Here is a 55,850-nt window from a genome sequence, read left to right on the forward strand (position 1 = left end):
CCTCCGCCTAACCGCGAGGAGCGACCCCTGCGGTCGCAGAAAACCCATAGGTTGGTTCTGTGACAAATCCCAAGGAACGGGCTGTCGCGATCACCATCGACGACGGACAGCTGCTCGTCATCCTGCGCCGGAAGGACGGGCGTTCCTACGCCGTGCTGCCCGGCGGAGGGATCGAGCCCGGAGAGTCGCCCCGCGAAGCCGTCGTACGTGAGCTGCGCGAAGAGACCCATCTCGAGGGGCACATCGAGCGAGAACTCTGGACAATCCGGCATCAGGATCGGCGGGCACACTACTTCCTGGTGTCCGTCGAGCGCAGCCGCCTGGTGCTGGGCGACCCCGAGGCCAGCAGTCAATCGTCGAGCAACGTCTACCAACCGACGTGGGTCGACACCGCGCGCGTCGACGACATCAACCTGCAGCCGGAAGAACTGCGCTCGCGCCTGCGCGAACTCCTCTGACCTGGCTGAGTGCCTCGGTGGGTCACGATGCACCGCAGCCCCACCAGCACAGGGAAATCCGCTACCGCATTCCGAACAGGCGGGCTAGCATCCCGGCATGCGTAGCGAGCGATTTCTTTGCCCCCGGCCGGGTCACGGCCGCGGGGTCGGTTGCGCACGCGCGCTGTCCTGACGGTTCTCCGTGTTGCCCGCCCGGGGGGGGCTTCGCCCTCATGATCACGGCAACCACTCAGGAGAACTTCCATGTCTGTAACAGATTCTGCGGCAACGCGACCGTCGACGAGCCGGCCGACAACGGCTCAGATCCAGACCGAACGGCGTTGGTCAGCACATCCTCTTCGCTACCTGTCGGCGGCAGAACTTGATCGCGCCCTGACTCTTCCCGATCTCACCGATCCCGCCGGCGGGACGCACGCGATCAACTTGATCGCCGCCGAGATCATCACGGCGCTGACCCGGCACTGGCGGATCGGTGTCGATCAGGTCCGAGTCCCGCCGCTGGTATCGGTGGCCGACAACTACGACCGGCTCGGCTACGCCGGCGCGGACGTCACCCGGGACAGCCGCTACACCCGCTACACCAGTCCGACCACGATGCTGCGCAGCCAGACCAGCGCCAACATCCCGTACGCCCTGCAGCGGTATGCCCAACCGCAGCACGCCGAGCATGATCAGCCGGTCGATGTGCTGATCACCGTTGCCGGCTTGGTCTATCGCCGTGACGTGGTCGACCGCACCCACGTCGGCGAACCGCACCAACTCGACCTGTGGCGACTGCGGTCCACCCCGGACACGACCGAGTCAGACCTCGAAGAGATGATCATGGTCCTGGTCGACGCGGTATTGCCGGGAGCGCGGTGGCGCACCACCCCGGCCACCCATCCGTACACCCTGCACGGGCGCCAGATCGACGTCCTGCAGGACGGTCAGTGGCTCGAACTGGCCGAATGCGGGCTGATCCATCCGCACGTCCTCGACAGCAGCGGACTGGATCCGAATCGATGGTCCGGGCTGGCGCTGGGGATGGGACTGGACCGCGCGGTGATGCTGCGCAAACGCATCCCGGACATCCGCTATCTGCGTTCGGCAGAACCACGGATCGCTGCCCAGCTTGGAGATCTGGAGCCTTGGCGACCCGTCTCGATGCTGCCGCCGATCACCCGTGACCTGTCCGTGGTGATCGACGAGGACACCGCCGACGAGACGCTGGGCGACGCGATCCGAGAGTCGCTCCAAGATCAGATCGACGACGTCGAGAGCATCGAGATCCTGCAGCGTACGCCGTACGCTCAGCTACCGCCGACCGCCCGGGAGCGTCTCGGACTCGGTGGTCATCAGCTGAACGCGCTGGTCCGCATCACCGTGCGTCCGTTGCAGCACACGCTGACCGATGAGCAGGCCAACGAGCTCCGCAACCGTGTCTATCGGGCGATCCATCGCGGCCCGCGACTCGAGCTCGCCTGAGTCTGGATCCACGCTGAGTCAGGAGATCAACGACTGAACAGGGTGCCGTTCACCGTGGTGACGAAGTTCTGCAGCGAGTGCGGCAGGTCCGACAGTTGCCAGTCGGACGGGCCGTGATACCAGCTGAGATCCTCGGGATCCGGATCGTCGTCGTCATCGGCGGCGACGATGCCGTCCAGCCAGCGGTCGGCACCGCCCAGCACCACAGCGTAGGGCAGCACCTCGGACAGTTCGGACAACTCGCGCCCGGCCGGCATCCGATCGGTCGGCGTGGTCAGCAGATCCGACCGCAACGCGCCCAGCCCGGCCAGCAGCGCCGAGCCCTGCGCCGTACGCGCCGGCATCTCCTGGCCGATGAACATCAGCCCGAGCGCGAGCAAGATCAACGTGATGCCGACCAGTCCGAACTCGGTGAAGATCGCCAGCAGCGCGGTGATCACCACCGCGACCACCAGCCCGGCCAATGCCGCCCGGGTCCAGGTGTTCCGGGTCGCATCCGGACGCCGCTGGAACCAACCGTTGGCGACCATCTCGTCGTACAGCGCCGATTGCACTCCGGCCACCGCGTCCTGATGCACCCGGGTGCCCAGCTCGGAGACCAGCACGCTCTCCCCCTGCGGCGCGACGGCTTCGAGCAGTTCGCGTTCGAAGGGGCGCAGGTCGTCCGGCGCCTCGCCCTCGGCGGCCCGGGTCAGCCGCCAGTCGGCGCGGGCGTACGTGCTCTGCCGCGGCAACTCGGTGATCAACACGTGCCCGCGGACAGCAAGATCAAGAAGACTGGCGGTGATGTCGATCGGGTCGACCCGCTCGTCCACCACGGTGCCGACGTGACCGGGCCGGATGTCGCCGACGATCCGGAACTCGGCCTGCCCCTCGGCCACCGGGACGAACTCGGCCGGCTTGTGAATCTCGTTGGTGGGTTGGGAATCCCGGCCGATCCGGCGATGCGCGACCAGCAGACCGATGCCGCCGAGCACCAGCAGTCCCAGCGCGATGCCCAACGGCAGCGGCTTGGCCGAGAACGCCCGCGCCACGGTCCAGTGCTCATCGATCTTCTCGTTGATGGCCACCACGCCGGCCGGGAAGCCGATGTCGATCGCGACCACCTCACCCGGGCCGCGCGGCCCGTCGGTGAAGGTTGGTGTGTTGCTCACTCCGGCCGAGGCGCTGGTGCACGGGGTGGTCGCGTTCGGCGGCCCGGAGGTGCATCGTACGTAGCTGAAAGCACCAGGGATGTTGATCTTGGCGTCGAACTTGTCGACCGGCATCGACAGCCCCTGCAACACCCGCCATTGAAGCGCCGGGGTGCCGCTCTCGTTCACCACCGCACCGGTCACGGTGTAGCTGAGGGTGGCCGACTTGGCACCGGCCGGGTCGAAGCTGACCGTCTCCAGGTCGCCGTCGGTCTTGATCTGTGGTGACAGCTGCTTCCCGTCGGCGGTGACACTGATCTTGCTGAGTTCGAACTCACGGCTGCGATTGCCGACCAGGGTCTCGCTGGTCTCGAAGGTCTGACTGACGTTGCCGGGTGCCGAGCCGGAGAAGGTGATCTGCTGGTCGACCCGGAAGGTGCCGTTCTTGTCCAGGGTGCCGGTCACGTTGACGTTGCTCGCCGAGCCCTCGGCATGGGCGATCCCGGCCGGGCCGAACATCAGTCCGCCGACCATGATCAACATTGCGCCGGCGGCGGTGGCGATCCGCCCGGCCGTCACCGGCCGGCGGCCGGCATTCGAGGTCCTCGACGACAGGTGCCGGAGCGCTCGGAGATGTCGTTGCACGAAAGGGCCCTTCTGGTTCCCGTACGCCTGCCGGTGCAGGTCAGTAACGCCGGTTGTCTGCCGGAAACTATCGCACAGACAGGCCGCAGAGCCTCAGACCCCGGCTGTCGTTAGGGTTAGCAACCGTGACGCAGCAGCAGTGGGGGCAACCCGGCGGACAGTTCGGTCGTACGAGTCCGACGTGGGGCCGACCGGCAACCGCACCCGGTTGGGGCAACCCACCCGGCCGGCCGGGATCCTTCCCGACCGCCCCGGCACCGGCCGGCGGCGGTTCCTGGCAGCAGCCGCCCGCGGGCAGGCCGCGCAGCAATCCGCTGAAGAAGGTGCTGGCGGCAGTGATCGGGCTGGTCGCGCTGGCACTTGTGTCGCTGATCATCGTCAACCTGGTCAGCAATTCCGACCAGGTCGCCTACCAGAACGACGACTACCAGGTGCCCGCTCCGGACAAGAACCCGCCGCCGCTGCCGGCGCCGGAAACCAAGAGCCAGGCGGTCGACTGGACCCAGCACAACAAGCTCTACGACCAGACCATGCCGGTGCCGATCCGCTGCGAACTGGATCCGATCACCGCCGCCTCCACCGACGCCGAACTGCAGACCCACCTGAACAAGCTGGTCGCCTGCCTGATGCGGGCGTGGGAGCCGCCGGTGACCGCGGCCGGCTATCAACTGGTCCGGCCGTCGGTGACGATCTACGGCGACGCGATCGAGACCAAGTGCGGCAAGGCCGGCGGTGGCAACGCGTTCTACTGCCCGGCCGATCAGCAGATCTACTACAGCCGTACGTTGCCGGACGCGATCGCCGACCTGCAGGACTCGCCCTGGGGTCCCGACATCGTGATGGCGCACGAGTTCGGTCACGCCGTCCAGGCCCGGACCGGGATCCTGATCTCGGCCAACGGTCTGGAGCAACTGGCCGGTGACGACACCGAGGAGGGCCTGGAGATGAGCCGCCGGGTAGAGGTCCAGGCGGACTGCTTCTCCGGGCTGTTCCTGCAGGCCAGTTCTCGATCGCTGGGCATGCAGCAGAGCGATGTGGACGCGATCGAGACCATCTACGTGGCGATCGGCGACGACACGTTGAGCGGCAACCCGGACATCGAGGCCACCCACGGCCACGGTGACACCCGGCTCTACTGGGGCCGGCAGGGAATGGCCGACCCGCACATCAAGGTCTGCGACACGTTCACCGCACCGTCTGATCAGGTCAAGTAGGGCGGATCAGGTGGAGTAAGGATCCTTCCGCAGGATCACTCGTCGGTGTTGATCACCAGCGCGGTCGCGATCGCCGCCACGCCCTCACCCCGGCCGGTCAGCCCGAGCCCGTCGGTGGTGGTGCCGGACACCGACACCGGCGCGCCGACGAGACCCGTCAACAGCTCCTCCGCCTCGGCCCGCCGACGGCTGAGTCTGGGTCGGTTGCCGATCACCTGAACGGCGACATTGCCGACCCGGATTCCTGCCGCAGCAAGAAGTCGTACGGTCTCGGAGACGAAGTCACGCCCGGGCCGGCCGGCCCACTCCGGCCGGTCGGTGCCGAAGTTCGTACCAAGATCACCGAGGCCTGCGGCCGACAGCAACGCGTCGCAGATCGCGTGACAGGCGACGTCGCCGTCCGAGTGGCCCTCCGGCCCCGAATCCTCGTCTGCAAAGAGAAGTCCGGCCATCCACATCGGCCGGCCGGCGACCAGTCGATGCACGTCGACGCCGATACCGGTACGGATCCCGCCCGCTGTCATCGCACCTGCCGTTCGTTGTTGATCATGATCTCGGCCAGCGCCAGATCCGGCGGATGGGTGATCTTGAACGATGCCGAGTCGCCGTCCACCAAGGTGATCGGATGTCCGGCCCGCTCGCAGACTCCGGCATCGTCGGTGATCACGTCCGCGCCCAGCCGACGATAGGCCGCCAACAAGGTTTCAAGATCAAATCCCTGCGGTGTCTGGACGGCACGCAGCATCGACCGGTCCAACATCCTCGATCCGTGGCCATCGTCCTGCGGGCCGGTCAGTTCCCGGATCGTGTCGGTGACCGGGACCGCCGGCACCACCGCCGGCGCGCCGGCCGCGACCGCAGCGACCACCCGGCGCGTGACCTGGAGCGGGACCAGCGGCCGGGCGGCGTCGGTGATCAGCACGATCGGCGGACGATCCTCCGACGCGGCCAGGGCTGCCAGGCCGTTGCGTACCGAGTCCGTCCGCTCGGCACCGCCGGTGACCAGCGCGTCGACCGCGAGCCCGTGCAGCGCGCGGGCGAACCCGTCGGCGCCGCCGTCGGGAATGACCACGATCAGCCGTACGGCACCGGCGGCGAGCATCGACTCGGCCGCATGCCGCACCAGTGGACGTCCAGCCAACTCGAGCAGCGCCTTCGGCCGCTCGGCGCCGAAACGGGTGCCGGCGCCGGCGGCCACCACGATCGCGCCGAAGGACGTGTCCTGCGCCGAAGGTGAGGTGATCATCGAGCGAGATTCTTCCATCTCGTGGCCCGGCCGCCGACGGGCAGACAAGAACCGGGTGGGCACGTCCCTCGACGTACCCACCCGGTGGTTTCAGACTTGCTTGATCGCCCTTGTTTGATCGCGTCAGCGATGCTCAGGAGGCGAGAACCTCTTCGAGCAACTCCTCGGCCTTGTCCTCCTCGATCTTCTCGGCCAACGCCAGTTCGGAAACCAGAATGTGCCGGGCCTTGGCGAGAATCCGCTTCTCACCGGCGGAGAGGCCGCGCTCACGCTCCCGGCCCCACAGGTCGCGGACCACCTCGGCGACCCGCATCACGTTGCCGGAGTGCAGCTTCTCGATGTTGGCCTTGTACCGTCGCGACCAGTTGGTCGGCTCGACGGTGCGCGGGGCGCGAAGGATGCTGAAGACCCGCTCCAGGTCTTCCGAACCCACCACGTCCCTGACTCCAACGAGATCGAGATTGCAGGCCGGGACCCGGACGACGAGGTCGTTCTGGCCGACGATGCGTAGTACGAGATAGAGCTGGTCCTCGCCTTTGATCTTGCGAGTTTCGATGTCCTCGATGACGGCCGCCCCGTGATTGGGGTACACCACCGTTTCGCCGACTGTGAAGGTCATATTGTCTACCTACCCCTTTCGCAGCACCTAGTTTAGCACGCTCTCAGGGTGTTCCCCGAAGCGTTTCCGCTAGCCAGAGGCACAATCACCGGCCGCCTACCGCTTGACAAGACCACCCGGATGTGCTTCGCGTCGCTAACCATCAGGCCGGTCCGTCCCCTCGACGCCAGCCGGCGGGCCGCGCCGGGGCCGACCTTGGCTGCGCGGCCGGGCGTCGAGTCGCTAGGCTGACCGTCGACGATCGGCTGTAGTAGTTGGCGGGGCCGACGTCGTACGCCGGTTCGTTGCGTACGAGGTGGCCGCCGGCACGTCGAGGAGTAGACCACGGTGAAGCACATCGGCCTGAATCCCAGCAAGCGCAACTGCGGCAGGACCGGCCTGGCGACGAGCCCGTCACGCAGTCGTCGCAGCCGAGTCGGCACCCGGATCGGTGCGGCCGCGGCCTCCCTCACGCTGCTGGTCGGGGTCTCGGCCTGCGGCTTCGATGTGCAGACCCTGCAGCACTACCAGCCCTCCGACGGTGTGGACGTCAACGTCGGCCTCGGCGCAGGAGGCCAACCGGTCGCCAGCACCGCCAAGGTCCGCGGGCTGATGATCCTGGCCCGCACGCCCACCTCGGGCTTCCTGTCGGCCACCCTGAACTCCACCGCCGGGGACGAGCTCACCGACGTGACCGGCAACCTGCTGAAGGCCGACCTCAGCACCGGTGCCCCGTTGACGATCAAGATGCCCGGCCCGATCACTGTCGCCCCGGGCGAGCCGACCGTGCTGGTGAACCGGGCGCCGATCGAGGTCAGCGGCTCCGGGCTGCCGACGGGACAGACCGCCCGGCTCACGCTGACCTTCGAGAAGGCCGGCAGCCGGCAGGTCGAAGTGCCGATCATCGACGGCAACAACCGCACCTACAAGAACGTCACCCCGTCGCCGGCCCCGAGCAACGGCACCGTCTGAGCCCGGTTCAGTCCTCAGCCGTAGGTGGGTTCGTCGCTGAACAGGCTGCTCACCGACTCGCCACAGTTGATCCGCCGCACGGCTTCGGCGAACAGCGGAGCCACCGAGCGGGTGACCATGTTGGGCAGCTGCTTCTCCGGTGCCAGCGGGACCGTGTTGGTGGTGACGATCTCGTCGATGTCGGACTCGGCCCGCAGACGTTCGATCGCCGGCCCGGTGAACAGACCGTGCGTGCAGGCCAGCGAAATCCGCCGGGCTCCCTCCGATCGCAGCTTGCGCAGCACCTCGACGATCGAGCCTGCGGTGGCGATCTCGTCGTCGAAGACGATCACGTTCTTGCCCTGCACGTCTCCCACGATGTTGTCGACCACCACGGTGTCGTCGGCCAGCCGACGCTTCGACCCGGCGGCGACGCCGAGCCCGAGCTTGCGCGCCAGTTGGGTGGCGACCTTGGCGTTGCCCAGGTCCGGTGAGACCACCACGGTGTCGCTGAGGTCGGTCTGTTTGAAGTGATCGGCCAATTCGGCGACCGCGCTGAGGTGATCGACCGGGATCGAGAAGAAGCCGTGCACCTGCGGCGCGTGCAGGGCCATGGTGACCACCCGGGTGGCACCGGAGGCTGCGATCATGTCGGCCACCAGCCGGCCGCCGATCGAGATCCGCGGCGCGTCCTTCTTGTCCGAGCGGGCGTAGGCGTAGTGCGGGATCACCGCGGTGATGTGGGCGGCCGACGCACCTCGGGCGGCGTCCAGCATCAGGCACAGCTCGACCAGATGCTCCTGCACCGGCGGCACCAGCGGCTGCACGATGAACACGTCGCGTTGCCGGCAGTTGGCGCGCAGTTGCACCTGCAGACAGTCGTTGCTGAAGCGCGTCGTACGCGATGGGGCCAGATCGATGCCGAGGATCTCGCACATCTCTGCGGCGAACTCCGGGTGGGCCGAGCCGGTGAATACGGTGACGTCGCGAAGAGCGCGTTCGCTGAGCACGAGGTCACTCTATCGGCGCCGCGATGTCATCCGATTGTCACCATCGGTCAGAGCCACCGACCGTCTCGCATCAACGTACGGCCCTTGATCTCGTCTGCCTCGCGCCATGCCTGGATCCGGATCGGTCGGAGCACCAGATAGAGATACCCGTCGTCACCGCGCGGATCCCAGTCGGCCTGGCCCGCGTACCCCTCGACGATCTCGGCCGGCGCCTGCTGCACCGGGAGCGCCCGCTCCAGTTCGGCGTCGATGATCACCACATCCCGGGTCGGCCCGAGCGCCAGTCGGGCGCGACCGGAGTTGATCAAGTTCCGCGCCGTACGTGATCGTTCCTCGACCGCGATCACCACCCGATTCTCCAACCAGGCAAGGGAAAGCGGGACCAGGTACGGCGCCGCCGTACCGTCCTCGTCGATCGACGATGTGGACATCCAGACGTCGATCGCTGGCGTCGTCAACAGAGCGAGGGTGTCAGCACGGCGTTGTTCCCGGCTGCGGGGCGCGTCGGTCATGGCCCCCAATCATGCCGGGTGGGATCGGCCGTGCACCGGAGTGGCCGGACCAGCGTCGACCTCGTGTAGCTTCCGGGCCTGTGACAAACCGCAGAGCACGACAGACACACCACCTTCGTCGCGACCGCGATCTGATCACCAAGACGTACCGGACGTGGGGCCGGCAGGAGCATCACCGGGAGTGGACCACCCTCAACCTTTTGGCGCTCCACCAGCCCGGCCTGGCGCCCGAACCCATATCCGCAGAACTCGATCGAGAACCGCCATCCATCACCATGACCGCGCTTCCCGGCGACCCGATCGTCGGCTACTGGACCGACGATCAGATCCACCTGCTCGCCAAGGCAATGCGACGACTTTGGGACGTGCCCGGCGATCGGCCGGCGCCCATCGATATGCACAATGCACACTATTGGCGTCACCTCGCAGCGAGGTCACTACGGCCGGCGAGCGGAGTCGAACTGCGAGCATTCGACCTGACCGTGGACTGGATCACCGGTCCCGCGCTGAACTCCCTGCTGGACGGACGAACGCTCCAAATCCTCGGTCAGGGCGACCCGCAGCCGGGAAACATGCTGTACGACGGCAGAGGGATCCGACTGGTGGACTTCGAAGACGCCGGCGCCAGCGACGTGTGTTTCGAGTTGGCGAACTTCGCCGAGCATCTCGGCGCGCGCGGTACCGGCCTCGACCGACTCGCCGATCTCATCGACCACGACCATCGGCGCTATCACCTGTATCGACGCCTGATCGCCTCTTTCTGGTTGTTCCGACTGCTGCCTGACCCCACCGGAGCCAGGCCACCGAGGACAGCTGAGCTGCATGACCAGGCGGTCCGCCTGATCGACCTGTTCGACTAACACCAGACACGACGTGTCACCCGGAACCTTTGGCGCCACCACGCGGTCCGCACGGCGTCCCGCGCCCAGTTATCTCGCCCAATCGCGAATGGTGACGCGAATGTGCTCACCGGCATCGGCGGGCCGGAGCATCGACACTTCTGGCCCCAGAGGTCTGGCTTCGGGCGCGAGCGTTGCCATGACCGAGGACGTTGGCCCAGGACGAGGACGTACATTCGACGGCTCGCCTGGGTGAGCGAAGGGCGAAACGCGTCCGGTCAGGTACCCCCTGAGACACGGCCGGGGCGATGTTTCGTAGCCCGCTTGAACCGACCTGCTGTCTTCGTGGCTGGTCCGGGCTTACAGGTGCCGGGTCGGGTCCATCCGCTGGTGCAGGATGCGGACCACGTCCACACTGTCTTGGTTCACGACGTAGAAGATGATGTGGCTGCCGATCCCGTACCGGCGGTAGCCTTCGCGGATCTCGTCGCAGGCACGGCCGCGGTCGGGGCTCTCGGCGAGGCGCTCGACCGCGGCCCTAATCTCGTTGACATAGGTCTCGGCCTGACCGCCATCCCACCGCTCTACCGTGTAGTCCCAGATGGACGAGAGGTCCTGGACGGCGGCCGGAGTGAGCCGGTAGCTCCTCATGCCTTCTTCGCCGTGATGAACGCATCGAAGTCGAATGGCTTCGCCCCGCCGCTCTCCTCCCCGGACACCAGCGCGGCGCGCAGTGCAGCCATTTGGGACTCCTGGTCCTCCAGCAAACGCAATGCCGCGCGTACCACCTCGCTCGCCGATCGGTAGCGCCCCGTCGCGACCTCGTGGGCGAGGAAATCCGCGAAATGCTCGTCCAGACTGATCGACGTGTTCAAGCTCATGGGTGCAGAATACCAAGAGTTGGTAGGACAGTCCGTCGGCGTCGATCCCCTGGGATCAAGGCGTCAGATCGCGAAAATGGCGGTCCGCCGGTGATTTTGACCATCTGGCGCCTCATATTCAGGTCCCCGGACCCACCAGGCGAAACTCGTTCGTCGGCGATCCAGGTGAGACCCCGCCTGCCGAGGCCGTCAGCCTTCGAACTTGTAGCCCAGACCTCGTACGGTGACCAGGAACTGCGGGGCGGCGGGGTCGGGTTCGATCTTGGTCCGCAGCCGCTTCACGTGCACGTCCAGGGTCTTGGTGTCACCGACGTAGTCGGCGCCCCAGATCCGGTCGATCAACTGGCCGCGAGTCATCACCCGGCCGGCGTTGCGCAACAGCATCTCCAGCAGCTCGAACTCCTTCAGCGCCAGCTTGACCCGTTCGCCGTTGACCGACACCTCGTGCCGCTCGACGTCCATCCGGACACCGGCGGACTCGACCACGTCCGGCAACAACTCGAGGTCCTGGCCGCGGCGCAGCACCGCCCGGATCCGGGCGACGAGTTCGCGATGGCTGAACGGTTTGGTGACGTAGTCGTCGGCACCCAGTTCGAGCCCGACCACCTTGTCCACCTCGGAATCCCGGGCGGTGACCATGATCACCGGGACGGCGGCACGGGCACGCAGCTGCCGGCAGACCTCCGTACCGGGCAAGCCCGGCATCATCAGGTCGAGCAGCACGATGTCGGCGCCGACCCGATCGAATTCGGCCAGGCCCTGGGTCCCGTCGGCGGCCTCGACCACCTCGAAACCTTCCTTGCGCAACATGTAGGACGTGGCTTCGCGATAGGACTCTTCGTCCTCGATCACCAGCACACGGGTCATCTGACGATCTCCTGGGGTTCGGATGTACGGGGGTGCACCGACTCCGCATCGTCGCGGCGCTGGCGGGCAGGGACCGCTGCAGTGCTTGCGTTCCTGCCGGGACTGGATGAATCGGTACCGTCTGCCGGCGCCACGCCGTCGACCATTTCATGATCAACTTCGGGCAGCCGGGCGGTGAGGGGTGCCGCGGCGTCGCCGATCGGCGCGGGTAAGGCGACGGTGAACGTCGAGCCCTGCCCGGGCTGGCTCCAGACCGCCACATCACCGCCATGGGCGGCGGCGATGTGCTTGACGATCGACAGCCCCAGCCCGGTGCCGCCGTTGGCGCGGCTGCGGGCGTAGTCGACCCGGTAGAAACGTTCGAAGATCCGGTCCAGGTCGGCCGGGGCGATGCCGATGCCGTTGTCGGAGACGGTGATCTCGACCACGTCGTCGTCGCCGCGCTCGACCCGGTGGACGGCGACGGTGACCCGGGCGCCCGGGTCGGAGTAGAGGATTGCGTTCTCGACCAGATTGCCGACGGCGGCGACCAGTTGGAGCTCGCTGCCGAGGACGTAGCAGCCGGGCAGACCGGCGACAGCGAGCTGGACGTCCCGCTTCTGGGCATCCACCCGGCAGCGGTCCACCGCCTGGGTGAGGATGTCGTCCACCTCGACCGGTTCGGCCTGGACCAGCGGATCGTCGGCCTGCAACCGGGACAGTTCGATGATCTGGCCGACCAGCTCACTCAACCGCTGGGACTCGATCGTCATCCGCGCGGCGAACCGCAGCACCGCCTCGGGATCGTCGGCCGCGCTCTCCACCGCCTCGGCCAGCAGGGCCACCGCCCCGATCGGCGTCTTCAGCTCGTGGCTGACGTTGGCCACGAAGTCGCGGCGGGTCTCCTCCACCCGGACCGCGGTGGTCCGGTCCTCGGCCAGCACCACCACCAGTCCGTCGGCCAGCGGCGCGACGCGTACCGCCAGGAAGGTCGCGGCCCCGCCTGCACCGCCACGCTGCAGCTCCAGGTCGACGCTGCGGAGGACCTCGTCGGTGCGCACCGTACGGACCAGGTCGAGCAACTCGGCGATGCCGATCCGGCTGCCGCGTACGATGCCGACGGTCCGGGCCTGCGCGGTCGCCTCCAGGATCTCGTCGTGCGGACCGACCACCACCGCCGACGAGCCGAGCGCCGCCAACATCTGGGACACCCCCGGCGGGACCTCCACCGGTTCGTCGATGAAGTCCTCGGATTCGCCGGTCGCCTCGGCCGGCCGGCGCAACACCAGCACCGCGATCAGAGCACCGATGGCCAGGCCGACGATCAGCGCCAGGCCCGCGGCTGCTCCTGCGTTCACGTCGCTGATACTAAGCCGACACCACGGGTGGGTTTGACCGTTGCCCACCGCTCAGGCCGGATCGAGACCGAGGGTTCCGGCTTTGTTAACCCGGCGTTCACCGACCCTGGCCGGTCACGTACGGCTTGCACCTAGAGTGGGAGCGCATCCGGGCCGATCAGGGCCGCGGACCCGACGATGTGTTGAGGGTGAGAACCAGTGCGCGACTCCTACCGGGAGCAACTCGACGACATTCTGACCGACCTGGTGCAGATGTCGCAGACCGTTTCCACTGCCGTGCGGCAGGCGACCACGGCCCTGTTGGAGGTCGACATCCATGCCGCCGAGAAGGTGATCAGCTCCGACGCCGACATCGACGCGGCCCAGGCCGACATCGAGGCGAGAGCCTTTTCGCTGCTGGCCCGGCAGGCGCCGGTGGCGGGCGAGCTGCGGACGGTGGTGGCCACCCTGCGGATGGTCACCGAGCTGGAGCGGATGGGCGACCTGGCCGCGCACGTGGCCAAGATCGCCCGGCTGCGCTACCCGGAACCAGCGGTGCCCGAGGGGCTGCGGCCCAACTTCGTCCGGATGGGCGATGTGGCCGAGAAGATGGTGATCCGGGCCGGCCAGACGCTGAGCGAACGTGACCTGGACTCCGCGCAGGAGTTGCACGACCGCGACCAGGAGATGGACGAGCTGCGTCGCGACCAGTTCCGGCTGCTGCTCGGCGACGACTGGAGCTACGGGGTCGAGGCGGCCGTCGACGTCGCGCTGCTCGGCCGCTACTACGAGCGGATCGCCGACCATGCCGCCTCGGTGGCTCGCCGGGTGATCTACGTGGTCACCGGCAAGTTCCCCGATGACGAGGTCTGGCCCCAGCCGTGATCGACCGGGTCTACTCCGGATCTACTTCCGGCCCTGGTTCTTGACCGCCTCGATCGAGGCCTTGGCGGCTTCCGGGTCGAGGTAGCGACCGCCCGGCGTGACGGGCGTGAGGTCGTCGTTCAGCTCGTACAGCAACGGGATGCCGGTCGGGATGTTGAGCCCGACCACGTCGACGTCGCTGATCTGATCGAGGTGCTTGACGATCGCGCGCAGGGAGTTGCCGTGGGCGGCGACCAGCACGGTCTTCTCCGCCAGCAGGTCGGGCACGATCCGGTCGTACCAGTAGGGCAGCGCCCGGATCAGCACGTCCTTGAGGCACTCGGTGGCCGGCCGCGCATCCGGCGGCAGCGACCCGTACCGCGGGTCGGCGAAGTTGGCGTACTGGTCGTCCGGGCTGATCGCCGGCGGCGGGATGTCGTAGGACCGGCGCCAGATCATGAACTGTTCCTCGCCGAATTCGGCCAGGGTGGCGGCCTTGTCCTTGCCCTGCAGGGCGCCGTAATGACGTTCGTTCAGCCGCCAGGACCGCTGCACCGGCAGCCACGGCCGGCCGATCACGTCGAGCGCGATCTGTGCGGTGTGGATGGCGCGGGTCAGCAGCGACGTGTGCAGAACGTCCGGCAGCAGGTCGTTCTCGGCCAGCAGTTCGCCGCCGCGCTGCGCCTCCGCCCGACCCTTGTCGTTGAGGTCGACGTCGACCCAGCCGGTGAACAGATTCTTCGCGTTCCATTCACTTTCACCATGTCGCAGCAAGATCAATTTGAACGTCATGAGGCCGCAGCCTAATCCCCGCGGATCGGGCCGCCGTCCGCGGTCCACCGGGTGCGCGGCGGGCTCCCCGGCGGGCATTGCAACAATCTGCCCATGAGCGATCCGACAGCTAGCAGTCCTGACCGGCCGGTCGCGGTGGTCACTGGAGCCAGTAGCGGAATCGGTGCGGCGACCGCGCGCCGGCTCGCCGATGAGGGGTACGAGGTGGTGTGCGCCGCACGGCGTGCCGACCGGATCGAAGCGCTGGCCGACGAGATCGGCGGCGTCGCGGTGACCTGCGATGTGACCGACACCGAGTCGGTTGCGGCGTTGGCCCGGGCGGCCGGCGATCGGTGTTCGTTGTTGATCAACAACGCCGGCGGAGCTCTCGGTCTGGAGCCGGTGGCCGAGGCAGATCTTGCTGCCTGGCAAGCGATGTACGCCTCCAACGTGCTCGGCGCGACGTCCGTCACCAAGGCACTGCTGCCGACCTTGATCAACAACGTGGGCCAGGTGATCTTCGTGACCTCGGTGGCCGCGGACGGCGGCTACGAGGGCGGAGCCGGCTACTGCGGCGCCAAGGCCGCCGAGCGCGCGGTGGTCGAGTCGATGCGGCTGGAACTGGTCGACCAGCCGGTGCGGATCGCCGAGGTCTCCCCCGGGATGGTGCACACCGAAGAGTTCTCGCTGACCCGGTTCGGCGGTGATCAAGAACGCGCCGACAAGGTGTACGCCGGAGTGGAAAAGCCCTTGCTCGCCAGCGACATCGCCGACGTGATCGGCTGGATCGCCACCCGGCCGGACCACGTCAACATCGATCGGATCACCGTACGGCCCCGTGCGCAGGCTGCACAGCACAAGGTGCACCGCAGCAGCTGACTGCTCGGATTGCCTTGCAGACAAGACAAAACCGGCCGATCGAGGCTCGTACGCTTCGATCGGCCGGTTGTGTTCGACGGGATCCGGAGGCCGGTCAGCTCCAGGTCACGGTCAGGTTCGGATCGGTCAGATCGATCGACGGATCGTCGAAGGAGTTGCCCTCACCGTAGTAGCTGACCTTGCTCGAGCGACCGCTCTTTGTCGCGGTCACCGTGGTGGACACGTTGGCGTAGAACGAGTCCGCCTCGGCGACGGTCGGGGCGTCGTAGCTGAGCTCGCCCTTGATGTTCTTCACCTGAGACTTGTCGGAGGCGTCCATGGTCCGCTTGACCGAGTTCTCCTTGATCTTGTAGCCCTGGACTGTGCTGGCGACATCGAGTCCGCAGCCGGCCTTGAGCTTGTGCGAGGCGACGCAGGCGTTGATCGCGGCGGTGACCTTCTTCTGGAACATCGCCTGGCCGTCGCTGTCCAGCGCCGGCTTCAGCTGCACATCCGGGTAGTCGGACGGATCCTTGACCACGAAGTCGGCACCGCTGCCCAGATCGATGTACTTCTGCGAGGTGTCGATCTGGTAGCTGCCCGGGAAGAGGTACACCTTGTCGGCGGTCGCCTTGACACCGTTGATGGTGATCGGCAGGCCCTTGGTCTGGTAGCTCAGATCGACGTCGGCGTAGCCCTCGCTGAGGGTGTACTTGTCGCCGCTCTTGGTCACCGTGAAGGTGGCGTTGATGGCCTGATCGCCGAGCTTGTAGGAGGCGTTGACCGAGGCGTAGGAGCTCTCGGCCACGTCGGGCACGTTGATCGCGGTCAGCGGAGCCGCCTTGTTGGACGCCTGCAGCACCTCGTCGGTCAGGAACGTCTTGTCCGACGGCTGATCATCAACATAGCCGAGCGCCGTATCGGCCTTGCCGTCGGCCAACGCCTGCAGATAGCCCTTCACCGCATCCGACGGCTTTTGTGCTTCGGCCGGCTTCGTCGCCCCGCCGCCGGTGCTGCCGGTGGCCTCGTCGGTGTCGCCACCGGAGTTGACCACCGCGACCACGATCAGCACGACCACGATCACCAGCGCCAGAGCGCCGCCGCCGATGATGAACGGCAGCTTGCTCTTCCCGCCACCGGAACCCGGCGGCTGCTGTCCGCCGCCGTACGGTGACTGACCGTACTGAGGCTGCTGCGGCTGCTGACCGTATTGCGGCTGCTGACCGTACGGCAGCTGGCCGGCCGGCCCCGGCTGACCGTACTGATTCGGTTCGCCGTACTGGGGCTGTTGACCCTGCTGGCCGTACTGGCCCGGTTCGCCGTATTGCGGCTGCTCGGATCCCGGCCGCGGTGCCGACGGCTGACCGTACGGGGTCTGGCCGGAAGCCGGAGCGCCGTAGCCGGGCTGTTGGCTCGGGCCGTAGTTCGGCTGCCCCGGACCGAACCCGGGCTGCTGGCCGTACTCCGGGTTCGGACCGAAGCCGGGTTGATTCTGATCCGGCTCGCCGGAGTTCGGGGGATAGTTTGTGGTCACGGTTTCCTCTGTTCCTGATGCGCGGCGATTTCCCTGACGGGACACAAACAGGCCTTGAGAGTAGCCGAACAATAGTTCATCTCCGACATTTCGTGGGCCGCTGAGACGTGCACCACAAGACGTCGGTCATCACGCGTGGGCGGACTAACGAATCGGCGGATCCGTCCTGTCCGCGCGGCGCTCGAGCTGTGCTGTCTCCTGCTCCACGTAGCCGTACAGCTCGGGCAGAATGAACTTCGCCGACAGGAATCCGGTCAGTGACAGGGCCGACACCGCGAGCGTGGCGCCGACCGGTCCCCAGGCGGCGGTCATGATCGGAAACACGAAGGCGCCGAAGAACGAGGCGCCCTTGACGAACACGTAGCCGAAGCCGGACGCGGTGCCCTTGAACCGTGGCGGCGCCACCATCGAGGTGATCGTCATCCCGTTCGACGCGTCCCAGTAGTGGCCCCACATCAACACACAGGCAGCGATCACGATCAGCACCTTGAAATCCATGCCGATCGCGAAGGCGCCGACCACCAGGCCGACGAAGGCCATCCCGAAGCCCCACATCGCCACCCCACGATGACCGATCTTGGGCAGCATCAGCGGCGCCACGAATCCCGACACGGTCGCCAGGCAGTAGACCAGCGCGGTGACCAGATTGGTGCCGACGAGGTTCTGGGTCTCGCCGCTGCCGGTGACACCGACGCCGGCGGCGACCAAGATCACCGGTAGGTAGAAGCCGAACGCGGTGAACTCCGCACCCTGCATCGCGTTGGAGATCCAGCCGTAGATGGTGGCCCGCTTCTTGATCGGATCGGCCCACATCACCTTCAGGAAGTCGCCGACCTTCACCCGTTCGATGTGGACGTCCTCGTCCGGCAGCATGTCCAGCGGGTCGTCGAACAGTTGCTGGGACACTTCCTTCGCCTCGTGGAATCGGCCCCGTTGGACCAGCGACGACGGCGTCTCCGGCAGGCCCAGCCGGGAGATCAGCAAGATCACCGCGGGCACCGCGCCGAGTGCCAGACCGACGCGCCACAACAGATCATGATCAATTCCGGCGACGTACATGATCGTCACCACCACGATCGCGATCACCTCGCCCAGGCCGAACATGAACTGCCAGCGACTGCCCATCTGCTCGCGCTTGCCCTTGGGCATCGACTCCATGATGTAGGCGTAACCGTTGGAGATGTCGCTGCCGAGCGGAATGCCGATCAGGAACCTGATGATGATCAGATCCCAGATGTTCTGGGAGAATCCTTGGGCCACGGCCAACACGATGAACAGGGCCATGGTGAGGATGAAGACCCGCTTACGGCCGAGCTGATCGGCGATGTAACCGCCGATCAGTGCACCGACCAGGGCGCCGCCCTGCACCGCCGCGGTGGCCAGACCGAGTTGGACCGGCGTCGGGTTGTACTCGTTCTTGATGAAGATCAACAGGAACGAGATCGCGTACAGGTCCCAGGCCTCGATCAAGATCGTCGAGATCATCATCCAGCCGCCGCGACGGCTCGTCGTCGTGCCAGGCATGTTCTGCAGCTTGGCGGTGGCTTGATCCGAAAGGTCTCGCAGTTGCGCTTGATCCACGGTCGGTCCTTACCTCGTCGTCGACCAGTTAATCTCCCCCGTAGACGTGCGTGACATACAACGCCCCGCGACGGTGATCGTCAAGGGATGCCGAACAATCCGCGCGTCGCGAGCCGGACGGCTTCTTTTCGTCCAGGCGTGGTCAGTGATCGTGATCGTGGTCACCAGGTGCCAGGTGTCGGAAGGCCGCGAGGTTGGCGGTCGACTCGCCGCGGGCCAGTCGCCACTGCCATTCCTGCCGGATGCTGGAGGCGAAGCCGAGCTCCAGGATGGTGTTGAACGACGAGTCCGCGGCGTCGGCGACTGCGCCGAGCAGTCGGTCGATCTCGGCGGCAGTGATCGCGTCTCGATGGATCCGGGCGGTCAGGTAGATGTCACCGAGCGTGTCGATGGTGTAGCGAATCGCGTACAGCTTGAGATTGCGCTCCAGCAGCCAGCGGTAGACTCGTTCGTGGTTCTCGTCCGGGTTGCGGGCGACGAACGCCCGCAGTTCAAGATCATGTCGACCCAGCTGTAACGCGCACTCGGTGCTGAGTTTGCGAGTCCCGGGCAGGCTCACGGTGTAGAGACCGGGCCCCGTCGACTTCCAGTCCAGTCCGAGCTCACGGAGTCCTCGGACGATCTCGGCCTCGACCGGATCCTGCTGCACCGTTCTGCTCCCCTCCGGGCTGCTGTTCGACGCCAGACTAGTGTCGATTCAGGTGCGCTTGCCGTCCTCGAAGTACGACGGCAGTCGGCCGGGATAGGGCACGTCGGGTCGAAGCGCCTGCAGCCGGTCGATCTCTTTCCGGGACAGTTCGCCGCGCCGGGCCTGGGCCGCGACCTGCAGTGTCCGGGCATCCTGCGCCACCCCGGTCGGAACGTTCAGCGGCCCGGCAGGGCCGTCGGCCCAGTACTGCTGCATGATCGCCCACGCGTAGACGGCCCGCTGCTCCTTCGTGCTGCGGACAAACAGGCGGATCACGACGACCATGGTGATGATCAGCCCGATGCCGATCAGCAGGACCAGCAGGCCGCCGCCGGCGTTGTCGTCGCAGCCGCCGGCGGGGCAGGTCACGGAGTCCGGAGCGAACAGCAGGAATCCACCGGCTGCCAGGCACGCCAGACCGATGACGGCGCAGGCACCGATCTGCAGCACCCAATAGCCGGTGCCCCGATAGGTGCGTTTGGTCTTGCCGCGGTCAGCACGCGCTTCCATCGATCGACCCATCTGCCTCTCTGTCCAAGACGCCGCCCGTGCTGGAAAACTACCGCGCCATCAACCACCGACATCGGCCCGCCGCTTCCGCAGTTCGCGGGCCACGGCGGTTAGTGTGACCGGGCCCAATAGTGTTCGCCGCGAACTGATCCCCGGGAGCTCGACGCCACGATGCCCGCGAAACCGCACCAGCAGCGACCCGGCGCCGTCACGACCGGCCGGCGCCGTCGAGTCCGCGGACTGGTGGCAGGATTGTCCGGCGTCGTGCTGACGGTGTTGACCGCGTGTTCGCACACCGACGGCGGACTGCAGGCGAGCCCTGCGCCGTCGGGTGCCGACTGTACGGTGGCCAAGCTGCCGTTGAAGAATCCGGGCCGGTTCACCGTGGCGACCGACGAACCGGCGTACGCACCCTGGTTCGCCGACGACAATCCCAACAACGGCAAGGGATACGAGTCCGCGGTGCTGTTCGCAGTGGCCGCGCGGCTGGGCTTCAAGGCCGAGGACGTCGACTGGCTGCAGGTCCCGTTCAACTCCGCGATCGCCCCCGGCGAGAAGAGCTTCGACGTCGACATCGATCAGGTCACCATCACCGCCCAGCGGCAGCAGAATGTCGATCTCTCCGCCCCGTACTACGACACCTCGCAGGCGGTGATCGCCCTGGAGGGCAGCAAACTGGCCGGCATCTCCACCCTGGCCGAGCTCCGTGGCGCCAAGCTCGGCGCACAAGCCGACAGCACGAGCCTGGCCGCCATCAACGATCAGGTGAAGCCGGAGGTCCCGGCGGCGGTGCTGGACACCAACGAGGACGGCGTGAAAGCCCTGCAGGACAAGCGAATCGACGGCCTGGTCGTCGATCTGCCGACCGCGGTGCAGATGATCTCCGGACAGGTCGACGGCGGTCTGATGGTCGGTCGACTGCCCGACCCGGACGGTCAGCCGGAGCAGTTCGGGATGGTGCTCGATCACGGCAGCAAACTCACCGGCTGCATCAATCAGTCGATCAACAAGCTGCGCGACGACGGCACCCTGGCCAAGCTGGAGGGCAAGTGGCTGGGAGATCTGCCGGATGTGCCGCAGCTGACCTGATCATTTCCGTCGGATCGGAGCCATCCGTTTGCCGAACTCCTGCAGGAAAGCGTCCCGTACGGCGTTGGTGTCGACCGCGCCGCTCTGGGTGAGCAGCTGGCCGCCGGCCATCCGCTGGCAGACCACCAGCCAGGCCTGGCCGAGGGCGAAGGTGAACGACGATGCCACCGCGGCCCCGATCACGCCACCGGCCACCGAGCCCGCGCCGGGCACCATCTTCAACAGTCCGGTGAACGCCGCCCGGCCGCCCTGGGTGGCGGCCGTGGTAGTGGCGACCGCCATCAGCGCGGCCCGTTCGATCCTGATCTTGTAGATGTGCGCGATCCGGGCCATCAGCCCGAGTTGGATCGGGACCAGCATGGCGGCGTCGGAGAACGGGATCGGCACCGCCGCAGCGGTGGCCGCACTACCGGCCGCCATCACGATGTCCCGTTGCGCCGCCCACGCCTTCCTCTTCTGGTCGATGGTCTGGGCGGCGGTGAGGGCGAGCTCAACGCCCTCCGGCGCCACGCGAAAGGAGGCATCGAGCACCTCGTGCAGGCCGTGCACCGACGTCTGGGTGAAGGGATCGGGCTTGGCGTTGGTCAGGAACGGCCGGCCGTCGACGATCGGCAGTCCCATCGACCGGATGTGTTCGGCCAGCGTGACCGCATCCGGGTGGTACTGGCCGTCGCGCATCGGCACCTGGGTGAGCACCATGATCACCGGCAACCCGAGCTTGTCCAGCCGCCGGACGAAGTCGGCCTCGGCCTCCTCGAACCGGCGGTCCATGCCTCGTACGCAGAACCAGGCGAGGTGGATCTGATCGCTCAACGGCTGCTTGCGCATCGCCTTGATCGCCTTGTCCAGTTCGGAAAGGATCTCCCGGTCGTCCTTGCCGACCTCCATCCCCTGGGTGTCGACGATGCCCAGGTGGCCGATCCGGTCGATGTAGATGCGGCTGTCCTTGGTGACCGGCGCCCCGATCCCGGTGGCCGCCACCTCCTCGCCGAAGATCGCGTTGATCAGGGTGGACTTGCCGACGCCGGTCTTGCCGAAGATGGCCAGGTTGAAGCGGCCGATCGCGTCGTGCTGCTTGTCGTACTGGGCACGGAACTCGCTTGAGAACCAGTCGGAACCGGAAGGCACTGCCGTCTCCTCGAAACTCGGGCCGGACACTTCCGGCCATCACGACCAGCGTACGGGGGGGTGGCCAGGACCTCCGCGGCGAGCAAATGGGCTGCCCAGCTGCTTCGGCGGCCGGGCCATGCGTCCTGCGGCGATGCCGCTGCTTGTCCGAGGCTCTGCAGACTTCGCCGAGCTAGCGCAGCAAAATCGCCGAATCGAACTGCACACGCTCGGACAACCCGCCTGTGGATAACCAAGCCCGGGCAGCCGAGTCGTGCACCAGGCTTGACCGGTGTCCGAACTATCTCGTTTCCGACGCGAGCTGCCGGCAGCTCGGGCAACTGGGCTTGAGCAACGGCGAGCTCACCGAATATGCACTGTCGCATCATCGGTTGCATGGCGCCGAACAAGCAGTGCGGGCTAGCGCTTGGGCCGAACCTGGGATCGAGAGCCCGTGGGAAACACGGCTCAGGATCTGTTATCGGCAACAGGCCGGACTGCCCGCACCGCTGATCAACCAGCCGATCTTCGACCTCGAAGGGCGCTTTCTTGGAGAGCCCGACCTCTTCGATCCGGAGGCTGCAGTGGCCACCGAATTTGATGGCGAGTATCACCGGGACCGTTTCCAACATCGCGCCGACAACCTTCGGGAGGAAGTCCTTGAGGAGGCGAACGTGACCGTGCAACGAATCGACTCGCTCGATCTCATCCGAGATCGGATGCCGCTGATCGAGCGACTGCAACGCGGGCATCGGCGCGGCACCAGGCGGGATCGACGGCTCGATTCTTGGACCCTGACCCGGCCCGAGTGGTGGCTGCGACGACGACAACCAGAATGGTGAGTTTCTCCGAGGTTCTGCAGACTTCACCGAGCTACCGCAGCCAAGATCGCCGAATCGAGCTGCACACGCTCGGACAAATCCGGAGTCCGTATCGAATCATGCGACTGGAATCGTCAGCCCCGAGCGCGGCGGCGTTTGCCTTCGTGCATCGCCGCCACCCGGGCGATCGGGATCCGGTGTCCCTCGGCGATCAGCTCGGCGGGCAGCCGTTGCGGCGGCGGCATGGTTCCGCGCCAGGGATCGGTGACCTCGTCGGCGTCGAGCAGCGCGGGCACCGTACCGATGGTGAAGTCGGCTGGGCGGACGTCGGCCAACTCAGCCCACGTCAACGGGTACGAGACCGGCAGACCGGGCCGGGCACGTGGGCTGAAGGCGGCGGCAACCGTCGCGCCACCGGCTCGGGTGGAGTCGACGAACACCTTGCCGCCGCGCTGGTCCTTGACGTACGCGACGGTCGCGTTGTCGGGGTCGTGGGTTGCCGTGCGCTGAGCGATCGCCCTGGTCGCCGCCGCGACGTCATCGACCCCATGGTCGAGATCGACCGGCACCAGGATGTGGATGCCCTTCGAACCGCTGGTCTTCAACGCTGCTTGGAGTTCCAGCGCCTCGAGCACCTCCCGGACCGCGCCGGCGACCTTGCTCACCGCGTCGAAATCGGCGCCCTCGGGCGGATCCAGATCGATGATCAACATCGACTGCCGGCCAGCGAGGTCCAGCAGTGCAGGGTGGAATTCGACCGCTCGTTGATTGGCCAGCCACAACAACGTGCGTCGGTCCTCGCAGACCGGATAGTGCACGGTCCGGCGCGACGCCTCGGACCACTGGTCGACCCGCGGAATCCACTCGGGGGCGTAGTCGGGCAGGTTCTTCTGCATGAACGGCGGCTGCCCAGGACGTACCCGAATCACCGACAGAGCCCGGTGTGCGAGCCCCGGCAACAGCAGTCCCGAGACCCGGTCCAGATAGTCGACGAACTCACGCTTGGTCTGCCCCGAGCCGTCCAGCATCGGCTGATCGAGATGGGTCAGCTCCACCCCGTCCCGTACCTCGTCCACCTTGCGGCCGGCCATCAGAACCGCCACCGGGAGCTCGGAGACTGGGATTGAACTCCCGTCGAGCGCAGCGAGACCGGCCTCGGAGCGAAGCGGAGAGACCGCGGCGACTCAGCCGGTGAACGTGACCACCGGCGGGGTGCAGGGGTCGCCCCCGCAAGGTGACCTACAGCACCCGACCAGCGGCAGCGGCAGCAAGCGGACGTATTCAAGACTGGTACGTGCCGACGAGGATTGCCCGGGCGGCCGTCTTGAACGCCAGGTTGAAGCTCATCACCGCCGGGGACGAGTTCCGATCGATTCCGAGGGTCTCCTCGGTGACCGCGTGCACGACGAAGTAGTACCGGTGCACCTGGTCGCTCTGCGGCGGAGCGGCGCCCATGAACGCGTGCTGGCCGCCGTCATTGCGGAGCATGAAGGCGTTGCCGGGCAGGTTCGAGTCCTCCTCCCCCGCGCCGGTGTCCAGCGAGGTGACGTCGCCCGGCAGGTCGACCAGGGCCCAGTGCCAGAAGCCGCTCGGCGTCGGCGCGTCCGGGTCGAAGCAGCTGACCACGAAGCTCTGGGTCTGCTCCGGGAAGCCGGACCAGGACAGTTGCGGCGACGTGTTGCCGATGCTGGCGACCTGGGCATCCTTCAGCGGCTGCCCGTCGGTGACGTCGGTGCTGGTGACGGAGAACGAGCCGACCTTCGGCAGCAGTTCGTACGGGTCCGGTGCGACGGGACGTTCGAGGCTCATGGTTCGGACTCTAGCCTCGATTCAGTTGCCGACGCCTTGATACCGATTCAGGCCCTTGCGCCAGACCAGGGACGCAACCAGGGATGAGCCGGCCGCGGCGATCACCGGGGTGACGGCCCACCAGCCGGGTGCATCGCCCACCCCGAGGACCAACCGGCTCGGAAAGTAGCTGATCAACCCGTACGGCAGCAGCACCGTCACCACGAACCGGATGCCGGCACCGTAGATGTCCAGCGGGAACTTGGCGAAGTCCCGCATCAGCGCGATCAAGGTCGGAAACGCGCTCTGCGCACTCGGTTCCCAGAACGCGATCATGTTGGTCAGCAGGCTGATCGCCGTGGTCAGGATCGCGCCGCACAGCACCGTCAGGACCAGCAGCGGGACCGACCACCAGGCCCACTGCACACCGGAGTGCGCCAGTCCGATGATCAACACCACCACTCCGAGCCCGGCGTTGCCGACGCCGTGGATGGACGCGAGTGCGGTGAACTGCTGGACCACCGGCGGAACCGGACGGACCAGGACCCGGTCGAAGGACCCGCTGTTGACGTCGGCACGGAGCTGCCAGGCACCATCGGTGAACATCTCTCGCAGTCCATCGGCGGCCATCACCAGGCCTTGCAGGACGAGGATCTGCCACAGCGTCCAGCCACCCAGCGAGCTGACGTGCCCGAAGAATGTCACTAGGAACACGATGCTGACCAGCTGCTGCAGAATCGCACCGACCGCGGCGATCCAGAAGTCCGCACGGTATTCCATCGCCGACCGCAGTTGGACCAACTGCAACCGGAAAAAGATCTTGATCACGCTGATCATGATCAGCCGCCCTGGATCTCGACGATGCGGAACGCGCGTCGCCAGGCCAGATTGGCCAGTACCCACAAGGCGACCAGCCAGAACAGCTGCAAGCCGAGCAGGCCGACGGCATCCCAGCCCGTGCTCTGCCCCAGATACAACTGCAGCGGCGTGGAGACGATGCCGCGCAGTGGCAGCACTCCGGCGATCACCTGCAGCCAGGCCGGCATCAGCGCCAGCGGGACGATCGTGCCCGACAGGATCTGCATGATCGCCTGCTGGGACCACATCAGGCCCATGCCGTTGAGAGTCCAGAAGGTCAGCAACGACACCAGAAAGACCACCAGGACCTTGGTCAGGAAGCCGATGATCAACGCCAGCACGAAGAGCAACGCCGCGGCCACCGATGCCGGTGCCTCGATGTGCAGGAAGATCAATCCGATCGCCAGCGTGAAGGCCAGGCTGACAGCGCCCTCCACCACCGTGTAGCCGACCGATCGCGCCAGTTGGGTGGTGCAGTAATTGAGTGGCCGTACCATTTCGAAGACCACGTCGCCGGTGCGGATGGTCGCCATCATCGCCGAACCCGTACGCCACCCGACGAGTGCATTGATCCCGTACGCGATCACCACGTAGGTACGCATCTGGTCCCAGGTCAGACCGCCGATCGAGGTCCGTCCTGCGTACGCGGATCGCCACAGGTAGTAGAGGATGATCACCCAGATGAAAGTCAGCCCGACGTTGAACAGCGTCGTGATCCGGTACGCGATCGCCTGCTGCAGCGTTGTCCGCGCCAGCGACAGGTACTTCGGGCCGGGTTCGGTCCGGCCCCGCCAGGTCGTCTCCTCGACCGCGGTCACCGTTCGGTGCCTTCGGCCGGCTGGAAGCTGAGGTTGCCTTCGTACAGTCGGCGAACGATGGACTCGGCCGACGTCTCCTCCAGAGCAAGATCAACAACCGGCAGCGCGAGTGCGAGTTCCTTGATCACCTCGCCGGAGCTGATCACTCGGCTGTCGAAGGTGACGACCAGGCCGGTCGCCGTGGCTTCGATCAGCGGCTCGACCCGAGCCAGCGCAGCGCGCGCCCGCTCGGCCGCGTCGGGCGTGCCGTCACCGAGCGTGGCCACCACCTTCTGCTCCCAGCCGAACCGTCGGGTGACCTCGTCGAACTGGCCGTCGTAGACGATGCGGCCCTTGTCGATCATGATCATCCGCGGGCACAACTCCTCGATGTCGCCGAGGTCGTGCGAGGTCAGCAGGACGGTCAGACCACGACGGGCCCGCATGCTGCCGACGAACTCCCGCAGCCGTGCTTTCACGGCGACGTCGAGGCCGATCGTCGGCTCGTCCAGGAACAGCACCCGTGGTGAGTGGATGAGCGAGGCGCCGAGATCACAGCGCATCCGCTGCCCGAGGGACAACTGCCGGGCGGGCACCCCGAGCAGCGGGGCAAGGTCGAGGACGTCCACCAACTCGTCCATGGTGGTCCGGAAGTCGGCGCCCGGCACCGCATAGATGTCACCGAGCAGCCGGAACGACTCGCTCACCGGGATGTCCCACCACAGCTGGGTCCGCTGACCGAACACCACGCTGATGTTGCGGGCGTTGGCCGGCCGGTCGCTGTGCGGCCGCACCCCGCAGACGTCGATCGTTCCCGCGGACGGCATCAGGATCCCGGTCAGCAGCTTGATGGTCGTCGACTTGCCGGCACCGTTCGGCCCGACGTAGGCGACCGACTCGCCCTCGTCGATGCTCAGGTCGATGCCGTCGACGGCCGTCACCGTCTCGTGGCGCGGTCGCAACAGATGGCGTACGGCTCCGGCCAGGCCAGGCGCCTTCTGCGGCCGCCGGAACCTCTTCACCAGACCCTGAGCAGCGATGATCGGGGACATGGTCCCAGACCCTAACTTGCACGCCCGGTCCGCCGCAGGTGGGATCCTGACCAGCGACGAATCGGCCTCGTCGTCTCCGATCGGTAGAATCACCGGGTTGCCCGCCGGGCCTCCCCAACAACGTCGAAGGAAGAAGCATCCGCATGCCCACTCGCTCTGACCTGCGCAACGTCGCAATCGTCGCGCACGTCGACCACGGCAAGACCACCCTGGTGGACGCGATGTTGTGGCAGTCCGGCGCCTTCCGTACCGGTCAGGACGTGGCCACCCGAGTGATGGACTCGATGGACCTGGAGCGGGAGAAGGGCATCACCATCCTGGCCAAGAACACCGCGGTCCGGCACACCATGCCGGACGGCCACGAGGTCACGATCAACATCATCGACACCCCCGGGCACGCCGACTTCGGCGGCGAGGTGGAGCGCGGGTTGGAGATGGTCGACGGGGTGCTGCTGCTGGTGGACGCCTCCGAAGGTCCACTGCCGCAGACCCGGTTCGTGCTGCGCAAGGCGTTGGCCAAGAAGCTGCCGATCATCGTGGTGATCAACAAGGTCGACCGGCCCGACGCCCGGATCGCCGAGGTGATCGAGGAGACCAGCGAGCTCTTCCTCGACCTGGCCGGCGATGATGATCTTGAGATCCTGGACTTCCCGGTGGTGTACGCGTCCGCAAAGGCCGGCCGGGCGTCGGTCAACCAGCCCGAGGACGGCGGGATGCCGGACGCGGAGGATCTGCAGCCGTTGTTCGAGGTGCTGCTGGACAAGATCCCGGCACCGACCTATGTCGAGGGCGCGCCGCTGCAGGCACACGTGACCAACCTGGACTCGTCCCCGTACCTCGGCCGGCTGGCGCTGTGCCGGATCGTCGCCGGCGAGCTGAAGCGCAACCAGGCCGTGGCCTGGTGCAAGCGCGACGGTTCGATCAGCACCGTCAAGCTGTCCGAGTTGTTGATCACCAAGAACCTGGATCGGGAACCGGCCGAATCGGCCGGACCCGGCGACATCGTTGCTATTGCAGGGATTCCGGAGATCACCATCGGCGAGACGCTGGCCGACCCGGAGGATCCGCGGCCGCTGCCGTTGATCATGGTCGACGAGCCGAGCATCTCAATGACGATCGGCATCAACACCTCGCCGCTGGCCGGCAAGTCGGGCAAGAACCTGACCGCCCGGCTGGTCAAGGCTCGTCTTGATCAGGAACTGATCGGCAACGTGTCGATCAAGGTGCTGCCGACCGAACGGCCGGACACCTGGGAGGTGCAGGGTCGCGGCGAGCTGCAGTTGGCGGTGCTGGTGGAGACCATGCGGCGGGAGAGCTTCGAGCTGACCGTGGGCAAACCGCAGGTGGTGACCAAGCTGATCGACGGCAAGCTGCACGAGCCGGTGGAGCGGCTGACCGTCGACGTGCCGGACGACTTCGTCGGCGTCGTCACCCAGCTGCTCGGGCTGCGCAAGGGCCGGCTGGAGCAGATGATCAACCACGGTTCGGGCTGGGTGCGGATGGAGTATCTGGTGCCGGCGCGCGGGCTGATCGGCTTCCGGACCGAGTTCCTCACCGAGACCCGCGGCACCGGTCTGATGCACCACGTCTTCGAGCGCGAGGAGCCGTGGGCGGGCGACTTCAGGACCCGGCCGACCGGGTCGCTGGTGGCCGACCGGTCCGGGCAGGTCACCGGGTACGCGTCGTTCAATCTGCAGGAACGCGGCACCCTGTTCGTAGGCCCGGGCACCGACGTCTACGAGGGCATGATCATCGGCGAGAACCCGCGGCCGGAGGACATGGACGTCAACATCACCAAGGAGAAGAAGCTGACCAACGTGCGCTCCTCCACCGGTGAGGAGCTGGAGCGGCTGGTGCCGCCGAAGTTGATGAGCATGGAGCAGGCGCTGGAGTTCTGCCGCGAGGACGAGTGCATCGAGGTCACCCCGAACGCGGTACGGATCCGCAAGGTGATCTTGAACGCCGGCGAACGCGCCCGGGCTCGTACCCGGGTCAAGCGCTGACCCGGCGGCTCCTCGTGTGCGAGGCTCGGTGTGGATTTTTGACCGTACCGTGACCCGTTTTGTCGGCCCCTTGTGTCGACACCGGACCCGGCGTAGGGCAAAGTTAGCGCTCGCCGGGCAAACGCCGGCATTGCGCGCATCTTCCCCCAATGGCGCTGGTTAGATGTCAGCAGCATGAGCAAGATTCACAGGGGGGACACCACCGATGACCCGGTTGTCATCCGATCCGTCACGCGACGAATCGACTGCCGTGGCGGCACCAGCCACCGACGACGGCACCCAGCACACTGACCTGCGGCCGACCCGCCGGCTGCCGTTCGCGGCCCGGATCGGCCTGAGCGGTCTGGTCGCGATCATGATGGCGCTCGGCCTGCTGGTTGCCGGCAACGCGGCCACCGCCGAGGCGAAGACCACCTACCTGACCACGAAGTTCCAGCATCCCAAGTACGGCCAGACCAACAGCGCGGTGAAGAATCTGCAGCTGCGGCTGGCCGATGTGGGCCTGTTGAAGAAGAAGTACGCCACCTCGTACTTCGGGTCGATCACCCGCGACGCGGTGAAGGACTTCCGGCATTCGGTCGGGATGAAGCGCGGCAAGGGCACCGTGACCAAGAAGGTGTGGAAGAAGCTGGTCAAGAAGAGCGGCAAGGTCAAGGCTGCCAGCAGCACCGGCGGTTCCTCGCATGCGTCCAAGGGCGTGATCGACAAGCGCTGCAAGACCAACGGTCGGGTCATGTGCATCGACAAGACGACCCGCAAGCTCTACTACATGAACAAGGGCAAGGTCATCAAGACCCTGGACGCCCGCTTCGGTTGCTCCAACTCGCCGACCCGCAACGGCACCTGGAAGGTCTTCCGCAAGGTCCGTCACGACTGGTCTCGCGCCTACGGTTCGGCGATGCCGCTGTCGATGTACTTCAGCGGTGGTGAGGCGGTGCACTACTCCTCCGACTTCGCGGCCCGCGGCTACGCCGGCTGCAGCCACGGCTGTGTGAACATCCGCGACAAGAAGACCCTGACCTACGTCTACAACCGGATCCACGTCGGCGACCGCGTGGTCGTCTACTGGAGCTGATCGCTCGACCGCAGCCTTCAGGAGGCTTGCTCCTGCGCGGCCTCGGCTGCCGAGGCCGCGTTCTCCCGGACGAAGGACGCGTACACGTCGATCAGCACCCGCTTCTGGCGCTCGCTGATCGCGGTGTCGGCGAGCACGGCGGTCTCCACCGGCAGCGACGGATGATCATCGGGGTCCAGGATCCCGGCCCGGACGTACAGCTGTTCGGCGGAGATCCGCAGCGCCCGGGACAACTGCTGCAACACCTCGGCCGAGGGTTTGCGCAGACCCCGCTCGATCTGACTGAGGTACGGGTTGGAGACACCGGCCTGCTCGGACAGTTGGCGTAGCGACAGCCGCGCCGCCCGGCGCTGCGCCGCGATGAACTCCCCGAGTGAGCCGAACTGCTCCCCCAAATTCGGTGCCTTGATCCGTGTCATGCGGCCAGCCTGCTTGCAATAGCAAGCAGATTCAAGGGTTCGGCTAGCAGCGTCGCCCGGTCAGTGCCGGACGGAGCGCGGGACCGAGGCGGTGATCAGGCTGCCGTCCTCGCGACGGCCGCGGGTGGTGAAGGCCTTCTCGGCGTCGATCCGCGGACCTTGTCCGTCCAGCGGGACGGTCTTGGTCTCGCCGTTGCGCAGACGTACCTCGGTGCCGCGGACCGAGAAGTGCGCCTCGGTGCCTTCCTCGACGGTGAACTCGTACTGATCGTGCGTCAGCACCGCACGCACCCGGGTCCCGCGGACGGTGAAGCGGAAGGTCAGCGACGGCCACTCGTCCGGCAGTCGCGGGTCGAAGCTGATGTTGCCGTTGTAATCCCGCATGCCGCCGAAGCCGGACACCAGCGCGGTCCAGACGCCGCCGGCGTTGGCCACGTGCACACCGTCGCTGGTGTTGCCGTGCAGATCGGCAAGATCAACAAAGAGCGCCTGGGTGAAGTAGTTCATCGCCAGTTTGTGATAGCCGACCTCGGCCGCGATGATCGCCTGCACCACCCCGGACAGCGTCGAGTCACCGGTGGTGATCGAGTCGTAGTACTCGAAGTCGGCCTTCTTCTCCTCCAGGGTGAAATGATCACCCTGCAGGAAGAGCGCCAGCACCACGTCGGCCTGCTTGAGCACCTGGAAGCGGTAGATCACCAACGGGTGGTAGTAGAGCAGCAACGGCCGCCGATCCGACGGCGTGTTGGCCAGGTCCCACACCTCGCGCTCGAGGAAGTGGGCGTCCTGCGGATGCACACCGAGCCCTTCGTCATAAGGGATGTGCATGGCCTCGGCGGCCGACGCCCAGTCCTCGACCTCCTCCGGCTCCAACTGCAGCCGTTCGACCATCCGGCGGTATTCGTCCGGTGCCCGCTCGGCCATCCGGTTCACCGTCTCCGCGGCCTTACGCAGGTTGTAGCGGGCCATCACGTTGGTGAACAGGTTGTCGTTGACCACCGTGGTGTACTCGTCCGGCCCGGTCACGCTGTGGATGTGGAAGGCGCCGTCGCCGTTCTCCCGCCAGAAGCCGAGATCGGTCCACAGCCGCGCGGTCTCCACCAGAATGTCAATACCTTGACGTCTCATGAAGTCGTCGTCACCGGTGGCCGCGACGTATTTGCACAGGGCAAAGGAAATGTCGGCGTCGATGTGATACTGCGCGGTGCCGGCCGCGTAGTAGGCCGACGCCTCGTGGCCGTTGATCGTCCGCCACGGGAACAGCGCACCGCGTTCGGCAAGATCACCCGCCCGGGTGCGGGCCGCGTCCAGCAGGTTGTAGCGGAAGCGCATCGCGCTGCGCGCCATCGACGGGGTGGTGTAGATCAGGAACGGCAGCACGTAGATCTCGGTGTCCCAGAAGTAGTGCCCGCCGTAGCCGCTGCCGGTCACCCCCTTCGCCGGTACGCCGGCCTGCTCGGCTCGGCCGGCCGCCTGCGCCAGCTGGAAGATGTTCCAGCGAACGGCCTGCTGCAGTTGAGGACTGCCCTCGATCCGTACGTCGGAACGGGCCCAGTAGCCGTCCAGCCAGGCCCGCTGATCGTCGTACTGCTGCTGCACACCCTGATCGCGCGTCCGGTCCAACGTACGGCGGCACCGATCGACCAGCTCGCGCACCGGCACCCCGCGGGAGGTGTGGTAGGCGACCAGCTTGGTGATCTTGATCGGCACGCCGGGCTCGGCCTGCACCCGGTAGACCATCTTGCCGGCGTCCTCGTCGGTGTCGATCAATCCCTCGTGCCGGTTGGCGGTCTCGATCAGATGATCAACTCCGACCGCCAGCGTCATCCGCGAATTCGCGCACCGGTAGCCCAAGATCATCCGACCGTCGCCGTGCCAGTGACTCTGCGGTTCCAGCACCCGCGACTCGAAGGCGTCGGCCTTGCGCGGATCCCAACCCTCGCCCATCGCGGCCGATCGGACGTGGTACTCGTCCTTGCCGTCCTGCCGGTTCAGCACCTGCGAGGACACCACCACCGGCGCCGGTTGATCGAGAACGGTGATCTCCATCTCCATCACCGCCAGATGCCTTTGGGTGAAGGAAACCATCCGGCTCGACTTCACCAGCACCCGCTTGCCGCCCGGGGTTCGCCAGAGAATTTCACGGGTCAGCCGCCCGTTCTGGAAGTCCAGCGTCCGGTCGTAATGATCAAGGTCGGCCACCGACAGCAGCATCGGTTCGTCATCCACGTACAACTTCATCGTCTTGGTGTCGGGCACGTTGACGATGGTCTGCCCGACTCGGGCGAAGCCGAACGCCTCCTCGGCATGCCGGATCGGCCAGGTCTCGTGGAAGCCGTTGATGAAGGTGCCATGGGTGTGGGTCTCGCGGCCCTCCTCCACGTTGCCGCGGAAACCCAGATAACCGTTGCCGACCGCGAACAGCGTCTCAGTGGTACCAAGATCATCGGCGCCGTACGAGGCTTCGGTCAGTCGCCATTCGTCCACCGGGAAGCGCAGCCGATCGAGATGATCACGGACCGGGGCGGGCTCGTCGCCCGCGGTCCCCGGCGTCGCACCGGTGCTCAACCGCTGCCGGCCCAGGCTCTCTTCCCAGCCGTCGCTGACACCATCGCGCTCGGCGACCAGCCGGGCGTCGGTGCTGTCGGTCGGCTCGATCAGGTCATGACGGTCCATCGGTTACCAACTCTCCAAGATCGGCCACCACGATGTCAGCCCCTGATTCGATCAACTTGTCTGCTCCGGCGCCGCGGTCGACCCCGACCACCAGCCCGAAACCGCCGGCGCGGCCGGCGGCCACCCCGGACAACGCGTCCTCCATCACCACGGCCCGATCGACCGGTACGCCCAGCTCCTCCGCGGCGGCCACGAAGGTGTCCGGTGCCGGCTTGCCGGGGAGTTCGCGCTCGGTGGCGACGTTGCCGTCCACGATCACCTCGAACCGATCCAGCAGCCCGGCCGCCCGCAACACCGGCCGGGCGTTGCGGGAGCTCGACACGACGGCCACCGCGACCTTCTGGTCGGTCAGCTGGTCCAGCAGCCGGACCGACCCGGCGAAGGCCCGAACGCCATCGGTCTCCAGCACCCCGGAGAATTCGCGATTCTTGCGATTCCCCAACCCACACACCGTTTCCGCCTCCGGTTGATCGTCCGGACTGCCTTCCGGCAATTCGATCCCCCGCGAGGCCAGGAAGCTGCGTACGCCGTCGTAGCGCGGCTTCCCGTCCACATAGTCGTAGTAATCCTGCTCCGTGTACGGCCTGGTGTCACCGCGGCGCGCGAGGAAGTCGCTGAACATCCGCTCCCAGGCCCGCATGTGTACCTCAGCGGTCGGCGTCAGCACGCCGTCGAGATCGAACAGAACGGCCGCGTACGTGCCCAGAGTGGTTGTCACAGCCGTCAAGCGTAGGGCCCAGCCGATTGAAATCTCGACCGCCCGCACCGCGAGCGACGGCCTCCCCGGCGCAATCTGCCGGCCAGACGGCTGGGATGTGGGCCTTTTCGGGTGCGTTTCCCCGGCAGATCGGGGCCCGCCCGCACCCTTCGTCATCGCCGGTCAGGATCGATGAGGGTCCAGCTGTCGTGCGAGCGGTTGCGTTGTGTCCCACGTCGGTGACCGTCGAGGATCCTTCGCCTCAATCCTCGCCGGTCGCGGATGATGTCTGCCTTGGTGACCCGAACGACAGTCACGTTCGCCGACTCCAGCGCTTCCTCCCGCAGGTTGTCCAGCCGATGCTGCTGGCGATCGCGGTGTTGATCGCCGTCGTATTCGACCGCGAGCGCGGCATCGGGATCGAACAAGTCGGGAATTCCGAGCAGGCTCGCGTTCCGAGCGGAGAACACCGAGGAGTTGATCAGCGGCTCGGGCAGTCCGGCATCGAACCGATAGCAGTACCGCAGCCGGGACTCCCACGGACTGCGCACGTCGCGACGGGCCAACTTGACCGCGTGCTCCGCACGGGCATGACCGCTGATCCCCGGATGCTCCGCCAAGTAACTGGCCAGGTCCGCGTCGCGCACCGCGAGAAACGCCAGCACCGAGTCGACGAACACGATGGCCTCCGGGAGACTCGTCGCCCAGCGCGCGCCGTCGATACTGCTGCGGATCGGACCGGTGATCCGGATCCCGTTGCGCTGCTGGATTCTCGACATCGGTCCCAGCCGATGGAAGCGCTTCGTCGACGTACTGCGACGTTTGAGTCGATCAGTCAGCACGTCGATCGGCAACGGTCGCAGACTGAACGGATCCAGCCCGTCGAGCCAATCCACCCCCAACACGTACGCCGCCGCCCACCCGCCGATGACCACGTCGTCGCCCAGCTCGGCTACACAGTCGACGATCCGCTGGGCCGTCGTTGGTGCAGCGCCGTTCGTCGGCGCGTACACGCCGTACCCCGCCTTGCGCCACTTCGCCCCGCGCAGCGCGCCACGCCCGACACCTTGACTGCGAAGTTCCTCGACACGGAGCGGCTTGGCTGCGGTCGCCAACTCCCGCGCGAATCTCGATCTGGCCACCCGCCAACCCTGAGCCATCCACGAGGTACCTCCCCGCCAGTTATCCACAGGCCTCTGTTGCGTACCTCGGGAAAAGTCGAATCTGCCGGGCAGACGGCTGCGAATGGGCCGATTTCGGGTGCGCCTGGCCGGCAGATTCGGTTCAATCGAGGGGCCGGATCCACTCGCCGTGCTGATCGACCAAGGCCAGGTGGGAGGTGATGACAGGTTCGCCTGGGCGCCGCTCCTCCAGCGTGAGCAAGAAGGATCCTCGATGCCGACGGAATCTTGGGTCGGCAGATCCCTCCAAACTCAGGTGGAACAGCGTGTGCGACGCACCCATCTGGTTGATGGCGTCGTCGAACTCGGGTCGGTCCTCCGGCGGCACGTGCGCCCTGGTCGCAGCGTGGAAGATCACCACGGATAGCTCAGGCGGGAGATCGCGCACGACTGGCGCGATCAGACGTCGCGCGTCGCCGACGACCCGCCGCGGCGGATCAGTCGCGAGCACCGACAACGCAGCGTCCAGCAACGCGGCCTCGTGCAGGTTCTCGGGCCAGACCAACGCCTGCATCCAGGCCCGGTCGTCCGGATCACCGGGATCGATGGGGTTCAAATCGATCCCGACGGCGACTCGCAATTCGGGCGTCAGATCCAGGTCGGGCACCCGGTGGGTGGATCGCCACTCGAAGTCGATGTGCACGGGAGACTCGTTCGCTCCCCAGGTCGCGCCCGCGACGCTGTACCGGTAGCCGTCATGCGCCAGCAACAGCCCAGCACTACAACCGACTCGACCAACGCGACCGGCCCGTCGGTCCGGTCGGCGACGCTGGTCAGCCCGAGCCGCACTGCGGCCGCGCGCTTGACCACGTTCGTCTGCACCAGCCTGCTTGCGATCACCGAACCGAGGAAATCGGATCGGTCCCGGCAGTGCGCAATGAATGCTTCCCCGGCGTCGGGCGGGTTTCGGACGGCCTCCGGGCCAACGATCGAGGCGTACCACTGCGCCAGGTCGGCGGTCGGTTGCCGCATGAGCGAGAGGTGTACGGCGGCGAACAACATGTTCGGTGGCGGTTGCCCACGGCGACAATGACTCGCGAGCTCGAGCAAGTCGCTGTTGTCTGCAATCACGGGACACAGTGCCTGATACAGCGGCGACAATGCGAACGTCGGTGCCGCGCCGAAGAAGAGCTCCCGGAGATCGGAGTACGGATCCATAGCCGAGGATCCTGCACGTCTCCGCGGATCGGAGGTTGCTCCTCGCCGAGTTGTCTCACCTGGTTGGTGAATCTGCCGGCCAGACGGCTGCGAATGGGCCGATCTTGGGTGCGTTTCCTCGGCAGATTCGGTTCAATCGCGGGTGTGAACTCAGGTCAGCGGAACTGGGGGCGGAAGTGGTCGCCGATCTCGGGGTCGACCAGCACTTCCTGGGCGGCGGCGATGCCGTCGACGACGAAGTCGGCGTCGACCGGGGTGTTGCGCTTGACCAGGGCCAGGCCGATCGGGCCCTCCTCGTAGTGCCGGGCCGAGCTGCCCATCCGGCCGACCTGCCGCTCCCCCAGCATGATCGCCGCGCCGACGTCGGGCAGGGCGTCGGCCGAGCCGTCCAGTTGCAGCCGAACCAGGCGCCGCGGCGGACGGCCGAGTGCTTGTACCCGGCCGACCGTCTCCTGGCCGGGATAGCAGCCCTTGTTCAGATGGACCGCGGTTTCCAGCAGCCCGGCCTCGTTGGGGATCGCCCGCTCGTCGGTGTCGACGCCGATCCGCGGGATGCCGGCAGCGATCCGGCGGGCCTCGTACGCCCAGGTCCCGGCGGGATGCTCGGTCTCGGCCATCAACGTGGCGATCCGGTCGCGCGGTACGAAGACGTCGTGGCCGCCAAGTGAGTCGGGAGCGGTTCTGGTCAGGAGTCCGGTCAATGGTCCTTCGACCGGCTCAGGACCCTGGAGTTGCCAGACGATGCCGTAATCGGTCGTACGGTCGGCCACGTCGACTCGGAGCATGAAGCGCATCGAGTCCAGGAACGCGACCAGGGCGGTGGCCGCGCCGGGTTCGGTGTGGGCCCAGAAGGTCTCGCCGTCGTCGACGCCGTAGAGCACATGCTCGATGTGTCCCTGCGAGCCCGACAGCACCAGCGCCGTGGTGCCGACGCCGGGTGCGAGGTCGGTGAGGTGCTGGGTGGTCAGCGAATGCAGCCAGCTCAGCCGATCGGGCCCGGTCACGGTGAGCACGCCGCGATGCGACAGGTCGACCAGTCCGCGGCCGGCCTCGAGGTCGCGCTGCTCCCGCATCGGATTCCCGTAGTGCCAGGCGACACCCTGGTCGGGGCCGCTCTCGGCCATCACCGCATGCACCCTGCTCATCCTCCACTCATTCGTTCCCGCGCACCCGCGGCGCTGCCGCGGAAGTTCGAACCTACGCGGGAGCGCCAACGGTGCGCGGGAAGCTCACTTCCACGGCCGCGGGTCCGCCGCCCTACGGTCAGGCGGCGATCCGCTGCAACCGGCCCCACTGGTAGTTCTGCAGCGACTGCCCGTCGGCCGCCTTGTCGAAGGTCCACAGCAGATCACCCTCGACCTGGCCGTAGAGCCGATGTCCGGCGGTGTAGTCGGGGGCGCTGGCGGTACGAGCCACGGCGTCGGTGGCGATCTCGATCTTGGCGCCGGTGATGTGCCCGTACCAGACCTCGACCACCCCTTCGGGATGGCTCATCACCACCTCCAGCGAACCGTCGGACTGCGGCCGCCAGAAGCCGGTCTCCATCTGCAGCGGCTTGGTCGGGGTGCCGTCCTCGCCGACCTCGTACGTCTGCGACAGGTAGTGCAGATAGCTACCGCCGTTGTGACTGAAGTCGATCTGCTGCCCGAAGTCGATGTCGTCGCTGCCGGGATAGCTGGCCTTGCCACTGCCCTGCCAACTGCCGATCATCCAGGCCAGTGCGACCAGGTCGGGGTTCAGGTCGGACGGAATCTCAAATGGCACCCGTCAAGGATAGGGGTTTGCTGTAGGTGAAACAGACCGTCGCATAGCTGCGGCCGGGACCCTCCGGCCAGCCGTCGAGCACCAACCCGTCCTGAACGTAGCCGAGGCGCTGATACAGCGCTGCCGCGCGGGGATTGTCGTGTTCGACCCCGAGCGTGGCCCGGGACAGCCCGCGCCGCCGGATCCGATCCTCCAACTCGGTGATCAAGATCGTGCCGACGCCGAGGGACTGCCACTCATCCCGTACCGACAGCATCCACAGCTCGCCGGCCGCATCACGCTTGGCGAAGTCGACCGCGCCGACGGCGATCGGCAGGCCGTTGCCAAGGGTGATCAACACCAGCTCGACCTGATCGGCGAAGCTGCGCTCGTACGCCGCCGCCAGCGCCCGGATGTGGTGTGGGCCGCCGGACCAGTCCAGATCGGCAAGGTCGGTCGGTTCAAGATCACGAACGGCCAGTCCGACCTCGATCCGTACGTCGTGCATCACCCTCTCCTCCGTGTCCGCGTGAGCACCAGATCGCGCTGCCGATTAGGGTTCCAGACGTGGCGAGATATGTCTTCATCGGAGCCGGCGCGGTCGGCAGCGCGATCGGTGGCCTGTTGGCGCAGCAGCAGATCGACGTGCTGCTGGTCGCCCGCGGCGATCATGCCCAGGCCATGATCAACAACGGCCTGACCGTACGCTGCCCGGACCTCAGCTTCACCGTGCGGCCCAAGACCGTCACCGGTCCCGAACAGGCCCGGCTGCGGGTCGACGACGTACTGGTGCTGACCACCAAATCCCACCAGGCCGAGGCAGCCGTCCAGACCTGGGCCGATGCGCCGGTCTACGACGGGGACGCCGAGGTCGGGCGGGCCGGTGAGAGATTGCCGATCCTGATCGCGCTGAACGGGGTGGCCGGCGAGGAGATCGCGCTGCGTTACTTCGACCGGGTGTACGCGGTCTGCGTCTGGACCCCGGTGGTGATGATCGAACCGGGCGAGGTACTGGTCCGCTCCGTGCCCCGTCGCGGCGTCTTCCATGTCGGCCGCTACGGCGGCAGCACCGACCGCGCCGCCGATGACGCCCTGCTGGACACCGTGGCCAAGGACTGGCAGTCGGCAGCCTTCACCGTCCATCGTCCGGCCGCGGTGATGGAGTGGAAATACCGCAAGTTGATCAGCAACCTGTCGAACGTGTTTCAGGCGTTGCTCGGCGACACCAGCCAGGCCGGCGAGCTGAAGGAAGCAGCCGACGCCGAGGCTCGGCGGGTGCTGTCGGCCGCCGGGATCGCGGTCACCAGCGACGAGGACGAGCGGGCGGCCCGGGAGGACAGCTTCCACGTGCAGCCGATCCCCGGCGAGCCGGCCGAGCTGGGCGGCTCGACGTGGCAGTCGCTGGTCCGCGGCACCGGCAGCATCGAAACCGACTACCTCAACGGCGAGATCGCGTTGATCGGTCGCCGGGTCGGCCATCCGGCCCCGATCAACGCGCGACTCGCCGGCCTGGCCCGATCGGCGGCCCGCAACGGGCTTCGCCCCGGTGCCGTCGGTGTCGACGAGTTGACGGCGATCCTGACCGGGTCCGAGTAGACGATCTGGGCTGCGTCCGAGCAGAGGAGTCCCTGATGAGACTGGTGATTCAGCGGGTCAGCCGGGCCGCGGTCGAGGTCGAGGGCGAGATCGTCGGCGCGATCGACGAGCCCGGGTTGTTGATCTTGGTCGGCGCGACCCACGATGACACCCCGGCGGTGGCGCGCAAGCTTGCGGAGAAGGCGTGGTCACTGCGGATCATGCCGGGTGAGCGGTCCGCCTCCGATCTCGGCGCACCGATCCTGGTGGTCAGCCAATTCACCCTGTACGCCGACACCCGCAAGGGCCGCCGGCCGTCCTGGAACGCGGCCGCACCCCGGCCGATCAGCGAACCGCTGGTGGACGAGTTCGCCGCCGCACTGCGCGAGTTGGGAGCAGCCGTACAGACCGGAGTTTTCGGTGCCGAGATGGAGGTTTCCTTGATCAACAGCGGCCCGGTGACGATCCTGCTCGACTCTGCCGACTGAGCCTCCTGGGAGCTTCGAGCTTCCTGAGCCGCGGCTGCTCGGCGCCGATCCTGAGCGCCGGTTGCCAGCCGGCGCTCAGCAACACGTACGCGATTGCGTTGCTCTGCCGGTCGCAGCGGGTGACTATGGCAGTGGACCGGGCATCGCAGATGTTGCTCAGCGAGGGAGCCCGGCACTGGCGAGAGGTAGGCCGAGAAATGACATCGGTTCATCAAGATCTGACCCAGCCGCAGGGCCAGAACCCCCGGAATGCTCAGAGGGTTCAGGATGCCGAACAACAGTGTGAGCTGTTAGTGATCGGCGCCGGTTCGGCCGGCATCGCGGCCGCCGCGGCCGGGCAGCGGGCGGGCGCCAAGGTGACCGTGATCGAGCGGGAACGCCCCGGCGGCGCCTCCCTGTGGACCGGCACCGTACCGACGAAGGCGTTGATCGCCGCCGCTCGGGCCGCGCACCTGATGCGGACCGCGGACCGCTTCGCGATCACCCCGGTCGAGCCGCAGCTCAACTTCGGTGAACTGATGCGTGGCATCCAGGACCGGGTGTCCGCGGCGGCACCGACCGAACCGTCGGGTGCCTTGCAACGACTCGGCGTCGACGTGGTCGCCGGTGCGGCTCGCTTCACCGGACCGGAAACGATCATGGTCGGCGACGTCAGCTACCGCTTCTCCCGGGCCGTGATCGCCAGCGGCACCGCCCCGGCGATGCCGCCGATTCCCGGCCTGGTCGAGTGCAATCCGCTCACCGTCACCTCGTTCTGGGAGCTGCGTTTCCTGCCCGAACAGGTCACCCTGATCGGCGGCGGACCGACCGGTTGCGAATTCGCCCAGGCGCTGGCGCGGCTGGGTTCGAAGGTCCGGATCATCGAACTCGCCGACCGGCTGCTGCCGCGGGAGGAGCCCGAGGCCTCCGAGATGATCGCCGAGCGGCTGCGCTCCGAAGGGGTCGAGGTGTTGACCGGTACGGCGGTGCGGCGCGCGATCTCGTACGCGCATCATCAGCAGTTGATCATCGCCGGCCCGGACGGCGCCGAGCCGGTGACGATCGAGTCGGGCCGGATCATGGTCACCGCCGGACGGCGTCCGGTGACGGTGGGTCTGGATCTTCCGCGCGCCGGGGTTTTCCTCAATGAGCAGGGATACATCGCCGTCGACGATCGGCTGCGGACCGAGAACCGGAAGGTGTACGCCGCCGGTGACGCGGTCGGCGACCGGCCGCTGGCCAGCCTGGCCGAGTTGGACGGCGAGATCGCCGCAACCAACGCGGTCTCCGGACGGTCCCGGATCGCCCGGCACGAGCTCGGGCCGCAGGTGGTCTTCACCGATCCGGAGATCGGCCGGATCGGGCACACCGAGATGTCGGCCCGGGTCGGGTTGGGCGACTGGCTGCGGGTGCGCAAGTCCAGCGGCCGGATCGATCGCGCGATCGCCGAGAACGAGCCCAGCGGGCTGACCAAGATCATCAGCAACGGTCACGGCCGGATGGTCGGCGCGACGGTGATCTCACCGCGGGCCGGCGAGGTGATCACCGAACTGGCGACGGTTCTGCAACGCGGCGGCCGGATCGCCGACCTGGCGTCGGTCCCGCACGCCTACCCGACCTGGTCCGACGCCCTCTGGCACGCGGCCATGGATGATCAGGCGGAACGGCAGACCGCACCGACCGGACGAACCGCCGTACTGCGCCGCCGGTAACGCCACACAACCCCGACTTGTCAGCCCCAGAAAGCGTTGTAGCGCTTGCTGAAGCTGACAAGTCGGGGTTGTTGGTGTCCTGAGAGCTCAGGCCGGTTGGGCGGCCAGCTCGATGTCCACGTCGGCGACCGCACCGACCTTGGCCACCACGGCCCGGTCGATGGAGACGCCCGGCGCCAGGGTCCGCAGCGTCCAACGGCCGTCACCGGCGAAGAACCGGAACGTCCCGTCGGCCGACGTCGGCACCTCGGCCGTGAACTCGCCGGTGGAGTCCAGCAGCCGCACGTAGGCGGCCACTGGTGCACCGTCGCGCAGGACCCGGCCCTGCACCAGGGCCTGGTTGGACAGGTCGACACCGGCCAGGCTCACGCCGCCGGTCGTTGCTCCGCACATGTTCGAATCTCCTTGTCGCGGGGTTGGTGTCAGGCGTCGAGCTCTGCTCGCCCGATCACGGTTGGCCGGGCTCGTCGCCGAGGGCCACCGGCACCCCGACCAGCGAGCCGTACTCGGTCCAGGAGCCGTCGTAGTTCTTCACGTTCGGCTGATCCAGCAGCTCGTGCAGTACGAACCAGGTGTGCGCGCTGCGCTCGCCGATCCGGCAGTAGGCGATGGTGTCCTTGCCGAAGTCGACACCGGCGTCGCCGTAGATCTTCCGCAGCTCGTCCTCGGAGCGGAAGGTGCCGTCGTCGGCTGCCGACTTGCTCCACGGCACGTTCACCGCGGTCGGTACGTGGCCGGGACGCTGAGCCGACTCCTGCGGCAGGTGCGCCGGGGCCAGCAGCCGTCCGGCGTACTCGTCGGGGCTGCGTACGTCGACCAGGTTGAGCGAACCGATCGCCGCCACCGTGTCGTCACGGAAGGCGCGGATCGAGGTGTCCGGCTGCTGAGCGGTGTACGTGGTGGGCTCGCGCTTGACCTCGTCGCTGCTCAGCTCGCGCGCATCGAGCTCCCACTTCTTCCGGCCGCCGTCCAGCAGCTTGACGTCGGCATGCCCGTACAACTTGAAGTACCAGTAGGCGTAGGCCGCGAACCAGTTGTTGTTGCCGCCGTAGAGCACCACGGTGTCGCCATTGGCGACGCCGCGATCGGAGAGCAGGGTCTCGAACTGCTCCTTGTTGACGAAGTCGCGACGGACCGGATCCTGGAGGTCCTGCTTCCAGTCCAGCTTGATCGCGCCCTTGATGTGGCCGCCGTCGTAGGCGGTGGTGTCCTCGTCGACCTCGATCAGGACGACCTTGTCGTCGTCGAGATGCTCGGCCACCCAATCGGCGCTGACGAGAGCTTGATCTCTGCTCATCTGTGTCTCCTGACGTTCACGCTGCGGTCTGCTTGCTCAATATTTGGATGCCATGAATTTGGATGCCGCCGAAATCGCAGCGGCGACATCTCCGTCTGCTGCTTGCTTCGGATACGAACCCGCCCCCGATGCAGATCTGCTGAAATCCCATCCGCCGGAGCATCAGATTCGTGGCTCGTGGCGGGCCGCATCGGGATCGTTCCTCTTGAACCGACAACTCAGCTGGTCAAGACAGGAAGGCGAGTCCGTCAGCTCATTCGACACAACGACGACCGCATCCGACCGAAGTCGGTTGCCAGTCGCCGGGTGAGCAGGAGCGCCCACGGTGTCGTCGCGATCACGTGCCAAACACTAGGGGCGATCGCGGGCCGCACCAAGAGGGTGTCTTGAATGTCAAGACACCCGTCCACATTGTGGTCAGCGCGATCGGCCGATCGTCCCGCAACCGCCCGGGCTATCCGCCCGCAAACGGCGGCAGCACCTCGACCGTGACGTCGGTGTCCAGCCGGCGACGTCGATCGTCGTCGTGCAGCGCCCGGCCGTCGGTCAGCAGCGTGCTGCCGGCGAGGATCTGGGCGAATCGAGCATCGCGCGAGTCCGCCGCCAACTCCAGCGCCGTGGCGATGTCGTCGGCCGTGAAGGACTCCTGCTCCACCCCGGCTGCGGCACGGGCTCCCGCCCAGTAGTGCAAGAGCACCTGCGTCATGGGGGTATTGTCTCCCACGAGCGTGGAGGCTCGAAGCTGATCGGAATTCAGCTCCGGGCCTCTTTTCGTACCCAGACCGTTCAGCCATCGCCGCGTCCAGCCGAGGGAGAACTGATGGCCGCCCTGCTGCTGCTGACCAACGACATGCAGGTGTCGACCGAGGTGCTGCCCGCGCTCGAACTCCTGTCCCACCACGTACGCGTGACTTCCGCCGAACCGACAGCGCTGCTCGACGCACCGGTCGCCGACGTGATCCTGCTGGACGCCCGCCGCGACCTGGCCGGAGCCCGTGCCCTGTGCCGGCTGATCCAGACCGCCGGCAAGGAAGCGCCGCTGATCGTCATCGTCACCGACGGCGGACTGGCCGCGTTGTCCAACGACTGGGGCTTTGACGACGTGATCCTGTGCACCGCCGGGCCGGCCGAGGTGGATGCTCGGATCCGGCTGGCCACCAGCCCCAGCACGCCCGAGGACAGCGAACAGCTCATCCACTCCGGCAGCATCGTGATCGACGAGGCCGGCTACTCGGCCAAGCTGAACGGCCAGCAGCTCGACCTGACCTACACCGAGTTCGAACTGCTGAAGTACCTCGCCCAGCATCCCGGCCGGGTCTTCAGCCGGCAGCAGCTGCTCAGCGACGTGTGGGGCTACGACTACTACGGCGGCACCCGCACCGTCGACGTCCACGTCCGGCGTCTGCGCGCCAAGCTCGGGCCGGAGTACGAATCGGTGATCGGCACCGTACGCAATGTTGGCTATCGCTTCGTGGTGCCCGCCGACGACACCGCCGCCCAGCAGTCCCGGGTCAGCACCAGCTCCTGAAGCTCCTGAGGCTGCTGCCGGCCGTTGACCCGATGGTCCCAGCAGCCAACCGATCGGAAACTCACTAGAGTCGACACAGGGTAGGCGCACGCGTAGGGGGCGTGGGGCATGTCGACGTGGACGAGTACGACTCTGATCGGGTCGGTTCAGCGCGCCCTGAGGGTCCTCGACGTGGTCGCCGATGCGTCCCGGCCGTTGACGGTGAAGGCCGTGGCCACCCGGTCCGGGCTGAGCCTCGGCACCACGTACAACCTGGTTCGGACGCTGATCCACGAGGGCTATCTGCGCGGCGACACCGACGGATTGCTTCTCGGCCCCCGGTTTCCGGCGTTGCGAGCCCAGGATCAGCACGGCATCCTGCTCGCACGGGTGCGTGAGGCGCTGTCCCAGGTCTCGGACGAGATCGGCGCGGCGGCCTATCTGTCTCGCTATCAGGACGGCGAGATCAACGTGGTGGACATCGTCGATGCCGCCAGCCATCCGCGGGTCGCGCTCTGGGTCGGCATCCAGGACAGCGCGCACGCCACCGCACTGGGCAAGCAGATCCTGGCCACCCTGTCACCCGAGGAGCGGCTGGACTATCTCTCCCGGCATCCGCCGGCCGACCTGACCCAGAACACGATCAGCAATCGGCGGGTCCTGCTCCAGCACCTCGATCGGGTCCGGGACGCGGCCCTCGATCGCGGCGAGTACGCCGTCGGCTACACCTGCCTGGCGGTGCCGGTGCAGACCACCGACTCGATCGCGGCGTTGGCGATCTCGCTGCCGGCCGACGATCGCCGGATCGCCGACCTGGCCTCGATCACCGACAAACTGCGCGCGATAGCGGCCAACCTGTCGCTGCAACTGGCCGCCGACCGCTTCGACGAGTGATCTCGCCTCCATCGGCGACCCGGATTCCAGAGGCTTTGGACCCTGTTTCAGCATCTGAAGATCGACGGGCTGACGGGATCGCGGACGGCTCCTAAAGTCGGCTGTATCGACACCGGGTGACGCGCCCCCCACTCGAACTTCTGCCGAATCCGGCGTCGACCAGTCACCGCGCGAAGGGCGTTCGGAAACCCCCGATCCGGGTGCTCCGCCGCCGGTGCCGAGCGAAAGCGTCTCCTGGCCGGGAGGCTGCGCCCCAGCTGCCTCTCCCTACCTATCAGGCAGCGCCCTGGCCGGAGGCGCTTTCGCATGCTTCAAGACGGATCAGGTCGACTCCCTGATCACCAGCTTGTGGCGCACCTTCCGCCGGGCCCCCCGCGATCCGGCAGCGATGCTGCCGTCCAGCCGGCCGAGGGCGATGTCCACCGCAGCCGCGGCGACCTTGGTCATGTCCAGCGCCAGGCTGGTCAGCATCGGCGTGACGTAGGTGCCGGCGGCCAGCCCGTCGACGCCGACGACCCGGACGTCGCGTGGGACCTCGCGACCGTGTTGACGCAACGCCTTGAGCGCGCCGAAGGCGGTGATGTCGTTGAAGCACATGATCGCGTCCGTCCGCGGCATGGTGGTGATGATCTCGGTTGTCGCCCGGATCCCGTCGGAGAGTTGATCACCGCCGGCATGCAGTACCGGTGCCGAGATGCCGTGGCCTTGCATGAGTTTGATGAACTGCCGGGCGCGTTCGGTCAAGCCGGACTCGTCCCGGCTGGAGTCCAACATCACCGGACGCCGGACCCCGCGCTGCAGCAGATGATCAACCACCTCGGCCATCCCGCGACCAAGATCAAAATTCACCGAACCCGGTACTGCTGTCGGGTCCGGGGCGTCGATCCGTACCACCGGCACCCCGGGCAGCAGCCGGGACAGCTCCTCGTAGTCCAGATGTACGTAGCCGATCAGCGCGTCGACCTGATCGGCCAGTTGGCCGATCAGGTCGCGCTGGTTGTCGACTCCGCTGCAGTCCATCAACACCACCGTCCAGCCGCGTTCGGCGGCCCGGGTGACGACCGCCGAGGACAGCTCGGGATAGTACGGATTGACCAGGTTGTCGATCACCAGGCCGATGGTGTGATGATCATGGAGTACCAGACCGCGACCGAACCGGGACGGGTGATAGCCGAGCTCCCGGGCCGCCAGCAACACCCGTTCCTTGGTGCCGGCGTTGATCCCGGGCATGTCGTTCATCGCCCGGGTGACGGTTTGCCGGGACACCCGCGCCGCCTCGGCGACGTCGCGGATGGTGACCCGGCGCCCCGCCGACGCCGCCACCGGGGCCTTGATCATTTGCGCAGATCGAGCCAGGCCAACTGCTCCTCGGACAGCTCGACACCGACGCCCTGCAAGGAAGAACGGGTCTCGGTGATCGACCGCGGGCCGAACAACGGGAAGGTCGGGAACGGCTGACCCAACACGTACGCCAACGCGATCGCCGTGGCCGGCACGCCCAGCTCGGCACCCAGCTTCTCCGCCCGGCGGAGTCGTTCGAAGTTGTCGTCGCTGTAGTAGCAGCGGACCAACTCGGGATCGCTGCGATCATCGGGCCGGGCCGGTCGCGCGAAGAAGCCGCGCGCCTGCGAAGACCAAGGCAGCAAGGGAATCTTGCTCTCGGTCAGCCACTGCTTGGAGGCCGGGTCGGTGACGTGCTTACAGCCGTCCCAGGGCACGTCGTAGGCCTCGGCCAGCCCGAAGTGGTTGCTCAGCACACTGAAGCCCTGGCGGCCGTTGGCCTCGGCGTAGGCGTTGGCCTCCTCGAACCGTTCCCTGGTCCAGTTGGAGCCGCCGAAGACCTTGATCCGGCCCGCCCGGTAGTGCTCGTCCAGCACGTCGACGAATTCGCCGACCGGGATGTCCAGATTGTCGCGATGCATCATGTAGATGTCGGCGTAGTCGGACTGCTGGCGTTCCAGCGACTCCAGCAGCTGGGAGGTCAGCGACTCCGGATCGCAGTGCGGGGTGTGTGCCCCCTTCACGATCACCACCACGTCGTCACGGACGCCGCGATTGGCCATCCACTGACCGAGCAACTTCTCATGTCGTCCGCCGCCGTAGATGTAGCCGGTGTCGAACGCATTGCCACCGAGGCTGAAGAAGTGATCGAACATCGCCGATGCATGCGCCAGATCGGGCTGGTTGTCGCAACCCATCACCAACCGGGAGATCTGCTTGTCGATGCCGGGAATCGTTCCGTACTTCATCGGTGGGGTGTGCAGCCGTTCGCTCGGCCGGACATCCAGCGGTTCGCCGTCCACGGTGGGGATGTCGGCGGTGTCGCCCTCGAACGGGTACTGCAGTCCGATCGCGGCCCGCCACTGATCCAGCACCTTGGCGTTACCGAGTGTGTCGTCCAGGCTCATCTCGATCGGGCCGGTCGCGGCTTGATCACCGACCGATTCGGCGACGCCGTCGGCTTCCAGCGCGTACGGGAAGCTGCCGGCAAAGCTTTGCTGCACAGGGTCTTCGCCGATCTTGGTCACGGTGATCACCGGATCCTCGGACAGTGTCCAGGGATCGGCGATCTCGATCTTGCCGGCCGAGCCGTAGATGCTGACCGTGTTGGTGTCCTGCAGCCGGACACCGGTCCGCACCACGGCGGTGATGCCGCCGGCGAAGCCGAGATCGGCCACCGCCCACTCGTCCACCCCGGTGCTACCGATGCTGCCGGATGCGGTGAACGAGACCGGCTCGGCGACACGCTTGCCCAGGGCGGCGCCCGCGATCGCGCGGGCGTAGGAGACCGGGTAGCCGCCCACGTCGAGGATTCCGCCACCGGCGGTCTCCGGCGTGAACAGACGTCCCTCCTGCCGGCCGGCGCGGAAGGCGAAGGTGGCGTCGATGTGCCGGATCTCGCCGATCGCGCCCTCGGCCACCAGCCGCAGCACCTCCCGGGTCTGCGGGTGGAAGCGATACATGTACGCCTCGACCAGCACCTGGCCGGTGTCGCGGGCGGCGTCGACCACGGCCATCACCTGACCGTTGTTGGGCGCCAGCGGCTTCTCGCACAGCACCTGCTTGCCGGCCCTAAGCGCGGCGATCGTCAATCGGGCGTGGGTGGTGTGCACGGTCGACACGTAGACCGCGTCGATCTCGGGTGAGGCGAGAACGTCGTCGTAGCTGCCGATCACCGCGTTGTCGTCGAGGCCGAACTCGTCGGCGAACTTGCGCGCCCGGTCCGCATCGGAGCTGCCGACACCGGCCAGCGTGCCGTACCGGCTGTGCGGAAGCTGACCGGCGAAGCGGCGAGCGATGTTGCCCGGGCCGAGGACTGCCCAGCGCAGCGAGCGGGCTGAGTCTGTGGAAGGACTCATCGTTGACATCAATCCCATCGAAAGCTTTGAAGGTTGTGAGCGAACCCAACTATTGACATCCCGCACGGCGGCTGTCAATGTTCCAGCCAAAGGAATCGTGAACGTTCACGATTCGCACCTCGCGCCATGATCATCTTCGCGATGATCATGGTTCGTCCATGTCCGTGTTCACCTCAGAGCCGAGAGTGAGAGCCGATGGCCGGATTCTCTCGAAGATCGCTCCTCGCCGGCGCCGCCGGCCTGGGAGCACTAGCAACCGCCGGAGCCTTGTCAGGCTGCGGCTCGACCACGTCCATCTCGTCCGACCCCAAGGAACTGGTGCTCTGGTACTGGGACCGGTCGGCCGATCCGAAGCTCCTGGCCATCGCGGCCAAGGAAATCCCGGGAACCAACGGGATGCGATTGCGCGCCGACCTCGTCGGCGGCACCTTCGACACCAAACTCCGTACCAGTCTGGCCGGGAACGCCTACATCCCCGACCTGACCTACATCAACTCCAATGTGTCGCTGTACTTCCCGAACGAGTCGATGTTCCTGGACCTGAACGACCTCGGGGCGCAGCAGTACAAGGACCTCTACTTCGACTGGAAGTGGCAACTCGGCGTCACCCCGACGAACCGGTTCTGCTTCTTCCCGCTGGACACCGGTCCGACCGGCTTCTACTACCGCAAGGACGTCTTCGACAAGGCCCAGATCGAATCCGATCCGGACGCGGTCAGCGAGCAGATCAAGACCTGGGACGGCTATATCGAGCTGGGCCAGAAACTGAAGAAGAACGTCGGCTCGTTCATGGACATCAACGCCGGCGTGATCTTCGGCCAGTTCATCAACGCCAGCCCCGAGCGCTACTTCAACAAGGCCGGCAAGCTGCTCTACATGGAGCCGAACAGCGCGATCAAGCAGGCCTGGGACACCGCGGTGAAGGCGATCAAGGCCGGGGTCACCGGCAATCAGCAGAACAGCACCGATCAGAACGCGGCCTGGACCAGCGGCAAGACCGCCGGACACATCGAGGCCGTCTGGTGGGCGCAGATCCTGACCGACACCGCACCCGACACCAAGGGCAAGTGGCGACTGGCGTCGCAACCGGTCCGGCCCGGCAACAGCGGCGGATCGTTCGTCTGCCTGCCGCACACCTGCAAGGATCCGGAGGCCGCGTTCAAGTTGATCACCTGGATGAACAACCCGCAGAACCAGGCCCAGTCCTACAACAACATGCAGTTGTTCCCCTCCGCCCTCGACTCGTTCAAGGGCGATCTGATGAAGGGCAACAACAGCTTCTTCGCCGGTCAGGACACCCAGACGTTCTTCCTGAAGTCGGCCGAGTCCGTACCGACTGCCTTCATCAGCACGTTCGAGACCCAGGCGCAGTACTTCGGCACCGAGATCATCAACGTCGAGAGCGCGGGCAAGAATCCCGACCAGGCCTGGGAAGACGCGGTGAATCAGACCAACAAGACTCTGCGGAAGCGAGGGATCGACGTATGACAGCCACGAATCCCGCGGTCTCGACCACGACTCCCGCGATCAAACCCACCACGGCACCGGCCGGCCGGCCACGGAATCCGTTGAAGCGGTTCTGGCCGCAGTACGTGTCGGTGGCCCCGTTCTACATCCTCTTCCTGGTGTTCGGGCTGTTCCCGTTGGTGTTCTCGATCTATCTGTCGTTCACCAACTGGGACGGGATGGGCAAGCGGACCTTCGTCGGACTGGCCCAGTATCGCTATCTGATCACCGATGCGCGGTTCTGGAACGCGGTCGGCAACACGTTCATCATCTGGTTCATGTCGACGATCCCGATGTTGTTCTTCGCGTTGATCATCGCCTTCCTGCTGCATCAGAACATCCGGTTCAAGGGCTTCTACCGGGTCGCCTACTTCATCCCGAACGTGACCAGCATGGTCGCGATGGCGATCGTCTTCGGCTCGGTCTTCTCCAACAGCTTCGGCTTGATCAACTCCGCCCTGCAGGCCATCGGCGCCGCCCAGATCCCCTGGCTGTCCAGCCCGTGGGGGATCAAGTTCACCATCGCCATGATGGTGATCTGGCGCTGGACCGGTTACAACGCGATCTTGTATCTGGCCGGACTGCAGGCCATCCCCACCGAACTGTACGAATCCGCAAGAGTCGACGGCGCCGGCACCTGGAGCATCTTCGGCCGGATCACCGTGCCGATGCTGCGGCCGGTGATCTTGTTCACCGTGATCACCTCCACCATCGGCGGCCTGAGCTTGTTCACCGAACCTCAGGTCCTGCTCGGCAACTCTGGCGGCCCCGGTGAGGCCGGCATGACGATCGTGCTGTACCAGTACAACCAGGCCTTCACCCAGTTCGACTTCGGCTACGGCTCGGCGATCGCCTGGGCCCTGTTCATCATCGCCGCGATCTTTGCCATCATCAACTGGCGCCTGGTCTCCGAACGCGACACCGACGGCAACACGAAACGACGGATCCGCCGTCGGCGGGAGGTAGCCCGATGACTGCAACGCTGGATGTCGGCTCGGCCCGATTGGGCGATCCGACCGGCAAATCGACCAACGCCGCGGCCCGACGCAAGACGCTGGTGACACGGATCGTCACCCACATCTGCATCATCATCGGCGTGATCTTCTCGCTGTTCCCGTTCTACTGGCTGCTGGTGATGTCCACCCACACCACCGCCGAGATCTTCGGCTACCCGCCGAAACTGTGGGTCGGGTCCAGCTTCGCCGAGAACGTGAAGGGCGTGATCGACAACGTCGACCTGTTCCGGGCCCTGCTGAACACCTTTCTGATCTCGGCCGCGGTCGCGATCCTGGTGATGTTCTTCGACTCCCTGGCCGCCTACTCCTTCGCCAAGTACAACTTCCCGGCCAAGAACATCCTGTTCACCATCTTGATGGCAACGTTCCTGGTCCCCGGCAGCCTGTCCTTGGTGCCCAGCTTCGTGCTGATGAGCTGGCTGGGCTGGATCGGCAGCTTCGCCGCCCTGATCGTGCCCGGCGCCGCCAACGCGTTCGGCATCTTCCTGCTCAGACAGTTCGCCCAGTCCTCCATCCCCAACGAACTGGTCGAATCAGCACGCGTCGACGGTGCCGGCTTCTTCCGTACCTGGTGGAGCATCGGTGTACCGATGATGCGCGGCGGCATTGCCTTCCTCGGCATCTTCACCTTCATCGGCACCTGGAACGACTACGTCTGGCCACTGATCGTGCTGGTCAACCCGCAACGCCAGACCCTGCAGGTCGCCCTGTCCACCCTCAACTCCATCTACGCGACCGACTACGGCATGGTGATGGCCGGCGCCGTAATCAGCGTCGTACCGCTGATCGGCATCTTCATCATCGGCTCCCGCCACTTCATCGCCAACATCGCCGCCGGCGCCCTGAAGGGGTAGCTGTCAGCAGGCCCTGAGCCTGTCGAAGACCACCATCACAACCCCAAGGGTCCTGAGCCTGTCGAAGAAGGACCGGTATCACGCGCCGGTTCACGACCCTTCGACAAGCTCAGGGCCCTTTCAACGAGCTCAGGCCCTTTGGCGCTTGGCGGTGACTGAGGGTTCCGAACCTCGGTGCACCTTGCGTAAACATGCAGTGAGTGCAACGATCGTCCGTGCGTCGCGTTTCGGGGGCGGCGCACTCATCGACGACGTTGGGGTCTTCGCTATGAGTACGACGACGCGTGCACCGGCACAACTTGATCAACACCATCCGTCCGATCTGACGCACCAGCAGATCATGGTCGTCTTCGGCGGGTTGATGCTGTGCATGTTGCTGGCGGCGTTGGATCAGACCATCGTCAACACGGCGATGCCGACCATCGCCGGCGATCTGCACGGGCTGAACAAGATCAGTTGGGTGCTGACCTCGTACCTGCTCGCCTCCACCGTGGTGCTGTTGATCTACGGCAAGCTCGGCGATCAGTTCGGTCGCAAGGGCCTGTTCATGTTCGCGATCACGGTCTTCCTGATCGGCTCGATCCTGTCAGGGATCTCCCAGAGCATGAACCAGTTGATCGCTTTCCGTGCCCTGCAAGGGATCGGCGGCGGTGGTCTGATGATCGGCGCCCAGGCGATCATCGGCGACGTGGTCTCTCCCCGCGAGCGCGGGAAGTACATGGGGATGATCGGTGCGGTGTTCGGCGTCGCCACCGTGATCGGACCGTTGCTCGGCGGATTCTTCACCGATCACCTGTCCTGGCGCTGGTGTTTCTACGTCAACATCCCGATCGGCGCGGTCGCCTTGTTCGTGATCAGCACCGTGCTGCACCTGCCGAAGCGGCGGGAACACCATCGTCTCGACATCCTCGGCAGTTTCTTCATGGCAGCCGCCTCGGTCTGTTTGATCTTGGTCACCACCTGGGGCGGCACCAAGTACGACTGGAGCTCGCCGATGATCATTCTGCTGGCCGGCGGTTTCGTGGTCGCCGCGGTCGCGTTCGTCATCTCCGAGCACCGCGCCGCCGAGCCGATCCTGCCGCTGCGACTCTTCCGCGATCGCATCTTCGTGGTGTGCGCGGCGATGGGATTCATCGTCGGCATCGCCATGTTCGGCGCCGTCGGCTATCTGCCGACATTCATCCAGACGGTGGACGGCGTGAGCGCCACGGCCTCCGGCCTGCTGCTGTTGCCGTTCGTGGCCGGCATGCTGGTCGGCACCATCGGCTCCGGGCGGCTGATCACCTCGACCGGCCGGTACAAGGTCTTCCCCATCTTCGGCACCGCGATCGCCGCCTTCGGGTGCGGTCTGCTGTCGCTGATGAGCGCCGACACGAGCCGGGTGACCAACGGCATCTACATGGCAGTGGTCGGCCTCGGTATCGGCCTGACCATGCAAGTGCTGGTGCTGGCCGTGCAGAACTCGGCGCCATACCGGGACATGGGCTCGGCCACCGCGGCCACGAACTACTTCCGGCAGATGGGCGGTTCGGTCGGTGCGGCGGTCGTCGGCTCGGTCTTCATCCACCGGCTGACCGACAAGCTGGCCAGCAAGGTGCCGCCCGGGACCCATGTGCCGGCCTCGAACTCGATCACTCCGGCCATGATCAACAAGTTGCCCGAGCAGGTGCAGGTGATCTTCCGTCATGCGTTCGCCGACGCCCTGACGCCGATCTATCTCTACCTCGTACCGGTGGTGGCGGTCGCCTTCGTACTGGCGTGGTTCCTGAAGGAGATCCCGCTGCGGACCCGGGCACCGGCACCGCAGTCGGGCGCTGAACTTGACGCGGTACGACGGGACGCGCTGGCCGCTGGTCTGGTGCTGACCTTGATCGCTCGGCGAGTGAGCCGTTCCGGGGCGCCGGAGGGTGCGTTGAGCAGAGAGCTCGCGCGACTCGCCGGCGATCATCCGGGTACCACCACCGAGCGGGCCAGACACGCTGCTGATCATCTGATCAGACCGGCCGCGATCGGGCTGCTCGGCGTCGCGGCCGGCGACCGGGGTTGACATGTAGGAAGGGATTTCCATGACCAGAAGACTTGCCGGCGCGGTGGCATCCTGCCTGGCCCTGTTGGCCGGATTGTGGCTGATCCTGTCTCCGTTCGCGCTCGGCCTGCAGCCGAAGGACGTCGATTGGACGCATCAGACCGTCACCGACGTGTGGTCCGGGATCGGGCTCGGCGTGCTGGGTCTGCTCGGCATGATCATCTTCGCCGCGGCGTTGATGACGAACCTGCAGGAACGCGGGCTGGCCGAGCCGCGTGCCGCTCGACGTGGACCGGCCGAGGCAGCCGACGAGAGTCCGGCAGCCGCGCCGGCCGCACCGGCGACCACGCCGGCTCCGTCGAGTGATCTGGACAAGCTGCTGTCGCCCTTGGTGGCCGCACTGACCGAAGATCTGCAGCGGGAACGGGAGAACCGCTCGCCGAACGGTGAGCCGGCGTCCTGGAACGGCGACTCGGGGCGGCGGATCGGTGAACGGCCGGCGGCGACAACGCATCGGACGGAGGAGTCAGCATGATCAACAGCAGAGACAGGCTCGGTGTCGGCGTCCTGTGCCTGATCTTCCTGGGCGGCCTCTGGTTGATGGCCGCGCCGTTCATCGTCGGTTATCAACCGCGCAGCGGACATTGGTCGCACGGCACCATTTCCAGCTTCGCGGTCGGGGCCGGGATGTCGGCGCTCGCGCTCGCCACCGGGATCGTCTTCGTCGCGGGCATCCTGTACGAGTTGCCTCGCGTCGGGCGTTCGGCGCTAGACCCCGAGGTGGCGACGGCGAACCATTCCGAGGTCGAATAGCTGCGGTCTACCGCGTCGGATCAGCCCGCCGATTCCGGGTCCGCGGTCGTCACGGCTCGAATCCGAGGAGCTTGCGCACCCAAAGGTCACCCTGAGCGACTCGAACCTCCTGGAATCCGCGGTCGGCGGACCCGGTGACCAAGAGGTCGGTGCCGAAGCTCAGACAGACAGCGCGCTGCGCAGGGCGGCGATGGATTCGTCGATGTAGTCCTCCAGCGGCCGGTCGTCGGCGGCCGAGGTCCATCGGCGCATCGCGACCTTCATGGCGGTCACGGTCATGCCCGCCACCATCTGTGGGTAGGCGTCGGCGGTCGGATCGGTTCCGGTCCGGAACGCGATCGCCTCGATCAGGCTCTGTTCCAGCGCGGCGAACCGGGCATGCACGCGGGGCATCAGCGATGGGTGCTGCAACATCCGCCG

Annotated in this window: 57 protein-coding genes and 1 pseudogene (2 of these 58 cut by a window edge); 23 read left to right on the top strand and 35 right to left on the bottom strand. The window is 66.6% G+C overall.

Annotated elements, in window-relative coordinates:
- From FOE78_RS21795 to srmL, 3 genes are all read left to right on the top strand, one after another.
- Positions 1-11: the 3' portion of a LacI family DNA-binding transcriptional regulator gene (locus FOE78_RS21795; RefSeq protein WP_143988124.1), read on the top strand. The gene continues 1,069 nt to the left of window position 1, outside the view; only the last 11 of its 1,080 coding nucleotides appear in the window; the start codon falls outside the window, past its left edge; the stop codon is at positions 9-11.
- A 48-nt stretch (positions 12-59) separates the two neighbouring features.
- A complete protein-coding gene (locus tag FOE78_RS21800; protein WP_143988125.1) occupies positions 60-458 on the top strand; it encodes an NUDIX domain-containing protein in 399 nt (132 codons plus the stop codon).
- Between the two features lie 243 nt (positions 459-701).
- Complete coding sequence (gene srmL / locus FOE78_RS21805) at positions 702-1,922, top strand: PheS-related mystery ligase SrmL (protein ID WP_143988126.1); 1,221 nt, start codon at positions 702-704, stop codon at positions 1,920-1,922.
- Positions 1,923-1,948: 26 nt separating this feature from the next.
- On the opposite strand, the gene FOE78_RS21810 is transcribed toward srmL, so the two are convergent.
- Entirely contained in the window at positions 1,949-3,700 is a 1,752-nt protein-coding gene (locus FOE78_RS21810; protein ID WP_143988127.1) for a DUF2207 domain-containing protein, read from the bottom strand.
- A 125-nt stretch (positions 3,701-3,825) separates the two neighbouring features.
- On the opposite strand from FOE78_RS21810, the gene FOE78_RS21815 reads away from it, so the two are divergent.
- Entirely contained in the window at positions 3,826-4,914 is a 1,089-nt protein-coding gene (locus FOE78_RS21815) for a neutral zinc metallopeptidase (RefSeq protein ID WP_143988128.1), read from the top strand.
- A gap of 35 nt (positions 4,915-4,949) precedes the next feature.
- Here the strand turns inward: FOE78_RS21815 and ispF are convergent, their stop codons facing one another.
- The 3 genes from ispF to FOE78_RS21830 all read right to left on the bottom strand — a co-directional run bounded on the left by ispF (position 4,950) and on the right by FOE78_RS21830 (position 6,779).
- Positions 4,950-5,438: a 2-C-methyl-D-erythritol 2,4-cyclodiphosphate synthase gene (gene ispF, locus FOE78_RS21820; protein ID WP_210414708.1), complete on the bottom strand. Its 489-nt coding sequence runs from the start codon at positions 5,436-5,438 to the stop codon at positions 4,950-4,952.
- Positions 5,435-6,160, bottom strand: coding sequence for a 2-C-methyl-D-erythritol 4-phosphate cytidylyltransferase (gene ispD, locus FOE78_RS21825; protein WP_143988129.1), 726 nt, complete (start codon positions 6,158-6,160; stop codon positions 5,435-5,437). The genes ispF and ispD overlap by 4 nt, the downstream gene beginning before the upstream one ends.
- 133 nt (positions 6,161-6,293) lie before the next feature.
- Entirely contained in the window at positions 6,294-6,779 is a 486-nt protein-coding gene (locus FOE78_RS21830; RefSeq protein WP_091523288.1) for a CarD family transcriptional regulator, read from the bottom strand.
- A 327-nt stretch (positions 6,780-7,106) separates the two neighbouring features.
- Between FOE78_RS21830 and FOE78_RS21835 the strand changes: the two genes are divergently transcribed.
- On the top strand, positions 7,107-7,730 hold the full coding sequence (locus FOE78_RS21835) for a hypothetical protein (RefSeq protein WP_143988130.1): 624 nt from the start codon (positions 7,107-7,109) through the stop codon (positions 7,728-7,730).
- A 14-nt stretch (positions 7,731-7,744) separates the two neighbouring features.
- On the opposite strand, the gene FOE78_RS21840 is transcribed toward FOE78_RS21835, so the two are convergent.
- Positions 7,745-8,647 (bottom strand): ribose-phosphate diphosphokinase, encoded by a 903-nt coding sequence (locus tag FOE78_RS21840; protein ID WP_266095044.1) that lies wholly within the window; start codon positions 8,645-8,647, stop codon positions 7,745-7,747.
- A gap of 119 nt (positions 8,648-8,766) precedes the next feature.
- Positions 8,767-9,231: a pyridoxamine 5'-phosphate oxidase family protein gene (locus FOE78_RS21845; protein ID WP_143988132.1), complete on the bottom strand. Its 465-nt coding sequence runs from the start codon at positions 9,229-9,231 to the stop codon at positions 8,767-8,769.
- 11 nt (positions 9,232-9,242) lie between these two features.
- On the opposite strand from FOE78_RS21845, the gene FOE78_RS21850 reads away from it, so the two are divergent.
- Positions 9,243-10,091: a phosphotransferase gene (locus tag FOE78_RS21850; RefSeq protein WP_228265948.1), complete on the top strand. Its 849-nt coding sequence runs from the start codon at positions 9,243-9,245 to the stop codon at positions 10,089-10,091.
- A 339-nt stretch (positions 10,092-10,430) separates the two neighbouring features.
- On the opposite strand, the gene FOE78_RS21855 is transcribed toward FOE78_RS21850, so the two are convergent.
- The 4 genes from FOE78_RS21855 to FOE78_RS21870 form a co-directional block, all read right to left on the bottom strand.
- Positions 10,431-10,721, bottom strand: coding sequence for a type II toxin-antitoxin system RelE/ParE family toxin (locus FOE78_RS21855; RefSeq protein ID WP_143988134.1), 291 nt, complete (start codon positions 10,719-10,721; stop codon positions 10,431-10,433).
- Positions 10,718-10,951, bottom strand: coding sequence for a type II toxin-antitoxin system ParD family antitoxin (locus FOE78_RS21860; RefSeq protein ID WP_143988135.1), 234 nt, complete (start codon positions 10,949-10,951; stop codon positions 10,718-10,720). Before FOE78_RS21860 ends, FOE78_RS21855 begins: the two co-directional genes overlap by 4 nt.
- 189 nt (positions 10,952-11,140) lie before the next feature.
- Positions 11,141-11,818: a response regulator transcription factor gene (locus FOE78_RS21865; protein WP_143988136.1), complete on the bottom strand. Its 678-nt coding sequence runs from the start codon at positions 11,816-11,818 to the stop codon at positions 11,141-11,143.
- On the bottom strand, positions 11,815-13,155 hold the full coding sequence (locus tag FOE78_RS21870; protein ID WP_210414709.1) for a sensor histidine kinase: 1,341 nt from the start codon (positions 13,153-13,155) through the stop codon (positions 11,815-11,817). The genes FOE78_RS21865 and FOE78_RS21870 overlap by 4 nt, the downstream gene beginning before the upstream one ends.
- Positions 13,156-13,353: 198 nt before the next feature.
- Between FOE78_RS21870 and phoU the strand changes: the two genes are divergently transcribed.
- The gene (gene phoU, locus FOE78_RS21875; RefSeq protein WP_143988137.1) at positions 13,354-14,019 is read left to right on the top strand and encodes a phosphate signaling complex protein PhoU; all 666 of its coding nucleotides are present in this window, start codon (positions 13,354-13,356) and stop codon (positions 14,017-14,019) included.
- Positions 14,020-14,040: 21 nt separating this feature from the next.
- On the opposite strand, the gene FOE78_RS21880 is transcribed toward phoU, so the two are convergent.
- Complete coding sequence (locus FOE78_RS21880; protein WP_143988138.1) at positions 14,041-14,790, bottom strand: phosphoglyceromutase; 750 nt, start codon at positions 14,788-14,790, stop codon at positions 14,041-14,043.
- Positions 14,791-14,883: 93 nt separating this feature from the next.
- Here FOE78_RS21880 and FOE78_RS21885 point away from each other — a divergent pair, with 93 nt between their 5' ends.
- Entirely contained in the window at positions 14,884-15,648 is a 765-nt protein-coding gene (locus FOE78_RS21885) for an SDR family NAD(P)-dependent oxidoreductase (RefSeq protein ID WP_143988139.1), read from the top strand.
- Between the two features lie 94 nt (positions 15,649-15,742).
- Here FOE78_RS21885 and FOE78_RS21890 read toward each other — a convergent pair whose 3' ends face one another.
- From FOE78_RS21890 to FOE78_RS21905, 4 genes are all read right to left on the bottom strand, one after another.
- Complete coding sequence (locus FOE78_RS21890; protein WP_143988140.1) at positions 15,743-17,161, bottom strand: hypothetical protein; 1,419 nt, start codon at positions 17,159-17,161, stop codon at positions 15,743-15,745.
- A 144-nt stretch (positions 17,162-17,305) separates the two neighbouring features.
- Positions 17,306-18,685 (bottom strand): MFS transporter, encoded by a 1,380-nt coding sequence (locus tag FOE78_RS21895; RefSeq protein WP_143988141.1) that lies wholly within the window; start codon positions 18,683-18,685, stop codon positions 17,306-17,308.
- A 199-nt stretch (positions 18,686-18,884) separates the two neighbouring features.
- A complete protein-coding gene (locus FOE78_RS21900) occupies positions 18,885-19,391 on the bottom strand; it encodes a type III secretion system chaperone family protein (RefSeq protein WP_143988142.1) in 507 nt (168 codons plus the stop codon).
- 48 nt (positions 19,392-19,439) lie between these two features.
- Positions 19,440-19,940 (bottom strand): hypothetical protein, encoded by a 501-nt coding sequence (locus tag FOE78_RS21905; RefSeq protein ID WP_143988143.1) that lies wholly within the window; start codon positions 19,938-19,940, stop codon positions 19,440-19,442.
- 171 nt (positions 19,941-20,111) lie between these two features.
- On the opposite strand from FOE78_RS21905, the gene FOE78_RS21910 reads away from it, so the two are divergent.
- Positions 20,112-21,029 carry an ABC transporter substrate-binding protein gene (locus FOE78_RS21910; RefSeq protein WP_143988144.1) on the top strand — a complete coding sequence of 306 codons (918 nt, stop codon included), beginning with the start codon at positions 20,112-20,114 and terminating at the stop codon, positions 21,027-21,029.
- Here the strand turns inward: FOE78_RS21910 and FOE78_RS21915 are convergent, their stop codons facing one another.
- Positions 21,030-22,157 (bottom strand): GTPase family protein, encoded by a 1,128-nt coding sequence (locus FOE78_RS21915; RefSeq protein WP_143988145.1) that lies wholly within the window; start codon positions 22,155-22,157, stop codon positions 21,030-21,032.
- A 326-nt stretch (positions 22,158-22,483) separates the two neighbouring features.
- On the opposite strand from FOE78_RS21915, the gene FOE78_RS21920 reads away from it, so the two are divergent.
- Entirely contained in the window at positions 22,484-22,978 is a 495-nt protein-coding gene (locus FOE78_RS21920) for a hypothetical protein (protein ID WP_143988146.1), read from the top strand.
- Positions 22,979-23,091: 113 nt separating this feature from the next.
- Here FOE78_RS21920 and FOE78_RS21925 read toward each other — a convergent pair whose 3' ends face one another.
- The 5 genes from FOE78_RS21925 to FOE78_RS21945 all read right to left on the bottom strand — a co-directional run bounded on the left by FOE78_RS21925 (position 23,092) and on the right by FOE78_RS21945 (position 27,452).
- Complete coding sequence (locus FOE78_RS21925; protein ID WP_228265949.1) at positions 23,092-24,060, bottom strand: DNA polymerase domain-containing protein; 969 nt, start codon at positions 24,058-24,060, stop codon at positions 23,092-23,094.
- A 178-nt stretch (positions 24,061-24,238) separates the two neighbouring features.
- The gene (locus FOE78_RS21930; RefSeq protein ID WP_143988147.1) at positions 24,239-24,766 is read right to left on the bottom strand and encodes a YbhB/YbcL family Raf kinase inhibitor-like protein; all 528 of its coding nucleotides are present in this window, start codon (positions 24,764-24,766) and stop codon (positions 24,239-24,241) included.
- Positions 24,767-24,787: 21 nt separating this feature from the next.
- Positions 24,788-25,573: an ABC transporter permease gene (locus tag FOE78_RS21935; RefSeq protein WP_210414710.1), complete on the bottom strand. Its 786-nt coding sequence runs from the start codon at positions 25,571-25,573 to the stop codon at positions 24,788-24,790.
- A gap of 11 nt (positions 25,574-25,584) precedes the next feature.
- A complete protein-coding gene (locus tag FOE78_RS21940; protein WP_143988149.1) occupies positions 25,585-26,421 on the bottom strand; it encodes an ABC transporter permease in 837 nt (278 codons plus the stop codon).
- Positions 26,418-27,452 (bottom strand): ABC transporter ATP-binding protein, encoded by a 1,035-nt coding sequence (locus FOE78_RS21945; RefSeq protein ID WP_143988150.1) that lies wholly within the window; start codon positions 27,450-27,452, stop codon positions 26,418-26,420. Before FOE78_RS21945 ends, FOE78_RS21940 begins: the two co-directional genes overlap by 4 nt.
- A gap of 143 nt (positions 27,453-27,595) precedes the next feature.
- Between FOE78_RS21945 and typA the strand changes: the two genes are divergently transcribed.
- Both typA and FOE78_RS21955 read left to right on the top strand, forming a co-directional pair.
- The gene (typA, locus tag FOE78_RS21950; protein WP_143988151.1) at positions 27,596-29,455 is read left to right on the top strand and encodes a translational GTPase TypA; all 1,860 of its coding nucleotides are present in this window, start codon (positions 27,596-27,598) and stop codon (positions 29,453-29,455) included.
- A 250-nt stretch (positions 29,456-29,705) separates the two neighbouring features.
- Entirely contained in the window at positions 29,706-30,530 is an 825-nt protein-coding gene (locus tag FOE78_RS21955) for a L,D-transpeptidase family protein (RefSeq protein ID WP_168207628.1), read from the top strand.
- Between the two features lie 17 nt (positions 30,531-30,547).
- On the opposite strand, the gene FOE78_RS21960 is transcribed toward FOE78_RS21955, so the two are convergent.
- The 8 genes and pseudogenes from FOE78_RS21960 to FOE78_RS22000 form a co-directional block, all read right to left on the bottom strand.
- On the bottom strand, positions 30,548-30,949 hold the full coding sequence (locus tag FOE78_RS21960; RefSeq protein ID WP_143988153.1) for a helix-turn-helix domain-containing protein: 402 nt from the start codon (positions 30,947-30,949) through the stop codon (positions 30,548-30,550).
- A 60-nt stretch (positions 30,950-31,009) separates the two neighbouring features.
- On the bottom strand, positions 31,010-33,625 hold the full coding sequence (locus tag FOE78_RS21965; RefSeq protein WP_143988154.1) for a glycoside hydrolase family 65 protein: 2,616 nt from the start codon (positions 33,623-33,625) through the stop codon (positions 31,010-31,012).
- Positions 33,612-34,343: an HAD family hydrolase gene (locus FOE78_RS21970; RefSeq protein WP_228265950.1), complete on the bottom strand. Its 732-nt coding sequence runs from the start codon at positions 34,341-34,343 to the stop codon at positions 33,612-33,614. Before FOE78_RS21970 ends, FOE78_RS21965 begins: the two co-directional genes overlap by 14 nt.
- 152 nt (positions 34,344-34,495) lie before the next feature.
- A complete protein-coding gene (locus FOE78_RS21975; RefSeq protein WP_168207629.1) occupies positions 34,496-35,464 on the bottom strand; it encodes a DUF559 domain-containing protein in 969 nt (322 codons plus the stop codon).
- 142 nt (positions 35,465-35,606) lie between these two features.
- Positions 35,607-36,661, bottom strand: a pseudogene (locus FOE78_RS24350) (DUF2332 domain-containing protein).
- Between the two features lie 155 nt (positions 36,662-36,816).
- Complete coding sequence (gene ygfZ / locus FOE78_RS21990) at positions 36,817-37,806, bottom strand: CAF17-like 4Fe-4S cluster assembly/insertion protein YgfZ (RefSeq protein WP_143988158.1); 990 nt, start codon at positions 37,804-37,806, stop codon at positions 36,817-36,819.
- 118 nt (positions 37,807-37,924) lie between these two features.
- A complete protein-coding gene (locus FOE78_RS21995) occupies positions 37,925-38,425 on the bottom strand; it encodes an FABP family protein (RefSeq protein WP_143988159.1) in 501 nt (166 codons plus the stop codon).
- Complete coding sequence (locus FOE78_RS22000; protein WP_143988160.1) at positions 38,415-38,912, bottom strand: GNAT family N-acetyltransferase; 498 nt, start codon at positions 38,910-38,912, stop codon at positions 38,415-38,417. The genes FOE78_RS21995 and FOE78_RS22000 overlap by 11 nt, the downstream gene beginning before the upstream one ends.
- 59 nt (positions 38,913-38,971) lie before the next feature.
- Between FOE78_RS22000 and FOE78_RS22005 the strand changes: the two genes are divergently transcribed.
- The 3 genes from FOE78_RS22005 to FOE78_RS22015 all read left to right on the top strand — a co-directional run bounded on the left by FOE78_RS22005 (position 38,972) and on the right by FOE78_RS22015 (position 42,158).
- Positions 38,972-40,000 carry a ketopantoate reductase family protein gene (locus FOE78_RS22005; RefSeq protein ID WP_168207631.1) on the top strand — a complete coding sequence of 343 codons (1,029 nt, stop codon included), beginning with the start codon at positions 38,972-38,974 and terminating at the stop codon, positions 39,998-40,000.
- A gap of 35 nt (positions 40,001-40,035) precedes the next feature.
- The gene (gene dtd / locus FOE78_RS22010; protein WP_143988162.1) at positions 40,036-40,467 is read left to right on the top strand and encodes a D-aminoacyl-tRNA deacylase; all 432 of its coding nucleotides are present in this window, start codon (positions 40,036-40,038) and stop codon (positions 40,465-40,467) included.
- Positions 40,468-40,664: 197 nt separating this feature from the next.
- Entirely contained in the window at positions 40,665-42,158 is a 1,494-nt protein-coding gene (locus FOE78_RS22015) for a dihydrolipoyl dehydrogenase family protein (RefSeq protein WP_168207632.1), read from the top strand.
- Between the two features lie 87 nt (positions 42,159-42,245).
- Here the strand turns inward: FOE78_RS22015 and FOE78_RS22020 are convergent, their stop codons facing one another.
- The 3 genes from FOE78_RS22020 to FOE78_RS22030 all read right to left on the bottom strand — a co-directional run bounded on the left by FOE78_RS22020 (position 42,246) and on the right by FOE78_RS22030 (position 44,161).
- Entirely contained in the window at positions 42,246-42,551 is a 306-nt protein-coding gene (locus tag FOE78_RS22020; RefSeq protein ID WP_143988164.1) for a DUF1416 domain-containing protein, read from the bottom strand.
- A gap of 55 nt (positions 42,552-42,606) precedes the next feature.
- Positions 42,607-43,455, bottom strand: coding sequence for a sulfurtransferase (locus FOE78_RS22025; RefSeq protein WP_143988165.1), 849 nt, complete (start codon positions 43,453-43,455; stop codon positions 42,607-42,609).
- A gap of 454 nt (positions 43,456-43,909) precedes the next feature.
- The gene (locus FOE78_RS22030; protein ID WP_143988166.1) at positions 43,910-44,161 is read right to left on the bottom strand and encodes a MoaD/ThiS family protein; all 252 of its coding nucleotides are present in this window, start codon (positions 44,159-44,161) and stop codon (positions 43,910-43,912) included.
- Positions 44,162-44,275: 114 nt separating this feature from the next.
- On the opposite strand from FOE78_RS22030, the gene FOE78_RS22035 reads away from it, so the two are divergent.
- On the top strand, positions 44,276-44,983 hold the full coding sequence (locus FOE78_RS22035; RefSeq protein WP_143988167.1) for a response regulator transcription factor: 708 nt from the start codon (positions 44,276-44,278) through the stop codon (positions 44,981-44,983).
- Between the two features lie 108 nt (positions 44,984-45,091).
- Positions 45,092-45,856 (top strand): IclR family transcriptional regulator, encoded by a 765-nt coding sequence (locus tag FOE78_RS22040; RefSeq protein ID WP_143988168.1) that lies wholly within the window; start codon positions 45,092-45,094, stop codon positions 45,854-45,856.
- Between the two features lie 321 nt (positions 45,857-46,177).
- Here the strand turns inward: FOE78_RS22040 and FOE78_RS22045 are convergent, their stop codons facing one another.
- Both FOE78_RS22045 and FOE78_RS22050 read right to left on the bottom strand, forming a co-directional pair.
- Entirely contained in the window at positions 46,178-47,194 is a 1,017-nt protein-coding gene (locus tag FOE78_RS22045) for a LacI family DNA-binding transcriptional regulator (protein WP_143988169.1), read from the bottom strand.
- Positions 47,191-49,215, bottom strand: a complete 2,025-nt coding sequence (locus FOE78_RS22050; protein ID WP_210414711.1) for an aldo/keto reductase — start codon at positions 49,213-49,215, stop codon at positions 47,191-47,193. The genes FOE78_RS22045 and FOE78_RS22050 overlap by 4 nt, the downstream gene beginning before the upstream one ends.
- 195 nt (positions 49,216-49,410) lie before the next feature.
- Between FOE78_RS22050 and FOE78_RS22055 the strand changes: the two genes are divergently transcribed.
- The 6 genes from FOE78_RS22055 to FOE78_RS22080 all read left to right on the top strand — a co-directional run bounded on the left by FOE78_RS22055 (position 49,411) and on the right by FOE78_RS22080 (position 55,430).
- Positions 49,411-50,703: an ABC transporter substrate-binding protein gene (locus FOE78_RS22055; RefSeq protein ID WP_143988171.1), complete on the top strand. Its 1,293-nt coding sequence runs from the start codon at positions 49,411-49,413 to the stop codon at positions 50,701-50,703.
- The gene (locus FOE78_RS22060; RefSeq protein ID WP_143988172.1) at positions 50,700-51,695 is read left to right on the top strand and encodes a carbohydrate ABC transporter permease; all 996 of its coding nucleotides are present in this window, start codon (positions 50,700-50,702) and stop codon (positions 51,693-51,695) included. Before FOE78_RS22055 ends, FOE78_RS22060 begins: the two co-directional genes overlap by 4 nt.
- Positions 51,692-52,591: a carbohydrate ABC transporter permease gene (locus tag FOE78_RS22065; RefSeq protein ID WP_143988173.1), complete on the top strand. Its 900-nt coding sequence runs from the start codon at positions 51,692-51,694 to the stop codon at positions 52,589-52,591. Before FOE78_RS22060 ends, FOE78_RS22065 begins: the two co-directional genes overlap by 4 nt.
- A 268-nt stretch (positions 52,592-52,859) precedes the next feature.
- Entirely contained in the window at positions 52,860-54,638 is a 1,779-nt protein-coding gene (locus FOE78_RS22070) for an MDR family MFS transporter (RefSeq protein ID WP_143988174.1), read from the top strand.
- 19 nt (positions 54,639-54,657) lie between these two features.
- Positions 54,658-55,152, top strand: coding sequence for a hypothetical protein (locus FOE78_RS22075; RefSeq protein ID WP_143988175.1), 495 nt, complete (start codon positions 54,658-54,660; stop codon positions 55,150-55,152).
- Positions 55,149-55,430, top strand: a complete 282-nt coding sequence (locus FOE78_RS22080) for a hypothetical protein (RefSeq protein ID WP_143988176.1) — start codon at positions 55,149-55,151, stop codon at positions 55,428-55,430. Before FOE78_RS22075 ends, FOE78_RS22080 begins: the two co-directional genes overlap by 4 nt.
- A 159-nt stretch (positions 55,431-55,589) precedes the next feature.
- On the opposite strand, the gene FOE78_RS22085 is transcribed toward FOE78_RS22080, so the two are convergent.
- Positions 55,590-55,850: the 3' portion of a TetR/AcrR family transcriptional regulator gene (locus tag FOE78_RS22085; RefSeq protein WP_143988177.1), read on the bottom strand. 366 nt of this gene lie beyond the right edge of the window; only the last 261 of its 627 coding nucleotides appear in the window; the start codon falls outside the window, past its right edge; the stop codon is at positions 55,590-55,592.

Source organism: Microlunatus elymi (assembly GCF_007362775.1).
Classification (GTDB): domain Bacteria; phylum Actinomycetota; class Actinomycetes; order Propionibacteriales; family Propionibacteriaceae; genus Microlunatus; species Microlunatus elymi.

Excerpts from the sequence above, each read along its gene's own strand:
- srmL (WP_143988126.1), top strand. The coding sequence starts at position 702 with ATGTCTGTAACAGATTCTGCGGCAACGCGACCGTCGACGAGCCGGCCG.
- ispF (WP_210414708.1), bottom strand. The coding sequence starts at position 5,438 with ATGACAGCGGGCGGGATCCGTACCGGTATCGGCGTCGACGTGCATCGA.
- ispD (WP_143988129.1), bottom strand. The coding sequence starts at position 6,160 with ATGATCACCTCACCTTCGGCGCAGGACACGTCCTTCGGCGCGATCGTG.
- FOE78_RS21830 (WP_091523288.1), bottom strand. The coding sequence starts at position 6,779 with ATGACCTTCACAGTCGGCGAAACGGTGGTGTACCCCAATCACGGGGCG.
- FOE78_RS21840 (WP_266095044.1), bottom strand. The coding sequence starts at position 8,647 with ATGTGCGAGATCCTCGGCATCGATCTGGCCCCATCGCGTACGACGCGC.
- FOE78_RS21845 (WP_143988132.1), bottom strand. The coding sequence starts at position 9,231 with ATGACCGACGCGCCCCGCAGCCGGGAACAACGCCGTGCTGACACCCTC.
- FOE78_RS21850 (WP_228265948.1), top strand. The coding sequence starts at position 9,243 with ATGCCGGGTGGGATCGGCCGTGCACCGGAGTGGCCGGACCAGCGTCGA.
- FOE78_RS21855 (WP_143988134.1), bottom strand. The coding sequence starts at position 10,721 with ATGAGGAGCTACCGGCTCACTCCGGCCGCCGTCCAGGACCTCTCGTCC.
- FOE78_RS21860 (WP_143988135.1), bottom strand. The coding sequence starts at position 10,951 with ATGAGCTTGAACACGTCGATCAGTCTGGACGAGCATTTCGCGGATTTC.
- FOE78_RS21865 (WP_143988136.1), bottom strand. The coding sequence starts at position 11,818 with ATGACCCGTGTGCTGGTGATCGAGGACGAAGAGTCCTATCGCGAAGCC.
- FOE78_RS21880 (WP_143988138.1), bottom strand. The coding sequence starts at position 14,790 with ATGACGTTCAAATTGATCTTGCTGCGACATGGTGAAAGTGAATGGAAC.
- FOE78_RS21885 (WP_143988139.1), top strand. The coding sequence starts at position 14,884 with ATGAGCGATCCGACAGCTAGCAGTCCTGACCGGCCGGTCGCGGTGGTC.
- FOE78_RS21895 (WP_143988141.1), bottom strand. The coding sequence starts at position 18,685 with ATGCCTGGCACGACGACGAGCCGTCGCGGCGGCTGGATGATGATCTCG.
- FOE78_RS21905 (WP_143988143.1), bottom strand. The coding sequence starts at position 19,940 with ATGGAAGCGCGTGCTGACCGCGGCAAGACCAAACGCACCTATCGGGGC.
- FOE78_RS21910 (WP_143988144.1), top strand. The coding sequence starts at position 20,112 with ATGCCCGCGAAACCGCACCAGCAGCGACCCGGCGCCGTCACGACCGGC.
- FOE78_RS21930 (WP_143988147.1), bottom strand. The coding sequence starts at position 24,766 with ATGAGCCTCGAACGTCCCGTCGCACCGGACCCGTACGAACTGCTGCCG.
- FOE78_RS21945 (WP_143988150.1), bottom strand. The coding sequence starts at position 27,452 with ATGTCCCCGATCATCGCTGCTCAGGGTCTGGTGAAGAGGTTCCGGCGG.
- typA (WP_143988151.1), top strand. The coding sequence starts at position 27,596 with ATGCCCACTCGCTCTGACCTGCGCAACGTCGCAATCGTCGCGCACGTC.
- FOE78_RS21960 (WP_143988153.1), bottom strand. The coding sequence starts at position 30,949 with ATGACACGGATCAAGGCACCGAATTTGGGGGAGCAGTTCGGCTCACTC.
- FOE78_RS21965 (WP_143988154.1), bottom strand. The coding sequence starts at position 33,625 with ATGGACCGTCATGACCTGATCGAGCCGACCGACAGCACCGACGCCCGG.
- ygfZ (WP_143988158.1), bottom strand. The coding sequence starts at position 37,806 with ATGAGCAGGGTGCATGCGGTGATGGCCGAGAGCGGCCCCGACCAGGGT.
- FOE78_RS22000 (WP_143988160.1), bottom strand. The coding sequence starts at position 38,912 with ATGCACGACGTACGGATCGAGGTCGGACTGGCCGTTCGTGATCTTGAA.
- dtd (WP_143988162.1), top strand. The coding sequence starts at position 40,036 with ATGAGACTGGTGATTCAGCGGGTCAGCCGGGCCGCGGTCGAGGTCGAG.
- FOE78_RS22015 (WP_168207632.1), top strand. The coding sequence starts at position 40,665 with ATGACATCGGTTCATCAAGATCTGACCCAGCCGCAGGGCCAGAACCCC.
- FOE78_RS22020 (WP_143988164.1), bottom strand. The coding sequence starts at position 42,551 with ATGTGCGGAGCAACGACCGGCGGCGTGAGCCTGGCCGGTGTCGACCTG.
- FOE78_RS22025 (WP_143988165.1), bottom strand. The coding sequence starts at position 43,455 with ATGAGCAGAGATCAAGCTCTCGTCAGCGCCGATTGGGTGGCCGAGCAT.
- FOE78_RS22030 (WP_143988166.1), bottom strand. The coding sequence starts at position 44,161 with ATGACGCAGGTGCTCTTGCACTACTGGGCGGGAGCCCGTGCCGCAGCC.
- FOE78_RS22035 (WP_143988167.1), top strand. The coding sequence starts at position 44,276 with ATGGCCGCCCTGCTGCTGCTGACCAACGACATGCAGGTGTCGACCGAG.
- FOE78_RS22040 (WP_143988168.1), top strand. The coding sequence starts at position 45,092 with ATGTCGACGTGGACGAGTACGACTCTGATCGGGTCGGTTCAGCGCGCC.
- FOE78_RS22045 (WP_143988169.1), bottom strand. The coding sequence starts at position 47,194 with ATGATCAAGGCCCCGGTGGCGGCGTCGGCGGGGCGCCGGGTCACCATC.
- FOE78_RS22050 (WP_210414711.1), bottom strand. The coding sequence starts at position 49,215 with ATGAGTCCTTCCACAGACTCAGCCCGCTCGCTGCGCTGGGCAGTCCTC.
- FOE78_RS22055 (WP_143988171.1), top strand. The coding sequence starts at position 49,411 with ATGGCCGGATTCTCTCGAAGATCGCTCCTCGCCGGCGCCGCCGGCCTG.
- FOE78_RS22060 (WP_143988172.1), top strand. The coding sequence starts at position 50,700 with ATGACAGCCACGAATCCCGCGGTCTCGACCACGACTCCCGCGATCAAA.
- FOE78_RS22065 (WP_143988173.1), top strand. The coding sequence starts at position 51,692 with ATGACTGCAACGCTGGATGTCGGCTCGGCCCGATTGGGCGATCCGACC.
- FOE78_RS22070 (WP_143988174.1), top strand. The coding sequence starts at position 52,860 with ATGAGTACGACGACGCGTGCACCGGCACAACTTGATCAACACCATCCG.
- FOE78_RS22075 (WP_143988175.1), top strand. The coding sequence starts at position 54,658 with ATGACCAGAAGACTTGCCGGCGCGGTGGCATCCTGCCTGGCCCTGTTG.
- FOE78_RS22080 (WP_143988176.1), top strand. The coding sequence starts at position 55,149 with ATGATCAACAGCAGAGACAGGCTCGGTGTCGGCGTCCTGTGCCTGATC.